The sequence below is a fragment of the Pseudomonas sp. FH1 genome (genome assembly GCF_000510895.2).
Classification (GTDB): domain Bacteria; phylum Pseudomonadota; class Gammaproteobacteria; order Pseudomonadales; family Pseudomonadaceae; genus Aquipseudomonas; species Aquipseudomonas azotoformans_A.
Map to the genome: position 1 here is coordinate 54,804 of NZ_AOHM01000002.1, position 56,057 is coordinate 110,860.

59 protein-coding genes (1 of these 59 only partly in view) are annotated in these 56,057 nt (G+C 60.6%); 27 read left to right on the forward strand and 32 right to left on the reverse strand.

The features are described from left to right. Positions 1-816, reverse strand: the 5' portion of a protein-coding gene (locus tag H096_RS00865; RefSeq protein ID WP_033896310.1) for a fatty acid desaturase. It extends 114 nt beyond the left edge of the window; the window shows 816 of its 930 coding nt (coding positions 1-816); its start codon is at positions 814-816; the stop codon falls past the left edge of the window. A 301-nt stretch (positions 817-1,117) separates the two neighbouring features. Between H096_RS00865 and H096_RS00870 the strand changes: the two genes are divergently transcribed. Continuing rightward, complete coding sequence (locus H096_RS00870) at positions 1,118-1,555, forward strand: GNAT family N-acetyltransferase (protein ID WP_033896311.1); 438 nt, start codon at positions 1,118-1,120, stop codon at positions 1,553-1,555. A 59-nt stretch (positions 1,556-1,614) separates the two neighbouring features. Next, a complete protein-coding gene (locus H096_RS00875; protein WP_033896312.1) occupies positions 1,615-2,433 on the forward strand; it encodes a class I SAM-dependent methyltransferase in 819 nt (272 codons plus the stop codon). Between the two features lie 66 nt (positions 2,434-2,499). Here the strand turns inward: H096_RS00875 and def are convergent, their stop codons facing one another. The 3 genes from def to H096_RS00890 all read right to left on the reverse strand — a co-directional run bounded on the left by def (position 2,500) and on the right by H096_RS00890 (position 4,349). Then, positions 2,500-3,039 (reverse strand): peptide deformylase, encoded by a 540-nt coding sequence (gene def / locus H096_RS00880; RefSeq protein ID WP_033896313.1) that lies wholly within the window; start codon positions 3,037-3,039, stop codon positions 2,500-2,502. Positions 3,040-3,042: 3 nt separating this feature from the next. Continuing rightward, positions 3,043-3,993, reverse strand: a complete 951-nt coding sequence (locus tag H096_RS00885; protein WP_016975971.1) for a YihY/virulence factor BrkB family protein — start codon at positions 3,991-3,993, stop codon at positions 3,043-3,045. Positions 3,994-4,163: 170 nt separating this feature from the next. Further along, positions 4,164-4,349, reverse strand: a complete 186-nt coding sequence (locus H096_RS00890) for a CsbD family protein (protein WP_016973106.1) — start codon at positions 4,347-4,349, stop codon at positions 4,164-4,166. 200 nt (positions 4,350-4,549) lie between these two features. Between H096_RS00890 and H096_RS00895 the strand changes: the two genes are divergently transcribed. Continuing rightward, the gene (locus H096_RS00895; protein WP_033896314.1) at positions 4,550-4,927 is read left to right on the forward strand and encodes a hypothetical protein; all 378 of its coding nucleotides are present in this window, start codon (positions 4,550-4,552) and stop codon (positions 4,925-4,927) included. Between the two features lie 45 nt (positions 4,928-4,972). On the opposite strand, the gene fadD1 is transcribed toward H096_RS00895, so the two are convergent. Next, a complete protein-coding gene (gene fadD1, locus H096_RS00900; RefSeq protein ID WP_033896315.1) occupies positions 4,973-6,664 on the reverse strand; it encodes a long-chain-fatty-acid--CoA ligase FadD1 in 1,692 nt (563 codons plus the stop codon). Positions 6,665-7,076: 412 nt separating this feature from the next. After that, positions 7,077-8,765: a long-chain-fatty-acid--CoA ligase FadD2 gene (gene fadD2 / locus H096_RS00905; RefSeq protein ID WP_033896316.1), complete on the reverse strand. Its 1,689-nt coding sequence runs from the start codon at positions 8,763-8,765 to the stop codon at positions 7,077-7,079. Between the two features lie 210 nt (positions 8,766-8,975). Between fadD2 and H096_RS00910 the strand changes: the two genes are divergently transcribed. Next, on the forward strand, positions 8,976-9,920 hold the full coding sequence (locus H096_RS00910; RefSeq protein WP_033896317.1) for an alpha/beta hydrolase: 945 nt from the start codon (positions 8,976-8,978) through the stop codon (positions 9,918-9,920). Positions 9,921-9,977: 57 nt separating this feature from the next. After that, a complete protein-coding gene (locus H096_RS00915) occupies positions 9,978-10,448 on the forward strand; it encodes a MaoC family dehydratase (protein WP_010208208.1) in 471 nt (156 codons plus the stop codon). 55 nt (positions 10,449-10,503) lie between these two features. On the opposite strand, the gene H096_RS00920 is transcribed toward H096_RS00915, so the two are convergent. Continuing rightward, positions 10,504-10,971 (reverse strand): PA2169 family four-helix-bundle protein, encoded by a 468-nt coding sequence (locus H096_RS00920; RefSeq protein ID WP_033896318.1) that lies wholly within the window; start codon positions 10,969-10,971, stop codon positions 10,504-10,506. A 205-nt stretch (positions 10,972-11,176) separates the two neighbouring features. Here H096_RS00920 and H096_RS00925 point away from each other — a divergent pair, with 205 nt between their 5' ends. Together H096_RS00925 and H096_RS00930 are read left to right on the forward strand one after the other, a co-directional pair. Then, a complete protein-coding gene (locus H096_RS00925; protein WP_010208204.1) occupies positions 11,177-11,413 on the forward strand; it encodes a DUF3820 family protein in 237 nt (78 codons plus the stop codon). An 11-nt stretch (positions 11,414-11,424) separates the two neighbouring features. After that, positions 11,425-12,600, forward strand: a complete 1,176-nt coding sequence (locus tag H096_RS00930; RefSeq protein WP_033896319.1) for an aminotransferase class V-fold PLP-dependent enzyme — start codon at positions 11,425-11,427, stop codon at positions 12,598-12,600. Between the two features lie 93 nt (positions 12,601-12,693). On the opposite strand, the gene H096_RS00935 is transcribed toward H096_RS00930, so the two are convergent. The 3 genes from H096_RS00935 to zwf are packed head-to-tail and all read right to left on the reverse strand — an operon-like array spanning position 12,694 to position 15,543. Beyond that, positions 12,694-13,359: a bifunctional 4-hydroxy-2-oxoglutarate aldolase/2-dehydro-3-deoxy-phosphogluconate aldolase gene (locus H096_RS00935; RefSeq protein ID WP_025858441.1), complete on the reverse strand. Its 666-nt coding sequence runs from the start codon at positions 13,357-13,359 to the stop codon at positions 12,694-12,696. A 17-nt stretch (positions 13,360-13,376) separates the two neighbouring features. Continuing rightward, entirely contained in the window at positions 13,377-14,090 is a 714-nt protein-coding gene (pgl, locus tag H096_RS00940) for a 6-phosphogluconolactonase (RefSeq protein ID WP_033896320.1), read from the reverse strand. Continuing rightward, on the reverse strand, positions 14,077-15,543 hold the full coding sequence (gene zwf, locus H096_RS00945; protein WP_033896321.1) for a glucose-6-phosphate dehydrogenase: 1,467 nt from the start codon (positions 15,541-15,543) through the stop codon (positions 14,077-14,079). Before zwf ends, pgl begins: the two co-directional genes overlap by 14 nt. Before the next feature lie 220 nt (positions 15,544-15,763). Here zwf and H096_RS00950 point away from each other — a divergent pair, with 220 nt between their 5' ends. Next, positions 15,764-16,624, forward strand: coding sequence for a MurR/RpiR family transcriptional regulator (locus H096_RS00950; RefSeq protein ID WP_191982987.1), 861 nt, complete (start codon positions 15,764-15,766; stop codon positions 16,622-16,624). Between the two features lie 157 nt (positions 16,625-16,781). On the opposite strand, the gene H096_RS00955 is transcribed toward H096_RS00950, so the two are convergent. The 10 genes from H096_RS00955 to H096_RS01000 form a co-directional block, all read right to left on the reverse strand. Continuing rightward, positions 16,782-17,627, reverse strand: a complete 846-nt coding sequence (locus tag H096_RS00955) for a D-hexose-6-phosphate mutarotase (protein ID WP_033896323.1) — start codon at positions 17,625-17,627, stop codon at positions 16,782-16,784. Positions 17,628-17,729: 102 nt separating this feature from the next. Continuing rightward, positions 17,730-19,076, reverse strand: a complete 1,347-nt coding sequence (locus H096_RS00960) for a carbohydrate porin (protein WP_016975394.1) — start codon at positions 19,074-19,076, stop codon at positions 17,730-17,732. 85 nt (positions 19,077-19,161) lie between these two features. Continuing rightward, positions 19,162-20,322 carry a sn-glycerol-3-phosphate ABC transporter ATP-binding protein UgpC gene (gene ugpC, locus H096_RS00965; protein ID WP_033896324.1) on the reverse strand — a complete coding sequence of 387 codons (1,161 nt, stop codon included), beginning with the start codon at positions 20,320-20,322 and terminating at the stop codon, positions 19,162-19,164. Between the two features lie 2 nt (positions 20,323-20,324). Further along, positions 20,325-21,170: a carbohydrate ABC transporter permease gene (locus tag H096_RS00970; RefSeq protein ID WP_016975397.1), complete on the reverse strand. Its 846-nt coding sequence runs from the start codon at positions 21,168-21,170 to the stop codon at positions 20,325-20,327. Continuing rightward, a complete protein-coding gene (locus H096_RS00975) occupies positions 21,163-22,071 on the reverse strand; it encodes a sugar ABC transporter permease (protein WP_033896325.1) in 909 nt (302 codons plus the stop codon). The genes H096_RS00970 and H096_RS00975 overlap by 8 nt, the downstream gene beginning before the upstream one ends. Before the next feature lie 79 nt (positions 22,072-22,150). Beyond that, on the reverse strand, positions 22,151-23,437 hold the full coding sequence (locus H096_RS00980) for an ABC transporter substrate-binding protein (RefSeq protein ID WP_033896326.1): 1,287 nt from the start codon (positions 23,435-23,437) through the stop codon (positions 22,151-22,153). A 104-nt stretch (positions 23,438-23,541) separates the two neighbouring features. Next, complete coding sequence (locus H096_RS00985; protein ID WP_033896327.1) at positions 23,542-24,801, reverse strand: AGE family epimerase/isomerase; 1,260 nt, start codon at positions 24,799-24,801, stop codon at positions 23,542-23,544. A gap of 115 nt (positions 24,802-24,916) precedes the next feature. Further along, positions 24,917-25,762, reverse strand: coding sequence for a hypothetical protein (locus H096_RS00990; RefSeq protein WP_033896328.1), 846 nt, complete (start codon positions 25,760-25,762; stop codon positions 24,917-24,919). Between the two features lie 114 nt (positions 25,763-25,876). Beyond that, on the reverse strand, positions 25,877-26,875 hold the full coding sequence (locus tag H096_RS00995; RefSeq protein ID WP_033896329.1) for an NAD-dependent epimerase/dehydratase family protein: 999 nt from the start codon (positions 26,873-26,875) through the stop codon (positions 25,877-25,879). A 52-nt stretch (positions 26,876-26,927) separates the two neighbouring features. Continuing rightward, on the reverse strand, positions 26,928-27,821 hold the full coding sequence (locus H096_RS01000; protein ID WP_016975403.1) for a LysR family transcriptional regulator ArgP: 894 nt from the start codon (positions 27,819-27,821) through the stop codon (positions 26,928-26,930). 98 nt (positions 27,822-27,919) lie between these two features. Here H096_RS01000 and H096_RS01005 point away from each other — a divergent pair, with 98 nt between their 5' ends. The 7 genes from H096_RS01005 (at position 27,920) to H096_RS01035 (ending at position 35,319) form a co-directional block, all read left to right on the forward strand. Further along, the gene (locus tag H096_RS01005; protein ID WP_033896330.1) at positions 27,920-28,321 is read left to right on the forward strand and encodes an ACT domain-containing protein; all 402 of its coding nucleotides are present in this window, start codon (positions 27,920-27,922) and stop codon (positions 28,319-28,321) included. A 5-nt stretch (positions 28,322-28,326) separates the two neighbouring features. Beyond that, complete coding sequence (locus H096_RS01010) at positions 28,327-28,926, forward strand: LysE/ArgO family amino acid transporter (RefSeq protein WP_033896331.1); 600 nt, start codon at positions 28,327-28,329, stop codon at positions 28,924-28,926. A 178-nt stretch (positions 28,927-29,104) separates the two neighbouring features. After that, positions 29,105-29,701, forward strand: a complete 597-nt coding sequence (locus H096_RS01015) for a Fe-Mn family superoxide dismutase (protein WP_033896332.1) — start codon at positions 29,105-29,107, stop codon at positions 29,699-29,701. A 152-nt stretch (positions 29,702-29,853) separates the two neighbouring features. After that, positions 29,854-30,039 carry a hypothetical protein gene (locus H096_RS01020; RefSeq protein ID WP_055725970.1) on the forward strand — a complete coding sequence of 62 codons (186 nt, stop codon included), beginning with the start codon at positions 29,854-29,856 and terminating at the stop codon, positions 30,037-30,039. Positions 30,040-30,232: 193 nt separating this feature from the next. After that, entirely contained in the window at positions 30,233-32,284 is a 2,052-nt protein-coding gene (locus tag H096_RS01025; RefSeq protein ID WP_033896334.1) for a bifunctional diguanylate cyclase/phosphodiesterase, read from the forward strand. Between the two features lie 127 nt (positions 32,285-32,411). Continuing rightward, complete coding sequence (locus H096_RS01030) at positions 32,412-33,755, forward strand: imelysin family protein (protein WP_033896364.1); 1,344 nt, start codon at positions 32,412-32,414, stop codon at positions 33,753-33,755. Between the two features lie 109 nt (positions 33,756-33,864). Further along, complete coding sequence (locus H096_RS01035; protein WP_033896335.1) at positions 33,865-35,319, forward strand: TrkH family potassium uptake protein; 1,455 nt, start codon at positions 33,865-33,867, stop codon at positions 35,317-35,319. Here the strand turns inward: H096_RS01035 and H096_RS01040 are convergent. Further along, complete coding sequence (locus H096_RS01040; protein ID WP_033896336.1) at positions 35,276-36,334, reverse strand: AraC family transcriptional regulator; 1,059 nt, start codon at positions 36,332-36,334, stop codon at positions 35,276-35,278. The genes H096_RS01035 and H096_RS01040 overlap by 44 nt on opposite strands. Positions 36,335-36,494: 160 nt before the next feature. Here H096_RS01040 and H096_RS01045 point away from each other — a divergent pair, with 160 nt between their 5' ends. The 3 genes from H096_RS01045 to H096_RS01055 all read left to right on the forward strand — a co-directional run bounded on the left by H096_RS01045 (position 36,495) and on the right by H096_RS01055 (position 38,640). Further along, a complete protein-coding gene (locus H096_RS01045) occupies positions 36,495-36,806 on the forward strand; it encodes a DUF962 domain-containing protein (RefSeq protein ID WP_015885568.1) in 312 nt (103 codons plus the stop codon). Positions 36,807-37,156: 350 nt separating this feature from the next. Continuing rightward, positions 37,157-37,339 carry a hypothetical protein gene (locus H096_RS01050; protein WP_033896337.1) on the forward strand — a complete coding sequence of 61 codons (183 nt, stop codon included), beginning with the start codon at positions 37,157-37,159 and terminating at the stop codon, positions 37,337-37,339. 104 nt (positions 37,340-37,443) lie between these two features. Further along, positions 37,444-38,640 carry an MFS transporter gene (locus H096_RS01055; RefSeq protein WP_033896338.1) on the forward strand — a complete coding sequence of 399 codons (1,197 nt, stop codon included), beginning with the start codon at positions 37,444-37,446 and terminating at the stop codon, positions 38,638-38,640. Here H096_RS01055 and arfB read toward each other — a convergent pair. From arfB to H096_RS01070, 3 genes are all read right to left on the reverse strand, one after another. Then, positions 38,637-39,050, reverse strand: coding sequence for an alternative ribosome rescue aminoacyl-tRNA hydrolase ArfB (arfB, locus tag H096_RS01060; protein ID WP_017737978.1), 414 nt, complete (start codon positions 39,048-39,050; stop codon positions 38,637-38,639). The genes H096_RS01055 and arfB overlap by 4 nt on opposite strands. 12 nt (positions 39,051-39,062) lie before the next feature. After that, complete coding sequence (locus H096_RS01065) at positions 39,063-39,746, reverse strand: pentapeptide repeat-containing protein (protein WP_033896339.1); 684 nt, start codon at positions 39,744-39,746, stop codon at positions 39,063-39,065. Between the two features lie 100 nt (positions 39,747-39,846). After that, the gene (locus H096_RS01070; RefSeq protein WP_033896340.1) at positions 39,847-41,268 is read right to left on the reverse strand and encodes an amino acid permease; all 1,422 of its coding nucleotides are present in this window, start codon (positions 41,266-41,268) and stop codon (positions 39,847-39,849) included. Positions 41,269-41,906: 638 nt separating this feature from the next. Between H096_RS01070 and H096_RS34165 the strand changes: the two genes are divergently transcribed. Then, complete coding sequence (locus H096_RS34165) at positions 41,907-42,044, forward strand: hypothetical protein (protein WP_003175756.1); 138 nt, start codon at positions 41,907-41,909, stop codon at positions 42,042-42,044. A gap of 73 nt (positions 42,045-42,117) precedes the next feature. After that, entirely contained in the window at positions 42,118-43,077 is a 960-nt protein-coding gene (locus H096_RS01085) for a hypothetical protein (RefSeq protein ID WP_033896342.1), read from the forward strand. A gap of 60 nt (positions 43,078-43,137) precedes the next feature. Here H096_RS01085 and rluB read toward each other — a convergent pair whose 3' ends face one another. The 6 genes from rluB to H096_RS01115 form a co-directional block, all read right to left on the reverse strand. Continuing rightward, positions 43,138-44,349 carry a 23S rRNA pseudouridine(2605) synthase RluB gene (gene rluB, locus H096_RS01090; RefSeq protein ID WP_010208149.1) on the reverse strand — a complete coding sequence of 404 codons (1,212 nt, stop codon included), beginning with the start codon at positions 44,347-44,349 and terminating at the stop codon, positions 43,138-43,140. 144 nt (positions 44,350-44,493) lie between these two features. Further along, complete coding sequence (locus H096_RS01095; RefSeq protein ID WP_033896343.1) at positions 44,494-44,685, reverse strand: DUF1289 domain-containing protein; 192 nt, start codon at positions 44,683-44,685, stop codon at positions 44,494-44,496. A gap of 32 nt (positions 44,686-44,717) precedes the next feature. Continuing rightward, positions 44,718-45,650 (reverse strand): SMC-Scp complex subunit ScpB, encoded by a 933-nt coding sequence (gene scpB / locus H096_RS01100; RefSeq protein ID WP_033896344.1) that lies wholly within the window; start codon positions 45,648-45,650, stop codon positions 44,718-44,720. Between the two features lie 12 nt (positions 45,651-45,662). Further along, the gene (locus H096_RS01105) at positions 45,663-46,361 is read right to left on the reverse strand and encodes a ScpA family protein (RefSeq protein WP_177053511.1); all 699 of its coding nucleotides are present in this window, start codon (positions 46,359-46,361) and stop codon (positions 45,663-45,665) included. A gap of 120 nt (positions 46,362-46,481) precedes the next feature. After that, the gene (locus tag H096_RS01110; RefSeq protein WP_033896346.1) at positions 46,482-47,111 is read right to left on the reverse strand and encodes an L-threonylcarbamoyladenylate synthase; all 630 of its coding nucleotides are present in this window, start codon (positions 47,109-47,111) and stop codon (positions 46,482-46,484) included. Between the two features lie 13 nt (positions 47,112-47,124). Continuing rightward, positions 47,125-47,988: a PHP domain-containing protein gene (locus H096_RS01115; protein ID WP_033896347.1), complete on the reverse strand. Its 864-nt coding sequence runs from the start codon at positions 47,986-47,988 to the stop codon at positions 47,125-47,127. An 87-nt stretch (positions 47,989-48,075) separates the two neighbouring features. Between H096_RS01115 and H096_RS01120 the strand changes: the two genes are divergently transcribed. The 7 genes from H096_RS01120 to H096_RS01150 all read left to right on the forward strand — a co-directional run bounded on the left by H096_RS01120 (position 48,076) and on the right by H096_RS01150 (position 53,584). Then, positions 48,076-48,672, forward strand: coding sequence for a septation protein A (locus H096_RS01120; protein WP_033896348.1), 597 nt, complete (start codon positions 48,076-48,078; stop codon positions 48,670-48,672). Between the two features lies 1 nt (position 48,673). Further along, positions 48,674-48,973 carry a YciI family protein gene (locus tag H096_RS01125; RefSeq protein WP_015885584.1) on the forward strand — a complete coding sequence of 100 codons (300 nt, stop codon included), beginning with the start codon at positions 48,674-48,676 and terminating at the stop codon, positions 48,971-48,973. 106 nt (positions 48,974-49,079) lie between these two features. Next, positions 49,080-49,487: a translation initiation factor 2 gene (locus H096_RS01130; RefSeq protein ID WP_033896349.1), complete on the forward strand. Its 408-nt coding sequence runs from the start codon at positions 49,080-49,082 to the stop codon at positions 49,485-49,487. Positions 49,488-49,494: 7 nt separating this feature from the next. After that, positions 49,495-50,172, forward strand: coding sequence for a response regulator transcription factor (locus H096_RS01135; RefSeq protein WP_003193803.1), 678 nt, complete (start codon positions 49,495-49,497; stop codon positions 50,170-50,172). Positions 50,173-50,317: 145 nt separating this feature from the next. Then, the gene (locus H096_RS01140) at positions 50,318-50,782 is read left to right on the forward strand and encodes an LTXXQ domain-containing protein (protein WP_016975427.1); all 465 of its coding nucleotides are present in this window, start codon (positions 50,318-50,320) and stop codon (positions 50,780-50,782) included. 68 nt (positions 50,783-50,850) lie between these two features. After that, positions 50,851-52,194, forward strand: a complete 1,344-nt coding sequence (locus H096_RS01145) for a HAMP domain-containing sensor histidine kinase (RefSeq protein ID WP_033896350.1) — start codon at positions 50,851-50,853, stop codon at positions 52,192-52,194. A 40-nt stretch (positions 52,195-52,234) separates the two neighbouring features. Further along, positions 52,235-53,584, forward strand: coding sequence for a CoA transferase (locus H096_RS01150; protein ID WP_033896351.1), 1,350 nt, complete (start codon positions 52,235-52,237; stop codon positions 53,582-53,584). On the opposite strand, the gene H096_RS01155 is transcribed toward H096_RS01150, so the two are convergent. Both H096_RS01155 and arcD read right to left on the reverse strand, forming a co-directional pair. Beyond that, on the reverse strand, positions 53,585-54,448 hold the full coding sequence (locus H096_RS01155; protein ID WP_033896352.1) for a DNA-3-methyladenine glycosylase: 864 nt from the start codon (positions 54,446-54,448) through the stop codon (positions 53,585-53,587). It abuts the gene before it with no gap. Next, positions 54,445-55,872 carry an arginine-ornithine antiporter gene (gene arcD / locus H096_RS01160; protein ID WP_033896353.1) on the reverse strand — a complete coding sequence of 476 codons (1,428 nt, stop codon included), beginning with the start codon at positions 55,870-55,872 and terminating at the stop codon, positions 54,445-54,447. Before arcD ends, H096_RS01155 begins: the two co-directional genes overlap by 4 nt. Between the last annotated feature and the right edge of the window lie 185 nt (positions 55,873-56,057).

A 56,057-nucleotide genomic window follows, 5' to 3' on the forward strand; every position in this document is an offset into this window, starting at 1 on the left:
GGCACGGTAGACCGTGGGCAGCAAGTACCAGGGCAGTTTCGGCAGGTCGTGGTGCACCAGGTGCAGGTTGTTGTTGAGGAACAGCCAGGTCCACGGCCAGGACGCTTCGTTGAGCACGGTGCGTTGCTCCGGCTGCGGGTGCGGGCGGTGTTCATAGTAGGAACGGATCGACGCCAGGGACAAGGCCGGCACGCTGACCAGCAGCAGGTAATGCCACACCGAGAGCGCGCTGTAATGGGCGATGAAACTCAGCATCAACACGGTGACGGCGCTGTGGGCCAGCCACATCGGCCATACCTGAGGCAGGCGCCGATATTCGTGACAGGCCAAACGGGCGATTGCCAAGGGCGCAGCCAACACGAAGCGGCCCAGTACCGTCTTGGTCAGCCAATGCACGCCACGCTCGAACAGCGAACTGTTATCCCATTGCTGCTGGTTGAGGTACCGGCTTTCCGGGTCGATGCCCGGCAAGGTCAAGTCTTCGTCGTTGTGGTGCAGCAAGTGACTGTCGCGGTACAGCGTGTACGGGTACCACACCGCAAAGGGCGCGTAGCCGAGCAGTTTATTGAGTCGCAACGAACGGGTGGGATGGCCGTGGAGCAATTCGTGTTGCACCGACAGCCACAGCGTCACGATTGGAATCAGCAGCAAGAGGCTCAACCCCAGGCCCAGCCAATGGCTGCCCAGGATCACGGCAAACCAACCGGCGTACACGCCGATCAGCAGCAGCCAGGTCGGCCATTCGGTTCTTGCGATAAAGGTGCTGGCCAGGGCTTCGATTTCCCGGCGTTGGGTCAGATCAAGGTAGTTTGCCATCAGCCGCTCAGAGCAGGTGTTTCCTGCTCTGTGCAATGGCGCGGGAAAATCTTGCAGATCGTTTGGTTCTAATCTTGTAACTCAGTGACCGAAAAGGCCGGTTTCAGACTTCTTGGCCTTTTTGTCTGCGCGTTTTTCATCGGCGGTCTTTGCCGGTTTTTTCTTCGCGGCTTTCTTTGAATCCATACCTTTGGCCATGATGCATGCTCCACTGACAGGGGATGTAGCACTGGGTATACCACCTATTGCCCGGCAGAAGGCGCTTATAATCCAAGGCCCTGGATAACGCTGCCTGAACACCATGCCCCCATTGCACATCGAACCGCTGGCAGAGCCGCTGTGGCCGCTGCTAAACAAGTTTTACCGCAACCACAATTCGTCGATGAAGGCGCTCAAGGGTGGGCGTTTGTGGGTGGCGCGGGACGCAGAGATCGTCGCCGGGTTGTGCCTGACGCCGGTGGTGGGAGGGCAATGGTTGACCGGGGTGTTCGTTGACCCGGCCTATCGCGGCCAAGGGCTGGCGGCGCGGGTGATCGAGGCCGCGGTTGCCGATGTCGACGGCACCCTGTGGTTGCTGTGTCATCCGGACCTGGAAGGGTTGTATCAACGGATGGGCTTCACCCAGGACACCGTGCTGCCGCAATCCCTCAGCGAACGCTGGGTACGCTACAAGCGCAACAAACCCATGATCGCGATGGGCTTAGATCGTTTGGTGAGGTCGACCGCAGATAATGTGTGATCGGCGCCTGCAGGCCCCATGCTAGCCTCGGCGGCACAGTGGCCCTTTACAGGATGATCATGAAAACGACGCTTGCAGCTCTCTCCCTCACCGCCCTGCTCGTTCCAGTCTTGGGCCAGGCAGCCGACGCGCCCATTACCGCCAAGCAGTACCAGAGCGTGCTTGGCGGCAGTTGGCGCGACCCGGCCAACAGCGCCCGCGACAGCTATCGCCATCCGCAACAGACGCTGGAGTTCTTTGGCCTGGGCGCCAAGCAGACGGTGATCGAAATTACCCCCGGTGGCGGTTGGTACAGCGAACTGCTGGCGCCGTTGCTCAAGGATCATGGGCATTACGTCGCAGCGGTGCAGGCGGCGAGCAGCAGCGCCTACGCGCGCACGTCTGAAGAGAACCTGAAGAAGAAATTCGCGGCTGATCCCGCTCGCTACGCCAAGGCCGAGGTGGTCGAGTTCGATCCCAAGGCGCCGGTGTTCGGCAAGCCGGCTTCGGCGGATGCCGTACTGACCTTCCGCAATGTGCATAACTGGGTCGAGGCAGGCACTGCGCCGGCCACGTTCAGTGCGTTCTACAAGGTACTGAAACCGGGCGGCGTGCTGGGCGTGGAAGATCACCGGGCCAAGGATGGGGCGGATCTGGAAGCGATCAAGGACAGCGGCTACCTGACCACCGCACAGGTGGTGAAACTGGCGACCGATGCCGGGTTCAAGCTGGCGGGACAGAGCGAGGTGAATGCCAATCCGAAGGACACCAAGGATTACCCGGCAGGCGTGTGGACGTTACCGCCGACGCTGAGATTGGGCGAACAGGATAAGGCGAAGTATGTGGCGATCGGGGAGTCGGATCGGATGACGTTGCGGTTCATCAAGCCCACCCAGTAATCCGTTTGTAATGTATTCCAACTGTGGGAGCTGGCTCCCACAGTTGGAATACACTGGGCTTGAAAGCTAGTCGTCAGCCGTGGGATCCATGTCCGGGAACAGCACTTCGATAAAGCCGAACTTGGTGAAGTCGGTAATCCGCGACGGATACAACCGGCCGATCAGGTGATCGCATTCATGCTGCACCACCCGCGCATGAAAGCCCTCGGCGATGCGCACAATCGGCTCGCCCTTTGGGTCAAAACCCTCATAACGAATCTGTTGGTAACGGTCCACCGCCCCCCGCAAACCCGGCACGGACAGGCAGCCTTCATAGCCCTCTTCCAGCACCGGGCTCAGTGGTGTGATCAGTGGGTTGATCAAAATCGTCTGCGGCACCGGCGGCGCGTCCGGGTAGCGTTCGCTGGCTTCGAAGCCGAAGATCACCAATTGCAGGTCGACACCGATCTGCGGCGCGGCCAGGCCGACGCCGCCTACGTGTTCCATGGTCTGGAACATGTCGTCGATCAATTGCCACAGCTCGGGGCTGTCGAACATTTCCGGCGGGACCGGAGGCGCGATGCGCAGCAGGCGTTCGTCGCCCATTTTCAGGATTTCACGGATCATCGCTCAGACTTCATCGGCAGTGGGCTTGGAGTGGTCCCGGCCGAGGCCTGAGACGTGCTGTTTTTCATCGGTGTGGCCGGGTTCATCGAATTCTTTTTCGCCCGGATCCTTGCCCTCGGCGGACATGTGCTCGATCACCGCGTTCATCTCCGCGCCCAGCAGCAACACAGCGGCCGAAATGTAGAAGTACAGGAGCAACACGATGATCGCGCCGATACTGCCATACATGGCGTTGTAGTCGGCAAAGGTTTTGACGTAGTAGCCAAAACCCAGCGACGCGACGATCCATACCACCACCGCCAGCACTGAGCCTGGGGTGATGAAGCGGAATTTCTGCTCGACGTCGGGCATCACGTAGTACATGAGGGCCACGGCGAACATCAGCAGAATCACGATCAACGGCCAGCGCAGGATGGTCCACAAGGTCACCACGAATTCCTGCATGCCGATCTGACCGGCCAGCCATTCCATTACCTGCGGGCCCAGCACCATCAGCGCAGCGGCGGCCAGCAACATGCCGGCGATGCCAACGGTGTAGAAAATCGACAGCGGGAAGCGCTTCCAGATCGGCCGGCCTTCAACCACGTCATAAGCGGCGTTCATCGCGCTCATCATCAGGCGCACGCCAGCCGAGGCCGTCCACAGCGCGATCACGATACCTACCGAGAGCAGGCCACCCTTGGATTGCTGCAACTGGTCGATCACCGGGTTGACCTGCTCCAGGGCCTGGGGCGGCAACACCAGTTCCGACTGCAGGCGCAGCCAGGTGAAGAAGTCCGGCAGGTGCAGGAAACCGATCAGGGCAATCAGGAACAGCAGGAAGGGAAACAGCGAGAACAGCATCTGGTAGGCCAGTGCCGAGGCGTAGGTGGGCATTTCGTCATCGACGAATTCCTTGACGGTGCGCAGCAGCACTTTGTGCAGCTTGAGACCATCGAGAACCGGAAAAATCATAGCGTCTCCTTTCGCCGCAAAAAGGTTGAGTTCGTGGGCGACTCAGGGGCCGTTTTCTACATCAAGGTAGCCTATTTGGCGACCTTGAAACAATTTCGAAACTTTAATCACCGCATGTGACATAAAAACGGCCATCCGTGGATGGCCGTTTGGACTGCTTGAAAACGCGCTTACTTGGTCGCTTTTTTCACAGCGTCCTTGGTGTCGCCAACTGCTTTTTCGACTTGGCCTTTCTTTTCCTGCACCACGCCTTCAGCGCGCAGTTTGTCGTTACCGGTGACTTTGCCGACGCCTTGCTTGATGTTGCCGACGGCTTCGTCTTTCAAACCTTTTGCCTTATCCGCTGTGCTGCCCATGGTATTTCTCCGTAAGAACAATCAAGGGTTTTGGTCATTACCTAGAGATTGACCCGAGGCCGTTCGGCAGAGTTTCAATTATTTTTGCCCACGCATTTCATCGCCAGCCGCAGGTTTGGCTTTATGTTTTGCCGCCAACCCCTGAGAATGCCCGGCACATTCAGGCTCAAACGCTGAATAACAGATCCCGTAGGAAGGTTATGAAACTCAATAAAGCACAGGCCATCGCCCGCCGAAACACCGAACTGGGCGGTGCCGTACTCGGCGTCAACAACTGCCACTTCACCGACCTGGACCGCAAACGCAACATCTGGTGGTTCGACCTGCCGGTGGGCCGTATTGCCGTGGGCCAGTACGAGTGGATCCATCTGTTGATGCACAACGCCGAGACCGACCAGTTGCTGCACCTGAAGGTGCCGACCGCGTTTTTGCGTGAGCACATCGAAGGGTTGGTGGTGCGCAATGCGAACAAGCGCAAGCCAGAGATCACGCTGGAGCTGAGCGCCGACAAGGACTCGTTCTTGAAGGATGTGCGGCCAACAGGTGCTAACGTGAGCTTCGCGCATTTCGCCCTGTAACCCCCCTTCAATAAAAAACCCCGCTTCGGCGGGGTTTTTTATGGGTTACTTTTTAAGACCGAGCTTCTTCAGCTCTTCATCACGCAACTCACGCCGCAGGATCTTGCCCACGTTGGTGGTCGGCAACGCATCGCGGAATTCCACGGCCTTGGGCACCTTGTAGGCGGTGACGTTGGCGCGCATGTGCTCCATCACCTGGTCCTTGGTCAGGGTCGCGCCCGGCTTGACCACAATGAACAGCTTGATGTGTTCCCCGGACTTCTCGTCCGGCACACCGATGGCCGCACACTGCAACACGCCCGGCAGGCCTGCCAGTACATCTTCCAGCTCGTTGGGGTACACGTTGAAGCCAGAGACCAGGATCATGTCCTTCTTGCGGTCGACAATGCGCATATAGCCGTCGGGCTGGATGATCGCGATGTCACCGGTCTTGAGCCAGCCTTCGCTGTCGAGCATTTCGTCGGTGGCGTCCTGGCGCTGCCAGTAGCCCTTCATCACTTGCGGGCCCTTCACGCACAGCTCGCCGGTTTCACCCAGGGCGAGTTCAGTGCCGTCGTCAGCGATGACTTTGCACACGGTGGACGGCACCGGAATGCCGATGGTGCCGATCTGGATGTGCTGGATCGGGTTCACGGTGGCCACCGGGCTGGTTTCGGTCATGCCGTAGCCTTCGCAGATGCCACAGCCGGTCACGGCCTTCCAGCGCTCGGCGGCGGCCAATTGCAGGGCCATGCCGCCGGACAGGGTGACTTTCAGCGCGGAGAAGTCCAGCTTGCGGAACGCCTCGTTGTTGCACAGCGCCACGAACAGGGTGTTCAGGCCGACAAAGCCGCTGAACTTCCACTTCGACAGTTCCTTGACCATCGCCGGCAGGTCCCGCGGGTTGCTGATCAGGATGTTGTGGTTGCCGATCAGCATCATCGCCATGCAATGAAAGGTGAACGCATAGATGTGATAAAGCGGCAGCGGCGTGATCAGGATCTCGCAACCTTCGTTGAGGTTGGAACCCATCAGCGCCTTGCACTGCAACATGTTGGCGACCAGGTTGCGGTGGGTGAGCATCGCGCCCTTGGCCACACCGGTGGTGCCGCCGGTGTATTGCAGCACGGCCACGTCGCCACTGGCCGGGCTGACGTCGTTGACCGGTTGGCCGTGCCCCTTGGCCAGCACGTCGTTGAATTTGATCGCCTGGGGCAAGTGATACGCCGGGACCATCTTCTTCACGTACTTGATGACGCTGTTGATCAGCAGGCGCTTGAGCGGCGGCAACAGGTCGGCGACTTCGGTGACGATCACGTGCTTGACGGCGGTCTTGGGCACGACCTTTTCCGCCAGGTGCGCCATGTTGGCCAGGCAGACGAGGGCCTTGGCACCGGAGTCGTTGAATTGGTGTTCCATTTCCCGCGCGGTGTACAGCGGGTTGGTGTTGACCACGATCAGGCCGGCACGGATGGCGCCGAACACGGCAACCGGGTACTGGAGGACGTTGGGCAGTTGCACGGCGATGCGATCGCCGGGCTTCAAGTCGGTGTGCTGTTGCAGGTACGCGGCGAAGGCGCCGGACAATTCGTACAATTCACCGTAGGTGATGGTCTTGCCCAGGTTGCTGAAAGCCGGTTTGTTGGCGAAGCGCTGGCAGGACTGCTTCAGTACCGCCTGAATATTCGGATACTCGTCTGGATTGATTTGTGCAGCAATCCCGGCGGGGTACTTATCCTTCCAAAAGTCTTCGTTCATGGAAGCCCACTCCTCAGCGACGTCAGCGACGCGAATTCATCATCGCATTTGATGCGATTATTATTGGTGTATGTTTTTTTAGGTGAATCTGGCGCTTTCAAGCAGGCCGAGACGTCACAAAGCGCGCCGAGAGTAGCAGCTTTGCCAAAGGTCGCCTAGAGCCAAAGGTGGGCCCTGTGGTCATAAACGCGACTGTCCTACAATATTCGGTCACACTATAAACAGGACCAAAATCACCCCACAAAAGGCTCTGGAACAAGGCCTTCAGAACACCGAATAGCAAATGTGGGAGCGGCGGTGCGACGATTCGACTTGCTCGCGAATGCGGTGTATCAGTCACCAGATAGGTCGACTGCTACACCGCATTCGCGAGCAAGCCCGCTCCCACACTTTATTGCATTTCAATTCAAGGTCAGGCGATGTCGCGCAACTCTCTGCGCAAAATCTTGCCCACCGGCGTCATCGGCAACGACTCGCGCAGCACAATATGCTTGGGCACCTTGTACCCGGTGAAGTTGGTCTTGCAGTAGGCCTTCAACTCCTCAAGGCTCACCCCCTCAGCCCGCGCCACCACAAACAGCTTCACCGCCTCCCCCGTGCGCTCGTCCGGCACGCCGATCACCGCGCAGTTGGCCACCGCCGGGTGGGCCATCACCACGTCTTCAATCTCGTTGGGGTAGACGTTGAAGCCCGACACAATGATCAGGTCTTTCTTGCGGTCGACGATGCGCACAAAGCCATCCTCGTCGATCACTGCAATGTCACCGGTCTTGAGCCAACCTTCGGCGTCCAGCGCCTCGGCGGTCGCGGCCGGTTGCTGCCAGTAGCCCTTCATCACCTGCGGGCCCTTGATGCACAACTCGCCGCGCTCGCCCAGTGGCAACTCGACGCCCTGGTCATCGATCACTTTCATCGCCGTGGCCGGCACCGGGATGCCCACGGTGCCCAGGCGGGATTTGTTGCCGTAGGGGTTGGTACTGGCCACCGGAGAGGTTTCCGTCAGACCGTAGCCCTCGCCGATGGCGCAACCGGTGATCTGCTGCCAGCGCTCGGCGGTGGCCTTGATCAATGCGGTGCCGCCGGAATTGGTGAGCTTGAGGTGGGAGAAATCCAGGGACTTGAAATCAGGATGGTCCATCAACGCCACAAACAGCGTGTTGAGCCCCAGCAGCCCGGTGAAACGCCACTTTTTCAGCTCCTTGATAAAGCCGCCGATGTCCCGTGGGTTGGTGATCAGCACGTTGTGATTGCCCGAGACCATCATGCACATGCAGTTCGCCGTGAACGCATAGATGTGGTACAGCGGCAGCGGCGCGATCATCACCTCCTGCCCTTCCTTGATCAGCGGGTGGCCGTCCTCACCGGTCTGGGACATACAAGCGCGCACCTGCTGCATGTTTGCCACCAGGTTGCCGTGAGTCAGCATCGCGCCCTTGGCCAGGCCGGTGGTGCCGCCGGTGTATTGCAGCACGGCGATATCGTCCAGGGTCACCGGGTGGCGCGTCACGCCCAGGCCCGCGCCCATGTGCAAGGCGCGCTTGAACGACACCGCGCGCGGCAGGCTGTAGGCCGGGACCATCTTTTTGACCTTGTCGACCAGGGTGTTGACCAGCCAGCCTTTGGCGGCGGGCATGAAATCGCCCATCTTGGCTTCGATCAGGTAGTCGATCTCGATGTCGCTACACACCTCCTGCACGCGCGAGCCGAACAGGTTGAGGTAGACCAGCGCACGCACGCCGGCGTCCTTGAACTGGTGGCGCATCTCGCGCGGGGTATACAGCGGGTTGGTGTTGACCACGATCAGCCCGGCGCGCAAGGCGCCGAACACGGCAATCGGGTAATGCAGCACGTTGGGCATCTGCACCGCAATGCGGTCGCCCGGCTTGAGGTCGGTGTGCTGTTGCAGGTAACCGGCGAACGCCGCACTCTGGCGCTCAAGCTCGGCGTAAGTCAGGGTGATGCCCATGTTGCTGAATGCCGGACGGTCGGCAAAAGCCTTGCAGGAACGCTCGAAGACCTCGATCACCGACTTGTAGGCCGACAGGTCGATGTCATTGGGAACGCCCGCCGCGCGTTTGTCATTCCAGAAATCAGGTTGCATTATTCTTGTCCTCTTACCTGAGTGTGTCCGGCCGCTTTCCTAACGCTATAAAAAGCGGAGCTTTGGGGACGTTAGCAGCTATGGCCAAACAGGCAAATACGCTAAATCGTGTCATTGATTGTATGAATCTTGCCGCTGATGCGTAGGCAGATACCCAGTCCCTCAACAGATGAGCTATACACTGCAACGACCCTGAGCAAAGGAAGCGCCATGAACCACAGCACCTTCTGGCTGACCGCGAATGACCGCAGCCGCCTGTACGTCAATCAATGGATGCCCGAGGGCCCCGCCAAGGCCGTGGTGATGCTGTCCCATGGCATGGCCGAACACAGTGGGCGCTATGCACGCCTGGCCCAGGCCCTGTGCGGCGCAGGCTACGGTCTGTATGCGCTGGACCAGCGTGGCCATGGCCGTACCGCCGATGAAGGTACCTTGGGCCTGTACGCCGAAACGGATGGCTGGAACAAAGTGGTGGGCGACCTGGCCAGTCTCAACCAGCATATCGGCCAGCAGCAACCGGGGTTGCCGATCATTCTGCTGGGCCACAGCATGGGCAGCTATATCGCCCAGGCCTACCTGCTGCACCACAGCGCCAGCCTGCATGGGGCGATTCTCAGCGGCTCGAACTTCCAACCCGTGGCGCTCTATCGCGCCGCTCGGGTGATTGCACGCATAGAGCGCCTGCGCCAGGGCTTGCGCGGGCGCAGTGCGCTGATCGAATTCCTGTCGTTTGGCTCGTTCAACAAAGCCTTCAAACCCAATCGCACCGCGTTCGACTGGCTCAGCCGTGACCCGGATGAGGTGGACAAGTACATCAACGACCCCCTGTGCGGGTTCCGCTGCACCAATCAGCTCTGGATCGACCTGCTCGGCGGCTTGCAGCAGATCAGCAAAGCGTCCAATCTCGCGCAGATCGATCCGGGCCTGCCGATCCTGGTGATGGGCGGCGAATGTGATCCGGTGAGTGAGGGCAAGCGTCTCAACAGTCTGGCCGACGCCTTGCGCGACGCCAGCTGCCAGCACCTGCAACTGACTGTCTACCCGCAGGCGCGCCATGAAGTGTTCAACGAAACCAACCGCGACGCTGTCACAGCGGATGTGCTGGCGTGGCTCGACCAAGCGCTGACACTGCGCAGGCCGGCCCGCTGCGAATAATTTATCGTTTAAAATCAGTCAATTAAATTACCGATTAGCCACAGGATGCACCTTTAGATGACCCAGGTAACCAACACCCCGTACGAAGCCCTCGAAGTCGGCCAGACCGCCAGCTACAGCAAGTTGGTGGAAGAGCGCGATATCCAGCTGTTCGCCGCGATGTCCGGTGACCACAACCCGGTGCACCTGGACGCCGAGTACGCCAAGGCGACCATGTTCAAGGAGCGTATCGCCCATGGCATGTTCAGCGGCGCCCTGATCAGCGCGGCCGTGGCCTGCGAATTGCCTGGGCCGGGCACCATCTACATCGGCCAGCAGATGAGCTTCCAGAAGCCGGTGAAGATTGGCGACACCCTGACCGTGCGCCTGGAAATCCTCGAGAAGCTACCGAAATTCCGCGTTCGCATCGCCACTCGTGTGTTCAACCAGCGTGATGAGCTGGTGGTGGACGGCGAGGCGGAGATCCTGGCGCCGCGTAAGCAGCAAGTCGTGACCTTGACCGAGTTGCCGCCGATCAGCATTGGCTGATCCTGACGCATAAAAAAGCCCCGCATCGGCGGGGCTTTTTCTATTCAGCTACGCCTCAAGACTGAGCGCGAGCCTGGTTACGCAGGGCTTTCACCTGATCGTGGTTGCGTTGTACGCCGTGGTACTGACGCTCAACCAGGTCACGAATACCCAGCAGGTTGTGCTTGTTGATCTTCTCGATCGCATCTTTATAAGCCTTCAGGGCGTGGTCTTCACCGCGCTCGGCTTCGTTCAACACCGCTTCTTCATCCTTGCCGGTGAGCATCGACTTCACGTCGACCCAGCCGCGATGCAGTGCACCGGCCACGCTGCCGGAATCTTCCGGATCACCGCCCAAGGCACGTACGGCGGTTTTCAGTTCTGCGGCGGCGGTGGCGCAGTCGGCAGAACGCTTGGCGAACAGGGCTTTGAGTTCTGGGTGCTTGATGTCTTCAGCGCACTCCTTGAAACCCTTTTGGCCGTCGATGCTGGTCTCGATCAGGTCGTTCAGTACGGAGATCGATTCTTTATTGATGTCAGTCATTTTTCAATTCCTTGTACGGGTTAGAAGGTTGTCTTAATGGTTGCAGCGCCCGTGCCAGGTTTTAACAAAACAACTTATCCTTTAATTTCAATTAGTTACGATAAATTGAACCATCTGTACGTACGTTATTTGCATGATCTGTCATTTGGCCTTCATGCAGAATGCCTGTATTTTCCAAAGTCTCGATACACACACCTGAGCCTTCATGAATCCCGAAAAACTCGAACTGCTGATCACCCGCGAAATGCCCTTCGGCAAATACAAGGGACGGATCATCGCTGACCTGCCCGGCCCGTACCTGAACTGGTTTGCCCGCGAAGGTTTCCCCCACGGCGAGCTGGGGGGGCTGCTGGCCCTGATGCAGGAAATCGACAGCAACGGCTTGTCTGAATTGCTCGAACCGCTGCGCGCCAAACACGGCAAACCCGCCCCCCGCCATTAAAGAGTCATGCCATGCCAAGGAATGCAGACAACGAAAACCACTGGCACGCCATCGCCCAGCGGTATGCGCTGGAGCCCGGCCCGATCAACCTGGAAAACGGTTACTTCGGCCGTATGAGCCAAGCGGTACAGGCGCAGTACCTGGAACACGTGGCGTTTATCAACCGCAGCAACTCGCTGCATGTACGCCAGCACTTCGAGCGCGGTGAGAACGAGGCGATCCGCCGCCAACTGGCCGGACTGATCGATGTCGACCCCGCCGCCGTCGCCTTCACCCGCAATGCCACCGAAGCCCTGCAATCGCTGATCCGCAACTACAACCGCCTGCAACCGGGCGATCAGGTGCTGATCAGCGACCTCGAATACGACACCGTGAAAGGCGCCATGCGTTGGCTGGCGGGTTATCGCGGCGTGGAAGTCATCGAACTGTCCCACACGCACCCGGCGAGTTTCGACAGCCTTGTGCAGACGTATCGCGATGCATTCGTGCAATACCCGCGCTTGAAGCTGATGGCACTGACCCACGTGACCCACCGCACCGGGCTGGTCATGCCCGTGGCCGCGATTGCCCAGGCGGCGCGCGAGCAGGGTATCGATGTGATCCTCGACGGCGCCCATGCCCTGGGCCAGATCGAATTCAACCTGGCCGAACTGGGTATCCAGTTTGCCGGCTTCAACCTGCACAAGTGGATTGGCGCCCCGCTGACCTTGGGCTTCCTGTACATCGCTCCCGAGCGCCTGGCCGACATCGACCCGGACATGGGCGAATTCCACTACCCCGCCACCGACGTTCGCGCACGTACGCCCTACAGCACGCCGAATTTCCCGGCGCTGATGACCTTGCCGCTGGTGCTTGAAGAACATCGGCAACTGGGCGGCGCGGCAGCCAAGGGCGCGCGAGTGAATTACTTGCGGAACTTGTGGGTCAGCCAGGTACGGGAATTGCCGGGGATCGAGGTGCTGACGCCGGACGATCCACGCTTGTATTGCGGGATAACGGCGTTCAAGTTCATTGGGAAGGATCAGCAGGTGATGACGGAGCGTTTGCTCAAGGACTACAACCTGTTCACCACGACGCGTGTGGGTGCGTCGTTTGGCACCTGTATCCGGGTGACGCCAGGGTTGGTGACGCAGGCAGCGGAGATAGCCGTGCTGGTCAAAGCCATCACCGAATTGAGCGTCGGCTAGGCGCGTTTTCAACAGGCAAAAAAAAGCGGTACACCGACCAAGTGCACCGCAAAAATGCCGTTAAGCACAGCAACAACGATTCGGTAAATCAGATCAATCCAGCAGCGCCAGCGCCTCGGCGGTGACTTCCTGGATGCGGGCCCAGTCGCCGTTCTTGACCCACTCAGGGTCGAGCATCCAGCTACCGCCCACACACATCACGTTTTTCAACGCCATGTAGTTTTTGATGTTGGCCGGGCCGACGCCGCCGGTCGGGCAGAATTTCACTTCGCCGAACGGGCCACCCAGGGCCTTGATCGCGGCCACGCCGCCGCTGACTTCGGCCGGGAACAGTTTGAAGCGGCGATAGCCCAGGCCATAACCCTCCATGATGCCCGAGGCATTGCTGATGCCCGGCAGCAGCGGGATCGGGCTGTGTACCGAGGCTTCCAGCAGGTCGCGGGTGATGCCTGGGGTGACGATGAACTGCGAGCCAGCCACTTCGGCGGCTTCAAGCATGTGACGGTCGAGCACGGTGCCGGCACCGGTGCACAGTTCAGGGCGTTGCTCGCGCAGCACCTGAATGGCCTTGAGGCCGAACTCGGAACGCAGGGTCACTTCCAATGCGGTCAAACCACCGGCTGCCAGGGCATCGGCCAGCGGCAGGATGTCCTGTTCGCGGGCGATGGTGATCACCGGCAGGATCCGCGCCTTGGCGCAGAGGCTGTCGATCAAGGCAACTTTATCCGCCATGGACACGGTCGGTTGAGGGCTTTTCATAGCGGCTGATCCTTGGCTCATGGGCACCAGTAAATCTCTAATGTAGGTTGCAGAAACGCGCGAATCGGCATGGCAGCAACGTCGTCACTGGCCAGCGCGGCGCTCAAGGTGGTCAATTTCGAACTGCCGGAGATCGACAGCACGGTGTAGTTCGCCGTGGCCAGCAATGCGCGACTCATGGTCAGGCGTTGGTGCGGCACGGTCGGCGCCAGCATCGGCCAGCAACGGCGGATACCGTCGGCCTTCAGTGCTTCGGCGAGGTTCGGGCTGTTGGGGAACAGCGACGCGGTGTGGCCGTCATCGCCCATGCCCAGCACCAACACATCAATGGCTGGCAATTCGCCCAGCAGGCGATCGGCCTGCTCGGCAGCTTCTTCAAGGTTGGCCGCAGCGCTGTACAGGCTCAAGAACTTGGCCTTGGCCGCCGGACCTTGCAGCAGATGCTGCTTGAGCAAACCGGCATTGCTGTCGGCATGCTCCACCGGCACCCAGCGCTCGTCGGCCAGGGTGATGGTGACCTTGGACCAATCCAGGCCCTGCTTGGCCAGGTGCTGGAAAAACGCCACCGGGCTGCGGCCACCGGAGACCACCAGGGTCGCTTCGCCACGGGCGCTGATGGCCGTGCGCAGTTGCTCGGCCACGTCAGTCGCCAGGCCTTCCGCCAACAGCACCGGCGTGCGGTACTCGTGGGGAGTTACGCCCTGGGGCAGTTTCAAATCAGATATCGCCATACCACGACCTCCCATCCCGCGTGATCAGTGCAATGGAGCTCATCGGCCCCCAGGACCCCGCCGCGTACGGCTTGGGCGCATCACCGGATTTCTTCCACCCGGCGATCAACTGGTCACACCACTTCCACGCGGCTTCGATTTCATCTTTGCGAACAAACAGGTTCTGGTTGCCGCGCATCACTTCCAGCAACAACCGCTCGTAGGCATCCGGGATGCGGGCGCTGCGGTAGGTGTCGGAAAAATTCAGTTGCAGCGGGCCGCTGCGCAGTTGCATGCCCTTGTCCAGGCCCTGCTCCTTGGTCATCACGCGCAAGGAAATACCTTCGTCCGGTTGCAGGCGGATGATCAGCTTGTTGCTGATCTGCAGGCGCTGTTCCGGGGCGAAGATGTAGTGGGACGGTTCCTTGAAGTGGATAACAATCTGCGACAGCTTTTGCGGCATACGCTTGCCGGTACGCAGGTAGAACGGCACCCCGGCCCAACGCCAGTTGCGGATATCGGCACGCAGGGCGACGAAGGTCTCGGTGTCGCTCTGGGTGTTGGAGTTCTCTTCTTCCAGGTAACCCGGCACCGGTTTGCCGGCGCTGTAGCCAGCGATGTACTGGCCGCGCACCACCTGGGTGGTCAGGCCGTCCGGGCTGATCGGCGCCAGGGCCTTGAGCACCTTGACCTTCTCATCGCGGATGCTGTCGGCGGACAAGTCGGCCGGCGGGTCCATGGCGATCAGGCACAGCAGCTGCAGCAGGTGGTTCTGGATCATGTCGCGCAGCTGGCCGGCCTTGTCGAAGTAGCCCCAACGGCCTTCGATACCGACCTGCTCGGCCACGGTGATTTCCACGTGGGAAATGTAGTTCTGGTTCCACTGGGTTTCGAACAGGCTGTTGGCGAAACGCAGGGCGATCAGGTTCTGGACCGTCTCTTTGCCCAGGTAGTGGTCGATGCGGTAGGTGCGGTTTTCCGGGAAAAACTGCGCCACGGCGTCGTTGACCTTGCGCGAGGACTCCAGGTCCGAACCGATGGGTTTTTCCAGCACCACGCGGGTGTTTTCCGCCAGGCCGACCTTGGACAAGTTCTCGCAGATCGCGCCATACACCGCCGCCGGGGTGGCGAAGTAGGCAATCAGGCGTTGCTCGGTGCCGGCGATGTCCGCCAGGGCCACGTAGTCATCGGCCTTCAGGAAATCGACGTGCACATAAGTGAGGCGTGCCAGGAAACGCTGGGCAATGGCTTCGTCCAGCTCCTTGCCGACGAATTCGCGCAGGGCGTGTTCGATATGGGCCAGGTGCTGTTGCTCGGAACCGGCTTCACGGGCCAGGGCCAGGATGCGCGTATCGTCGTGCAGCAGTCCGGCGCCATCGAGTTGATAGAGGGCAGGAAATAACTTGCGCAGCGCCAGATCACCCAAGGCGCCAAACAGGGCAAAGGTGCAGGGTTCTACGGTTATCGAAGGCATGATGTTTGTTCTTTTATCAAGTTAAGCTACAAATACCTTTTTTCAAGGCATCACTCAAGGAAAAATGTAGTAATAACCACAACATTTTCCCGAAATACGCATTCCGAGTGGTGGTGTTCAGCTACCCTCAGTAGGATAGGCCACCACAAAAGGCCACTCGTCGATTGGTTGCCACCTTTTTATTTGCATCGTCGCCCGAAGGAAAGACTGAATGGACCGCGTGCGAAATCTTCTGGAACAGATCCGGAACCGCCTCGAAGAATTGAACAAGGCCGAGAAAAAAGTCGCCGAGGTCATCCTGCTCAACCCGCAGCAGGCGACCCGCTTCTCTATCGCCGCCCTCGCCCAGGCTGCCTCGGTCAGTGAACCGACGGTCAACCGTTTCTGTCGTTCGTTCGGCGTGAGCGGTTACCCTGAGCTGAAATTGCAGTTGGCGCAAAGCCTGGCCAGTGGTGCCGCGTATGTCAGCCGTGCAGTGGAGGCCGATGATAACCCGGAGGCTTACACGCAGAAGATCTTTGGCAGTGCCATCGCGTCCCTGGACAGTGCCTGCCAGGCGCTGGACCCGAACTTGATCAGCAAAGCCGTGGACCTGTTGATCCAGGCGCGGCAGATCCACTTCTTCGGCCTGGGCGCCTCGGCCCCGGTGGCGATGGATGCGCTGCACAAGTTCTTCCGCTTTAACCTGGCAGTGACGGCGCATGCCGATGTACTGATGCAGCGCATGATCGCCTCGGTGGCACACACGGGCGAGTTGTTCGTGATCATTTCCTACACCGGACGCACCCGTGAGCTGGTGGAAGTGGCGCGCATCGCGCGGGAAAACGGCGCATCCGTGCTGGGCGTGACCGCCGAGAACTCACCGCTGGCCAAGGCCAGTACGTTAAGCCTGAATATTCCGTTGCCGGAAGACACTGACATCTACATGCCGATGACCTCGCGGATCATCCAATTGACGGTGCTGGATGTACTGGCAACCGGCATGACCTTGCGCCGTGGCGTGGATTTCCAGCCGCATTTGCGCAAGATCAAAGAGAGTTTGAATGACAGCCGGTATCCGGTGGGGGATGAGTTCAACTAATAACGCTCCCCCTGTGGCGAGGGAGCTTGCTCCCGCTGGGGCGCGAAGCGGCCCTAAATCAGGCAACCGAGTCCTTACTGAAAGAATGCGGTGACCTTATTGGGGCTGCTTCGCAGCCCAGCGGGAGCAAGCTCCCTCGCCACAGATACCAGCACCGCTAAACCCCAGCCCGCGCCTGCAGGCTAAGATGCGCCCGCTCTCCCGGCGCCAGGCTGGCCCCGGCCATCGCCGACTCCACGCACACAAACCCCGACGCCTCGTTGAAGCTCACGCCCAACAGCGGCCGGCTGCCCGGATGCCACACCACGGTGTCGGCGCTGTCGCCCGTATCGATACACAGCTCACGCTGCCAGGCATGGTCCTTGAGCTGCAATTCGCCGTCATGCTGGAACACCCGCTGGCAACCACCCTCCACGCGTAGCTCGCCTTCCTGCTGGCAAACCTGGCGATTGAGCTGGTCGTAACCTTGCGCGCCCTCAAGCCCAGACAGCGCTACCTCATCAACGTGACCAATACGCCAGTAAGCATGCAAAGCGTGGCTCAATTGGCACGGCAGCTCGTCCTGATGCTCGGTACTCAAGCGCAATTCCAGGGTTTCGCCCAAGTGTGCATGCAGGTCCACCTGCCAGTCACACAGCTGCAGTTGCCAGTGCAGGCGTACGCCGTCGTCGTCGGTGCCGCTGTCGAGCAGTTTCCAGTCGATCAGCCGCGCCCAGCCATGGGACGGCCAGGCATTTTCGCTCGGGTGACGGCCATACCACGGCCAGCACACCGGTATGCCGCCTCGGATGGCGCCCACTTGCGGCCACTTGGCTGCACACCACAGCCAAGGCTTTTGACCGGTAGGCTGAAAGTGCAGCAATTGCGCGCCCTGGCGGCTGAACACCGCCTGGCACAGCGGATGGTCGATCACCAACACGTCACGCATCTGGAAGCGTTCCCAGGCGAACACCGGACGCTCGCGCAGGGATTTGAAAAAGCGTTGCAGCGGTTGCTCATGCATGTGCCACAGTCCTGAATGTCTTCACAGTGCTGCCCAAAAAAAGCGGGTAGCCATGGCTACCCGCAAAATGCGCACAGAGAGAAGGAGCTTATCGCAACAGCGTTAGAACGTAGACTGAATTTTCAGGCCGGCTACCAACGCGTTGTCGACTTTATCCACGCCGCCAGGCTGCACGACGTATTGCAGGTTTGGACGCACGGTCAGCCAGTTGGTGACGTGGAAACCGTAGTTGAGTTCAACGTTGTATTCAGTCTCACGGATCGGCGTGTACAGCGGGTTATCGTAGTCGCTTACACCATTGGCGGCGTTGAGCAGCTCAGAGTTCTTCTTCACGTCATCGTTGACGTGCAGGCGAGCGACGCCGATACCGACGTCATCTTTTGGACGCGCGTCGAATGGCCCTTTGTACACCAGCATGATCGACTGATAGTTATCGACCAGGTTGGTTTCTTTGTCGTGGAAGGTAGCGTTGGCGGCGATGTTCAGGCCGCGGGAAGCATCGCCGTTATGCGTGGTGAGTTGCTGTTGGGCAACGAACCAGTAGCCTTTCTTGCTGCTGCGGGTACGGTAAGCCGCGCCAGTGGTTGCTGCATCGTTGCCGTTGATATCTTCACGAACGTCCGAAGCATCGGCGGCACTTTTGTAGTAACCCACACGGTATTCGCCCGGCAGGTTGTTGACCTTCGGCGACCAGACCAATTCCACCGGAATTACGGTGCCTTTGGTGCCGCTGCCGCTGAGTTTGAAGCCGTTGCCGTGCTCCAACTGCGACGGGTTCTGGTTGTACGCACCGATTTGCGCATACAGCTCAGGCGTGATGTTGTACTTCACGCGGATCGCCGCCTGGCTAACCGGCCAGTTGTACCAGGTGTTTACGTAGTTACCCACTTGCGAGCCGCAGAACGACAGGTTCTGGAAGTCGCACGGGAAGGTGTTGAAGTCTTCGCCTTCACCGAAGTAACCGAGTTTCACGTCCAGCTTGTTGTCGAACATCTGGTGCTGGATCCAGAACTGGGTCAGACGCACCATGTGGCCACGCCCGTAGACTTCTTGAGACGAACTCAAGGTGCCGGCACGCGGGTCGCCAATACGGTCATTGGAGATATTCTGGCCATTACGGTTGGTCAACTGGATCTTGGCTTGGGTGTTATCCCAACCCCACAACTTTTGCAGGTCCAGTGCTACGCCCAGACCGAATTGATCGGAGTAACGACCGGTCTTGTCGTTGTTGTAACCACCTTTGGCGTTGTAGCCCATCTCCCCAACGTAGTCAGCCTTGATGTCGATACCTTGCTCGATCAGCTTGGTACGCTCACCACCCCAGTCGCCGGTCATCCATTTCGAATCAGCACTGAATGCATCGGCCGCCATCGCATTGGCGGACAGAACCAGGGCTGCTGCAGCTGACATTTGGCAGATCAGCCGAGTGTTGTTGTGTTGCTTTTTCATCCCTACATCCTCGTCTTTATTGTTATTAAACTGTTTTTATCTAACGCGGTTTACTTTTTTTATCTAAAACAACAACTTATCTGCTTCAGCGGCCTTTGAATTGGGCCACATTGTCGGCATGCCCCTGTGCGGACAATGAAGAAGCAGTGCCCAGTCGCTCGCCGGTGTTGGCGTCGAACAGCAATACCTTGGAAGGATCGAATTGCAGGGTCAGGGTCTCGCCCACCTGCGGTGCCACGTCGGGTGCCAGGCGGCAGCAGACCTTGGTGTCATTGAGTTGCACGAACACCAGGGTGTCCGGGCCGGTCGGCTCGGTGACCTGCACTTCGGCACGGATGCTCGACGCACTGTCGCCCTCGCCCGACGCCAACATGATTTGCTCCGGACGCAAGCCCAGGATCACGTCGCGGTCTTCAAGACCTGCATCGGTGGTGTTCAGCGCCAGTTCGCAACGGGCCTGGCCGCTGTCGAGCAGGGCCACCAGGCGACCGTCCTTGCGTTGCAGGCGCAGGGGCACGAAGTTCATCGGCGGCGAACCGATAAAGCTCGCCACGAACTGGTTGGCCGGGTTGTTGTAGATTTCTTTCGGCGTACCGAATTGCTGGATGATGCCGTCCTTCATCACCGCAACCTTGTCGCCCAGGGTCATCGCTTCGATCTGGTCGTGGGTCACGTAGACCGTGGTGGTCTTGAGGCGCTGGTGCATCAGTTTCATTTCGGTGCGCATCTCGACGCGCAGCTTGGCGTCGAGGTTGGACAGCGGTTCGTCGAACAGGTAGATCTTCGGCCGACGCGCCAGGGCACGGCCCATGGCCACGCGCTGTTGCTGGCCGCCGGACAGTTGGCCAGGCTTGCGGTTGAGCAGGTGTTCGATCTGCAGCAGCTTGGCCACACGCGCCACTTCGGCGTCGATATCGGCCTGGGGCATCTTGCGGATCTTGAGGCCGAACTCGATGTTCTCGCGCACGCTCATGGTCGGGTACAGCGCGTAGGACTGGAACACCATGGCGATGTCACGGTCCTTGGGGCTCATGCCGCTGACGTCCTGGTCGCCGATCATGATGGCGCCACCGGTGATGGTCTCAAGCCCGGCGATGCAGTTCATCAGCGTGGATTTGCCGCACCCCGAAGGGCCGACCAGGATCAGGAACTCGCCTTCCTTGATCGACAGTTCGATGTTCTTCAAGGTGTCGGGCAGGCCGGCGCCATAGGTCTTGTTTACATTGCGAAGTTCAAGCGTAGCCATGATTACCCCTTGACCGCGCCGGCCGTGAGGCCGCGCACGAAATACTTGCCTGCGATCACATAGACCAGCAGGGTCGGCAGCCCGGCGATCATCGCCGCCGCCATATCCACGTTATATTCCTTGGCCCCGGTGCTGGTATTGACCAGGTTGTTCAGCGCCACGGTGATGGGCTGGGAGTCACCACTGGAGAACACCACGCCGAACAGGAAGTCGTTCCAGATCTGGGTGAACTGCCAGATCAGGCAGACCATGATGATCGGGGTCGACATCGGCAGAATGATCTGACGGAAGATGGTGAAGAAACCTGCACCGTCCAAACGCGCGGCCTTGATCAGCGCATCCGGAATGCTCACGTAGTAGTTACGGAAGAACAGCGTGGTGAACGCCAGGCCGTAGACCACGTGCACGAACACCAGGCCGGTGGTGGTGCTGGCCAGGCCCATCTTGCCCAGGGTGAACGAGGCCGGCAGCAGCACGGTCTGGAACGGCAGGAAGCAGCCGAACAACAGCAGGCCGAAGAACAGCTGCGAGCCTTTGAAGCGCCAGAACGACAGCACATAACCGTTCAACGCACCGATGGCGGTGGAGATCAGTACGGCCGGAACGGTGATCTTGATCGAGTTCCAGAAGTAACCGTCTACCGTGGCCCAGGCCTTGACCCAGCCGATGCCGGTGACCACGGTCGGCCAGCTCAGCAGGTTGCCGGAGCTGATGTCTTCCGGGGTCTTGAAGCTGGTGAGCAGCATCACCACCAGCGGCACCAGATACAGCAGCACGGCGAGGATCAGCACCGCGTAGATCGCGATGCGACTCAGGCTGATGGGTGATTTGGAGGCGAGACTAGTCATTACGTTTGGTCCTCAGCTCGGAGTAGAGGTAAGGCACGATGATCGCGAGGATCGCACCGAGCATCAGGATGGCACTGGCCGAACCCATGCCCATCTGGCCACGGCTGAAGGTGAACGAGTACATGAACATCGCAGGCAGGTCGGACGAGTAGCCTGGGCCGCCGGCGGTCATCGCCGCTACCAGGTCGAAGCTCTTGATCGCAATGTGCGCCAGGATCATCACCGCACTGAAGAACACCGGTCGCAGGCTTGGCAGCACCACGCTCCAGTAGATGCGCGGCAGGCTCGCGCCATCGATCTGTGCAGCGCGCACGATCGATTGATCGACACCGCGCAGGCCAGCGAGGAACATCGCCATGATGAAACCCGAGGCTTGCCAGACGGCGGCGATCACCAGGCAGTAGACCACGCGGTCGGGGTCGATCAGCCAATCAAGGCGGAAGCCTTCCCAGCCCCAGTCACGCAGGAGTTTGTCCAGGCCCATGCCTGGGTTGAGCAGCCATTTCCAGGCGGTGCCGGTGACGATCATCGAGAGCGCCATCGGGTACAGGTAAATGGTGCGAATGAAGCCTTCACGACGGATTTTCTGGTCGAGGAAGATCGCCAGGGTCACGCCGATGACCAGGGTGATACCGATGAACATCCCGCCAAACACCGCCAGGTTCTTGCTCGCTACCCACCAGCGGTCGTTGTCGAACAACCGCGCGTATTGCGCAAGGCCCGCCCATTTGTAGGTCGGCAGGAACGTGGAATTGGTGAACGACAGCACAAACGTCCACAGGATGTAGCCGTAGAAGCCCACCAGCACGATGAACATGCTGGGCGCCAGCACCAGTTTGGGTAGCCAGCGCTGCAGTGCATCGAACGGCGAGGCTTTGCTGAACACAGCAACAGAACTCATGGGGAAATCCAGTACAGGGAAAAAGGACTACAGGAACAAGCCGTGTGGGGGGCTAGGGAGCCCCCCACAAGGTCAACCGTTACTTGGCAGACTTGATCGCAGCGCCCAATTTCTTGGCGGTGTCGGCTGGGTCGGCTTTCGGGTCGTTGATGTAGTTGGTCACGACATCAAAGAACGCACCTTGCACCGCCAGGGTAGTGGCCATGTTGTGCGCCATGCTTGGCTGCAGGCCGCCGGTCTTGGCGTCTGCCAGGAAGTCCTTGGCAGCGGTCTGGGCGCAGGAGTCGAAGCCGTAGGAATCCATTTTGTTCAGCATGTCGTTGCGAACAGGGATCGAACCCTTGTTGATGCTGAACACTTTCTGGAAGTTCTCACCCAGCACGACTTTGGCAATGTCCTGCTGGCCAGCAGCGGTACCTTTGTCTTTCTGCTTGAACACCGCCAGGGAGTCGATGTTGTAGGTGAAGGCTTTGTCGGTGCCTGGGAAGGCTACGCACTCGTAGTCCTTGCCAGCGACTTTCTTGGCCGCGGTCCATTCGGACTTGGCCCAGTCACCCATGATCTGCATGCCGGCCTTGCCGTTGATGACCTTGCCCGCTTCGAGGTTCCAGTCCTGACCTTTGCCGTCGACGTCCATGTAGGTCGCGACTTTCTTCAGTTCGGTCAGCGACTTGACCATTTCCGGACCGGTCAGCGCGCCGTTATCCAGGTCAACCAGGGCTTTCTTGTAGCCATCGGCACCCATCACCGACAGAACGACCGCTTCGAACACGGTGCTGTCCTGCCAAGGCTGGCCACCGTGGGCGAGCGGAATGAAGCCCGCGGCTTTCAGCTTGTCGCCGGCTGCGTAGAATTCTTCGAGGGTGGTCGGGTTCTTGGTGATACCGGCTTTCTTGAAGACTTCCGGGTTGATCCACAGCCAGTTCACGCGGTGGATGTTGACCGGTACGGCGACGTAGTCACCTTCGTACTTCACGGTGTCGGAGACTTTCTTGTCGAGCAGGGAGTCCCACTTCTCTTCTTTGGCGACGTCTTTGAGCACGTCGGTGTCGAGCAAGCCGGTGGACGCCCATTCCTGGATGTCGGGGCCTTTGATCTGGGCAACGCCTGGCGGGTTGCCAGCAACCGCGCGGCTTTTCAGCACGGTCATGGCGGTGGCGCCACCGCCACCTGCTACGGCGCCGTCTTTCCAGACGAAACCGTCTTTCTCAACTTGGGCCTTCAGGACATCTACAGCCGCCTTTTCACCGCCCGAGGTCCACCAATGCACAACTTCAACCGTCCCTTTCGAGTCGGCGGCAAATGCAGAGAGGGGAAACAACGAGGCAATGGAAATAGCAACGGCGAGGCGATTAATCGCGTTCATCTGAGTACCTTTTCTTGTTGTTATGCATGCAAGTCTTAGGCTTGCGCTGCACGGAGTTTAAACATGGATTTTTCAGGCGCAGGTAACAAAGGGATGGACAAATGTCACCAACCGGTGACATAGCGCCCAGCCCCGATGGCACTGGCCATGCTTGGCGCCAGCGGCAGCGCAGGCAGCAATACCGCTTGCCAGGCATGGTACAGGTCGGGCTTGCCACCCCAGATGACGCTGCTGGGTTGGTTGTGGGGGCTGAGTTCGTGGTGCCAGCTGCCGTGAATACGGTCGATGAAGTGGGTTTCGCAAAACTCCCAGAAACGCCGGTACCAGGTTTCGTAATGCAACTCGCCGGTGCGTTTGAGCAACGCCTGGGCTGCGGCGCTGGCTTCGGCGTGGGTCCAGTGCAGGCGTTCGCGCACCACCGGGCGCTGGTTCCAGTCTAGGGTGTAGACGATGCCGGGGGCACCATCCACGGACCAGGCGTATTCGCAGGCGCTGGCGAACAAGCCCTTGGCATCGGTCACCAGCCACTCGGGGGTGGCAAGCCCGGCATGCAGGCGCGCGGCTTCCAGGTGCAGCACCAGCCGCGCCCATTCAAAACCGTGGCCGGGAGTGATGCCGTAGGGGCGGAAGCCGTCGGCGGGGTTGTCTTCGTTGTAACCGAGCAAGGGTTGCCAGTGCGTGTCGAAATGTTCGATCACCATGAACTGGTTGCCCGCCGCGTGGGTGTGGATAACCCGATCGACGATGCGCAAGGCGCGGTCCAGCCAGCGCGTGTCGCCGGTGACATCGGCCAGCGCGAGGAAGGCTTCGGTGGCGTGCATGTTGCTGTTGGCGCCGCGATAGGCTTCGACACCGCTCCAATCCTGGGCGAACGATTCGAGCATCACGCCCTCCTCCTCGCTCCAGAAAAACTGGTCGATGATATGGACGGCGTCAGTCAGAAGGTTTTGTGCACCGGGTGCACCGGCGACCACCGCCGAGCTGGCGGCCAGGGCAACAAACGCGTGCAGATAAGCAGCCTTGCCACGGTTGCCATCGAGGGCGTGGGGCGTGGCAAACCAGCCACCGTGTTCACTGTCACGCAGCGGGCCACTGAGGGCTGCAACGCCATGCGCAACCAGGTCGGCATACCCCGGCAAGCCCAAGGCGTGGGCCATGGCGAAGCTGTGAGTCATGCGGGCAGTGTTCATGGTTTCGGCGTGGGCGTCGGCCGGCAATTGGCCTTTGTCGTCGAGGTTGCCAAAGCCGTCGGGCAGTCGCGACGCCTTGGCGAAGGCCAGCAGGCGCTGTCCCTCGGCCGCAAGCCAGGCGTGGTGGGCAGGCGCGTTCAGCCAACTGCTGGCAGGCAGTGGTTGCGTGGTCATGGGTGGCCCTTATTGTTTTTTGTGGGATGACCGGAGTCTAAACAAGGGCGCGGCGACGGCAAGTAACGAAGGGGATGGGAAATGTCACCAAGTGGTGACATTACCAACAGCAGCCTCATTGCCCGAGCGGGGTGACCCTTGCCGGCGCATTCAACTGCTGGTTCAGGTTCTGCACCTGGCTCTGCAACGTGGTGATATTGCGCGTGGTCTGGATACGGAACACGTCGAACTCTTTATTGGTCGGTGCATCGCTGTTGGCCGGCTGGTTGTCCTGGGCGCTCTTGAGCACCACAAGGTCCTGCTCGATACGGGCGATGGCAGCGCTTGGATTGCCTTGTTTCTTCAAGGCCGCCACGTCCGCAGTGAGCTCCTTGATTTCGTTATCGCGCTTGCTGGCGTCAACTTGCGCCGCCTTGAGCGTCGCCACGGCGTCGGTCAACGCCTGCACTTGGCCCTGCAATTTGCTGTTGGCATTGGACAGGTCAGTGGTGCTGGCGGTCATCTGCGCCAGGCGCTTATCCAACTCGGTGGCTTGCCCAGCCACGCCGACCTGCTGCTTGCCCTGCTCCAGCAACTGGCTTTCAAGCTGCTTGATCTGCAGTTTCAGCGCTTCGCTGCCGTTATTGACGCTGGCCTCGCTGGCCACCACCTTGCCGGAAATGTCCTGCAGGCGCCCCGCCGCTTCTTCGCTGATGCGCGCGAAGCTTTCCTGGGTGGCCACCAACTGCTGGCCCATCAGGGAGATCTGCTGGAAGCTCCACCAGGCCAGGCCCGCAAAGGCGATCAGCAGCGCACCGATCAAGGCCCATAATGGCCCGGTGCTGGCGCTCTTGACCTTGACCACTTTGGTGTTGCGCGAGCGCACCGAGGTGGCCGGGGTCGGTTCGAAATCATCGTCATCCCCGACATCGGCCCGCAGGCTGGGAACGTTGTCGAAGTCGTCTTTAGCATCGTTGCGCATGTATCAACCCTGAATCGGTGAAGTGGCGTGCGACGGGAGTATAAACCGCGTTCCCGGCGCACTGATCGACCCGGAACGCCAGATTCGGTTCCCGAAGTGTTGCCGCTTGTGTGCTTACTTGAACCCCGGATCCTGGGCTTTCCACCAACTGCAGAACTCGTCGAGGGCGGTCCACAGGCTGACTTTGGGCTCGTAGTCCAGATAATGCCTGGCGCGGCTGATGTCGAGGGTGAAATCTTTGTTCATCACTTGCATGCCCAGGCGCGACAGCGACGGCTCCGGGCGCCCGGGCCACATCGCGCAAAACGCTTCGTTGAGCGCCGCCACGCTGTAGGACAAACCGTAGGACCGGTAACGCGTCACCTGGGGCAATTGCATTTGACGCATCACGTAGTTCACCACATCCCACACTGGCACCGGCGTGCCGTTGCTGATGTTGTAGGCCCGGCCCAGCGCAGAGCCTGGCGCGAGCAAACTGCTGAGCAAGGCTTCGTTGAGGTTGTGCACGCTGGTGAAGTCGACCTTGTTCAGGCCGTCGCCGACGATGGCCAGGCGGTTCTTGCGCTGCATGTTCAATAGGCGCGGGAAGATGCTCATGTCACCGGCCCCCGTGACGAATCGCGGGCGCAGGGCAATCACTTCAAGGCCGAACTCCTGGGCTCCGAACACCTTCTGCTCGGCCAGGTATTTGGTGGCGGCATAAGGGTGCTTGAAGCGCTTGGGCACTTGCTCTTCGGTCAGGCCCAGGTGGTCGCGACCGTCGAAGTAAATGGAGGGCGACGACAGATGCACCAAACGCCCGACATGCTGCTTGAGGCAGGCTTCGACGACGTTTTCGGTGACCAGCACGTTGCCTTGGTGAAAGTCCTGATATTTACCCCACAAGCCGACGGCGCCGGCGCAGTGCACCACGGCCTCGACATCGCGGCACAGGTGTCGCACCAGGTCGGCGTCATTCAGATCACCCTGGATAAACTCGGCGCCGCGCCTGACCAGGTGCTCCACACCTTCGGCACGTCGCCCGTTGACCCGCACGTCCAGGCCCTGCTCCAAGGCGAAACGCGCAAAGCGCCCGCCAATGAAGCCGCTTGCGCCGGTGACCAGAATCTTCATGTATTACCCCATGTTCTTACGTTTTTCATCGCTGTTGCCTTGACGCACGCCATCACTCCAACGGCACCAACCATTGACCACAGGCCTGGGCCAGATGGTCGGTCAGCAAGCCCAACAGTTGCCCGCCACTGCGCCAATGATGCCAGTACAACGGCACATCGATGGGCTTATCTGGCAATAACTCGACCAATATGCCCTTTTCCAGCTGGTCGCGAACCTGCAATTCCGGCACCAGCCCCCAGCCCAGGCCCGCCTCGGTGAGGCGGATAAAGCCTTCAGACGATGGGCACAAATGATGCTCAAAACCACCGTCCACGCCGAGAGAAGCCAGGTAGCGGTGCTGCAGGAAATCATCCGGCCCGAACACCAGTGCTGGGGTGCGCGCCAGTTGATCGGCGCGTACGCCCTGGGGAAAATGCCGGGCAATGAACGCCGGGCTGGCCAACGCCCGATAACGCATGGCGCCCAGCAACAGGCTGCGCGCGCCCGCCACCGGACGCTCGCTGGCGCAGATACAGGCCGCCACTTCGCCAGCGCGCATGCGTTTGAGGCCGACGGTCTGGTCTTCCACCACCAGATCCAGCAGCAGATGCTGCTCGGCGCAAAACCCGCTGACAGCCTCGGCCCACCACGTGGCAAGGCTGTCGGCGTTCAACGCGATGCGCAAGCGTTCGGGCATGCCCTCTTCATCCAGCGCCGGCACCTGGCTTTGCAGGTCACGCTCCAGCAAGCGCACCTGTTGCACATGGTTGAGCAGGCGACGGCCGATATCGGTGGGCGTCGGCGGCGTGGCCCGCACCAGTACCGGCTGGCCAATGCGCGCCTCCAGCAACTTGATGCGCTGGGAGATTGCCGATTGCGACAGTCCCAGCACTTGAGCGGCACGCTCGAAGCCCGCTTGTTCCACCACGGCTGCCAGGGCAGAGAGTAATTTATAGTCGAACATCAGTTTCTCTAATGAGCGATCAGGAATATTTGCTTTTCTTATACATCCTAGACAATGAGAATAGCCAGCATCGCTTCTCTCTTTATAAGGAACCTCCCATGGCTGGCGAAACCGCCCTGGCAACCCTGCTGCGCAGCATGAGCCCTCAACTCAATGACGGCGACTATGTGTTCTGCACCGTGCCCGACAACCGCATCCCTGGTGGCTGCGAGGTGATCGGCAGCTTTCGCGAGCAGGAAGGCCTGACCCTGATCGTCGAACGCCAGCAAGCGGAACAGGCCGGCCTGGCTTTTGACTACGTCGCCGCGTGGATCACCTTGAATGTGCATTCGGCCCTGGAAGCCGTGGGCCTCACCGCCGCCTTCGCCAGTACGCTGGGCAAGGCCGGCATCAGTTGCAATGTGATTGCCGGTTATTACCACGACCACCTGTTCGTCGGGCGTGCCGATGCCGAGCGCGCTCTGCAGGTGTTGCGGCAACTGGCAGCAGACGCGGAGTAAACCCTATGTGGCAGAGTTATCTGAACGGTCTGCTGGTGGCGCTGGGCCTGATCATGGCCATCGGCACCCAGAACGCCTTTGTGCTGGCGCAGAGCCTGCGTCGTGAACATCACTTGCCCGTGGCGGCATTGTGTGTGGTGTGTGATGCCCTGCTGGTAGCCGCCGGGGTGTTCGGCCTGGCGACGGTGCTGGCGCAAAGCCCGGTGCTGTTGGCGGTGGCACGCTGGGGCGGCGCGGCGTTCCTGATCTGGTACGGCGCGTGTGCACTGCGCCGGGCCTGTTCGAAACAGAGCCTGGACCAAGGCGACACTCTCAAGGTGCGCTCGCTGCGCGCGGTGTTGCTGAGCGCGCTGGCCGTGACCCTGCTCAACCCGCACGTGTACCTGGACACTGTATTGCTGATCGGCTCACTCGGCGCACAGCAAACCGAACCCGGCGCCTACGTGGCCGGCGCCGCCAGCGCATCGTTCCTGTGGTTCGCCACCCTGGCACTCGGCGCGGCGTGGCTGGCACCCTGGCTGGCGCGCCCCGCAACCTGGCGCCTGCTGGACCTATTGGTGGCGGTGATGATGTTCAGCGTGGCCTATCAATTGATCGCGGCTTAGGGAATATTCCAAAACGCTCTGGAACCTCTATCCCACACAGTTGTTGCGTGGTTTTGCCGCACCCCCGGTGCTATGATCCGGACCCTGCGCCGCAAAGAGTACAAACTCCCCGGCGCTTGTTTGGCCGCCCGTGATCGGCCTTGCGCTCACCGCAACTGACCTGATTAGGAGAATCATCATGGCTTTCGAATTGCCGCCGCTGCCCTACGCACACGATGCCCTGCAGCCGCACATCTCCAAGGAAACCTTGGAATTCCACCACGACAAGCACCACAACACCTACGTCGTGAACCTGAACAACCTGGTGCCAGGCACCGAGTTCGAAGGCAAGACCCTGGAAGAGATCGTCAAATCCTCTTCGGGCGGCATCTTCAACAACGCCGCTCAGGTCTGGAACCACACCTTCTACTGGAACTGCCTGGCGCCAAACGCCGGTGGCCAACCGACCGGCGCACTGGCTGATGCCATCAACGCTGCGTTCGGTTCGTTCGACAAGTTCAAGGAAGAGTTCACCAAGACCTCCGTCGGCACCTTCGGTTCCGGTTGGGGCTGGCTGGTGAAAAAGGCTGACGGTTCCCTGGCCCTGGCCAGCACCATCGGCGCCGGCAACCCGCTGACCAACGGCGACACCCCGCTGCTGACCTGCGACGTGTGGGAACACGCCTACTACATCGACTACCGCAACGTGCGTCCAAAGTATGTGGAAGCGTTCTGGAACCTGGTCAACTGGAAGTTCGTGGCTGAGCAGTTCGAAGGCAAGACCTTCACTGCCTAAGCAACGCTTGCAGTAGAAAAAGCCCGGCATTGCCGGGCTTTTTTGTGGGCGTTCCACAACGCTGGCCAGACCGGAATCGTGGAACCCGCAGAAGGGAATCTGCCACCCACGCAGTGAGAGGAATAACCCTTTCACACTCTGCTGGAGAATCAATGATGGAAGAAATCGGAAAAGCAGGCGGGCAGATGGCGATGCAACTCATCAGCGGCCTTATGAAAGGCCTCGCCGGTGGCGCAGGTGGCGGTAGCGAAGGCGGCGGTGCCAGTGCACCCAGCAAGCCCGGTGAGGACATGATGCCGCCGGCGCCGTCGAAGATCGAGGTTTCCGCCTATCAGTGATGCAAAGGCTTAGCCTGACCACAGGCCAGTCGAGTACCCAGACGGCGGAGCAAATCCGCCGTTTTTTTCTGTTTTTTTCTGTGCATCCAGCCTCAAGACGCCTGCGGCCCTAATGTTCCTTTGACTGCCCTCACGGGATTGCCAATACTCATGGCATATTGAAGGCCACCCGCATGAGACAAGGAATGCCCCTTTGAAGCTGGAACTCAAGAACAGCTTGTCGGTGAAGTTGCTACGGGTTGTGCTGCTGTCGGCATTGATCGTGGGCGTAGCGCTGAGCGTGGCGCAGATCGTTTTCGATGCCTACAAGACGCGCCAGGCCGTGGCCGGCGATGCCCAGCGCATCCTCGACATGTTTCGCGACCCCTCGACCCAGGCCGTCTACAGCCTGGACCGCGAGATGGGCATGCAAGTGATTGAGGGCCTGTTCCAGGATGACGCGGTGCGCATGGCGTCCATCGGCCATCCCAACGAAACCATGCTCGCCGAGAAAAGCCGCGCATTGCAGCAATCGCCCAGCCGCTGGTTGACCGACCTGATACTCGGCCAGGAACGCACATTCACCACCGCATTGGTCGGCAAAGGCCCCTACAGCGAGTATTACGGCGATCTGAGCATCACCCTCGACACGGCCACCTACGGCAAGGGGTTTATTGTCAGTTCAGTGATTATCTTTATTTCCGGGGTATTGCGCGCCCTGGCGATGGGCCTGGTGCTGTACCTGGTCTACCACTGGCTGCTGACCAAGCCGCTGTCGCGGATTATCGAGCACCTGACGTCGATCAACCCGGACCGGCCCAGCGAACACAAGATCCCGCAACTCAAGGGCCACGAGCGCAACGAATTGGGGCTATGGATCAACACCGCCAACCAGTTGCTCGAATCCATCGAACGCAATACCCACCTGCGCCATGAGGCGGAAAGCAGCCTGCTGCGCATGGCCCAGTACGACTTCCTGACGGGCTTGCCGAACCGCCAGAAACTGCAGGAGCAACTGGACAAGATCCTCATCGACGCCGGTCGCCGCCAAAGCCGCGTGGCCGTGTTATGCGTGGGGCTGGATGACTTCAAGAGCGTCAACGAACAGTTCACCTACCAGGCCGGCGACAAATTGCTGCTGGCCCTGGCCGACCGTTTGCGTGCCCACAGCGGCCGCCTCGGTGCCCTGGCCCGGCTGGGCGGCGACCAGTTCGCCCTGGTACAAGCCGATATCGACCAGCCCTACGAGGCCGCCGAACTGGCGCAAAGCATCCTCGATGACCTTGAAGCGGAATTTGCTCTCGACCACGAAGGCATCCGCCTACGCGCCACCATCGGCATCACCCTGTTCCCGGAAGACGGCGACAGCACCGAGAAGCTGCTGCAAAAAGCCGAGCAAACCATGACCCTGGCCAAGACCCGGTCGCGCAACCGTTACCAGTTCTATATCGCCAGCGTCGACAGCGAAATGCGCCGTCGCCGCGAGCTGGAAAAAGACCTGCGCGATGCCCTGAGCCGCGACCAATTCCACTTGGTGTACCAGCCGCAGATCAGCTACCGCGATCACCATGTGGTCGGCGTGGAAGCGCTGATCCGCTGGCAGCACCCGGAACATGGCCTGGTGCCGCCGGACCTGTTTATCCCGCTGGCCGAGCAGAACGGCACCATCATCCCGATTGGCGAATGGGTGCTCGACCAAGCCTGCCGGCAATTGCGCGAATGGCACGACCTGGGCTTCACCGAGTTGCGCATGGCGGTCAACCTGTCCACCGTGCAATTGCACCACACCGAGTTGCCGCGGGTGGTCAACAACCTGATGCAGATCTACCGCCTGCCGCCGCGCAGCCTGGAACTGGAAGTCACCGAGACCGGCCTGATGGAAGACATCAGCACCGCCGCCCAGCACCTGCTGAGCCTGCGCCGTTCCGGGGCATTGATTGCGATTGATGACTTCGGCACCGGCTACTCATCCCTCAGCTACTTGAAAAGCCTGCCGCTGGACAAGATCAAGATCGATAAGAGCTTCGTGCAGGACCTGCTGGACGATGACGACGACGCCACCATCGTGCGGGCGATCATCCAACTGGGCAAAAGCCTCGGTATGCAGGTGATCGCCGAAGGCGTGGAAACCGCCGAGCAGGAGGCCTACATCATCTCCGAAGGCTGCCATGAAGGTCAGGGTTATCACTACAGCAAACCCTTGCCGGCGCGGGAGTTGGCGGCTTTTTTAAAGCAGTCGGAGCGCAATAACGCCGCGATTCTCTGATGCAGCAAAACGATACTGAATATTTCCCGCGTATAACCCTTTACACAAAATGCAAATCTTTCGCATTATGTCGCAGTTTTTGCGCTCCCCCGCGCGCCCCATCAACAACCGAAGCAGGATGTTCGCCATGATTCGTATGCCCCTGGCCACCGCCAGTCTGCTGGCCATTGCCATTTCTCTCGCCGGTTGCGGCGAAGGTAAAGACAAGGCCGCCGCGCCTCAGGCGCCGACCCCGGCTGCCAGCACTACCGCTCCAGCGGCTGCCACCCCTGCCGGCCAGGTCGACGAAGCCGCTGCCAAGGCCGTGGTCGCGCATTACGCAGACATGGTGTTCGCGGTCTACAGCGATGCCGAGTCCACCGCGAAAACCCTGCAAACCGCTATCGACGCGTTCCTCGCCAAGCCGAACGACGAAACCCTGAAAGCCGCGCGCACCGCCTGGATCGCCGCCCGCGTTCCTTACCTGCAAAGTGAAGTGTTCCGCTTCGGCAACACCATCATCGACGACTGGGAAGGCCAGGTGAACGCATGGCCGCTGGACGAAGGCCTCATCGACTATGTCGACAAGTCCTACGAACACGCCCTGGGTAACCCAGGCGCCACTGCCAACATCATCGCCAACAACGAAATCCAGGTCGGCGAAGACAAGGTCGACGTGAAGGACATCACCCCGGAAAAACTCGCCAGCCTCAACGAGCTGGGCGGTTCCGAGGCCAACGTCGCCACCGGCTACCACGCCATCGAATTCCTGCTCTGGGGCCAAGACCTGAACGGCACCGGCCCAGGCGCCGGCAACCGTCCTGCGTCGGACTACCTGACCGGCGACGGCGCCACTGGCGGCCACAACGAGCGTCGCCGCGCCTACCTGAGCGCTGTGACCCAACTGCTGGTCAGCGACCTGGAAGAAATGGTCGGCAACTGGAAACCCAACGTTGAAGACAACTACCGCGCCACCCTGGAGGCAGAACCTGCCACCGACGGCCTGCGCAAAATGCTGTTCGGCATGGGCAGCCTGTCCCTGGGCGAACTGGCCGGTGAGCGCATGAAGGTTTCCCTGGAAGCCAACTCGCCGGAAGACGAGCAGGACTGCTTCAGCGACAACACTCACAACTCGCACTTCTACGACGCCAAGGGCATCCGCAACGTCTACTTGGGCGAGTACACCCGCGTCGACGGCACCAAAATGACCGGCGCCAGCCTGTCGTCCCTGGTGGCCAAGGACGACCCGGCAGCCGACACCGCACTGAAAGCGGACCTGGCGGCTACCGAAGCGAAGATCCAGGTCATGGTTGACCACGCCAACAAGGGTGAGCACTACGACCAACTGATCGCGGCCGGTAACGATGCGGGCAACCAGATCGTCCGTGACGCCATCGCCGCCCTGGTCAAGCAGACCGGTTCGATCGAAGCGGCGGCGGGCAAGCTGGGTATCAGCGACCTGAACCCGGATAACGCTGATCACGAGTTCTGATCAATGCGCAGTTGAATGAGGCGACCTTCGGGTCGCCTTTTTCATGGGCGGTTTACATGCCCTGCACCCCAGGTAGAATGGCGCCTCTGCCCTATCTCGAGCGAAATTCATGGCGTTGCCGACCCTGCGCATCATCGGTTTCATCATCGGCATCTTCCTGATCACCCTCGCGATCGCGATGGTCGTGCCCATGGCCACCCTGGTGATCTTCGAACGCACCAGCGACCTGCCCTCCTTCCTGTGGGCCAGCATGATCACCTTTATCGCCGGCCTGGCGCTGGTGATTCCCGGTCGCCCCGAGCATGTGCACCTGCGCCCGCGGGACATGTACCTGCTGACCGTCAGCAGTTGGGTGGTGGTGTGTATCTTTGCCGCGCTGCCATTCCTGCTGACCCAGCACATCAGCTACACCGACTCGTTTTTTGAAAGCATGTCCGGCATTACCGCCACCGGCTCCACGGTGTTGAGCGGCCTGGACGCGATGTCGCCGGGTATCTTGATGTGGCGTTCGCTGCTGCACTGGCTCGGCGGTATCGGCTTTATCGGCATGGCGGTAGCGATCCTGCCGCTGCTGCGCATTGGTGGCATGCGCCTGTTCCAGACCGAATCCTCGGACCGTTCGGAAAAGGTCATGCCCCGCTCGCACATGGTGGCGCGACTGATCGTGGCGGCCTACGTGGGCATCACCATCCTCGGCAGCCTGGCGTTCTGGTGGGCCGGCATGGGCTTGTTCGATGCGATCAACCATGCGATGTCAGCGATTTCCACCGGCGGGTTCTCCACCTCCGATGAATCCCTGGCGCACTGGAAACAACCGGCGGTGCACTGGGTAGCCGTGGTGGTGATGATCCTCGGCAGCTTGCCGTTTACCCTGTATGTGGCCACCTTACGCGGTAACCGCCGGGCGTTGATCAAGGACCAGCAGGTCCAGGGCCTGCTCGGTTTGTTGCTGGTGACCTGGCTGGTATTGGGCACCTGGTACTGGTGGACCACCAACCTGCACTGGCTGGACGCGCTGCGTCATGTGGCGCTGAACGTCACGTCGGTGGTGACGACCACAGGGTTTGCACTCGGGGACTACAGCCTGTGGGGCAATTTCTCACTGATGCTGTTCTTCTACCTCGGTTTTATCGGCGGCTGTTCGGGCTCCACGGCCGGCGGGATCAAGATCTTCCGCTTCCAGGTTGCGTATATCCTGCTCAAGGCCAACTTGAACCAGCTGATTCACCCGCGCGCGGTGATCAAGCAGAAGTACAACGGCCACCGTCTCGACGAAGAGATCGTGCGGTCGATCCTGACCTTTTCGTTCTTCTTCGCCATCACCATCTGTGCCATCGCCCTGGCCTTGTCGCTGCTTGGCCTGGACTGGATGACCGCCTTGACCGGCGCCGCGAGTACCGTTTCGGGCGTGGGCCCGGGCCTGGGCGAAACCATTGGCCCGGCGGGCAATTTCGCCAGCCTGCCGGATGCGGCCAAGTGGATCCTGTCGCTGGGCATGCTGCTCGGCCGGCTGGAGATCATTACGGTCTTTGTTCTGTGTATTCCGGCGTTTTGGCGCCACTGACGCTCGACGCGTCCAACAACCGCGCCCGGTATTCGCCGGGCGTGACATCGAACCAGCGACGAAACGCGCGGAAGAAGTTGCTCGGGTCGGCAAAGCCCAACAGGTAGGCAATTTCCAGCAGGGTCATGCTGGGTTGCGCCAGGTATTGCTCGGCCAGTTCACGGCGGGTGTCATCGAGCAGGGTCTGAAAGCTGGTGCCCTCCTCCTGCAAGCGCCGCTGCAAGGTGCGCTGGGACAAGTGCAACGTCTGGGCCACCACTTCACGCTTGGGCTCGCCCTGGGGCAACAGGCGGCACAACACCTGCCGCGCCTTGTGGGTCACGCGGCTTTCCGAGAAGCGCGCCAGGTATTCACCGGCAAAGCGGTCATGCAGCAAGGCCATGGCCTCGTTGGCCGTGGGCAGCGGCGCGTCCATGTCGGCCCGCTCGAAAATCAGCGCGTCGTAGGGTGCATTGAACTCCAGCGGCGCATGGAAGGCTTGTTTGTACGGGGCCAGGTCCGCCGGTTGCTCACCTTGCAGCACCACCTTGCGCGGCTGCAGCGTGCGGCCGGTCAGCCAGCCGCACAGGGCCAAGGCACTGGCCAGCGAGGCTTCGGCGCTTTGCCGGGTAGGCGGCAGATGGTCACCGTGTACCGTCAGAATCAGCGCATAACCTTCGGGGATCAGTCGGAAACTCAGGTCGGCACTTTCAGCAATGATCCGCTGGTAGCGCACTAGGCGCATGAAGCCTTCGGCCAGGGTGTTGCTGGACATCAATGCATAACCGGCCACATGAAATGACGCCGGACGCACCACTTTGCCCATGTTCAGGCCGATTGCCGGGTTACCCGACAGCTCCACCGCGCGCTGCCACAGGCGGGTCATGGAGTCCTGCGGAAACCGCGCATCGGGATCGCTCAGGGCGGCGTAGTCGAGGCCGAGCTGCTTGAACAAGGCGCGGCAATCCAGGCCGTCCATTTCCAATGCCTTGACTATCCCCATCGCCCAGCTTGCAGAAGTTGTTCGTTCGCTCATGGCGTCTTCTTAATAAAGCAGGCTCAAACGGCAGCCAGGAAGCCAAGGATACTAAAGTGGCATCTATTGTCACTGGCTGTTACCACTGATCACTCTAGACTCAAATAAGCTCCCCGCCGAACATCTGTTGGGCGGCATAACAATCAAAGGGCCGGTCACCGTGGAAAACGTCAAGCGATTCAATAGCTTTGCTGAGTTTTATCCGTATTACCTGAGCGAACACGCCAACAGCACCTGCCGGCGCCTGCACTTTATCGGCACCACGCTGGTCATCGGCATTTTGGCGTATGCCATCGGCAGAGGGTCGCTGGGCTTGCTGATCGCTTTGCCCATTGCCGGTTACAGCTTTGCCTGGATCGGCCATTTCTTCTTCGAAAAGAACCGTCCGGCGACGTTTCAGCACCCGTTCTACAGCCTCTTGGGGGATTTTGTGATGTACCGCGACATGATCCTCGGCAAGGTGCCGTTCTAACCGAACGACCGTTTAAACGATGAAAGTTCATCCATCTGCCGACATTAAAATCTTTTTGTCATTTGCAGTGCTGTATCCTGCCAAGGCTTTTTGAGAGCGCGGAATCACCTGCGATTGAAAAAACAGACCTTGCGAGGAGCGACGACGATGCACGAGATACCTAATCTCCCCTTCCCAAGCCTGCACCCTACAGAGCAGCCAACACCGCAGCAGGCCAGTGACAAACAGCCTGAGGCCAAAGAAGCAAAACCAGTCGACAGCGAAAGCCAGGACTGACGCCGTACCAGACCGTGTGGAAAGCGCAGCTTTGAGCGCTTTCCACACTGCCTGAACCCATCGAGACGCCCGCCATGACCGATACCCTCCTCGACAACCCGGATACCGCTGTACTCGACGCGGCCTTGCAGATGGTCGAGATCTGGAACCGCCTCAGCGCCGACAAACAAGCGCTGCTGCTCAAGCGTTTCGGCACCCAGGAAAACGCCCTGGCCGCCCTGGTCACCACCCAATTGCTGGCCCCTGCCCAAGCCTGACGTCTTTCTGAGCGGAGGTTTTTGCGTTTTACCGCCCTGCGCAAGCCAAACCACCGGTATCATTAGCAGCCTATCTTTACCTGCCGCGACAGTGGACCTTTCCCATGCCCGATACCCAGCGCCCCATGGCGGTCACGCTGCAAGTTGTTTCCATCGTGTTGTTCACCTTCATTGGCTACCTGAATATCGGCATTCCCTTGGCCGTGTTGCCGGGCTATGTCCACAGTGAGCTGGGTTACGGCGCGGTGGTTGCCGGCCTGGTGATCAGCGTGCAATACCTGGCTACCCTGCTCAGCCGCCCGTATGCGGGCAAAATCATCGACAACCTGGGCAGCAAGCGCGCCGTGCTGATCGGCCTGGCTGGCTGCGGCCTGAGCGGTGTGTTCATGCTGCTTGCGGCGTGGTTTTCCAGCCTGCCGGCCTTGAGCCTGGGCAGCCTGTTGATTGGCCGCCTGGTCCTTGGCAGCGCGGAAAGCCTGGTAGGTTCGGGCGCGATCGGCTGGGGCATCGGACGGGTCGGTGCGCAGAACACCGCCAAGGTGATTTCCTGGAACGGCATCGCCAGCTACGGCGCGCTGGCCGTCGGCGCGCCACTGGGCGTGTTGCTGGTAAGAAATTTCGGGCTGTGGAGCATGGGCGTCAGCATTATCTTGCTGGCCATCGTCGGCCTGCTGCTGGCCTGGAACAAAGTCGCCGCACCAATTGTTGCCGGCGTGCGCCTGCCCTTCATGAATGTGCTGGGCCGCGTATTGCCCCATGGCTGTGCCTTGGCGCTGGGCTCCATCGGCTTTGGCACCATCGCCACCTTCATCACCTTGTATTACACCACCCAGCACTGGGATAACGCGGTGTGGGCCCTGAGCCTGTTCGGCGCCAGCTTTATCGGCGCACGGTTGTTGTTCGGCAACCTGATCAACCGGATCGGCGGCTTTCGCGTGGCGATTGCCTGCCTGTCGGTGGAGATTCTCGGCTTGCTGTTGCTGTGGCTGGCGCCGGACGCCAACCTGGCCCTGGCTGGCGCCGCCTTGAGCGGCTTTGGATTTTCCCTGGTGTTCCCGGCGCTGGGGGTGGAGGCCGTCAACTTGGTGCCGGCCTCCAGCCGCGGCTCGGCGGTGGGCGCTTACTCGCTGTTTATCGACCTGTCGCTGGGCATCACCGGACCGCTCGCCGGGGCCGTGGCAGCCGGCTTCGGCTTTGCGTCGATCTTCCTCTTCGCCGCCCTTGCAGCCCTGGGTGGTTTGCTGCTGAGCCTGTACCTGTACCGTCAGGCACCCAAGGCCCGTGAGGCACGTGGCGACTAGAAGTCGACCTTGCCGCGCCCGGCCTTGATGCTGCCGCGCTTGGTCTTGGATTCAAGCCGGCGCTTTTTCGAGCCCAGGGTCGGCTTGGTCGGGCGGCGTTTTTTCTCCACCTTGGTGGCGCTGAGGATCAATTCCACCAGACGCTCCAGCGCATCCGCGCGGTTCTGCTCCTGGGTCCGGTATTGCTGGGCCTTGAGTACCAGCACGCCTTCACTGGTGATGCGGCTGTCGCGCAGCGCCAGCAAGCGCTCCTTGTAGAACTCGGGCAGCGACGACGCCGGGATATCAAATCGCAGGTGCACGGCACTCGACACCTTGTTGACGTTCTGTCCACCAGCGCCCTGGGCGCGAATGGCGGTCAGCTCGATCTCGGCGTCGGGCAGCTGCACATTGTTGGAAATCACCAGCATCAATCAAAAACCTTAAGCAACGGACAAGCCCAACTCGGACAACAACATCGACGCCTGGGCTTTGGAAATCACGGCGCCTTTGAACAGTTTGGCATCATTCAGGCGAAACCCGCTTAAATCCGCCCCCCGCAAGTCGGCGCCAGCAAAATTGGCGCCGTTGATACGAGCGTGGGCCAGGCTGCAATCGATCAGCTCGGCCTTGCGAAAGTCGGCATCCGACAAATCGCTGTCGGAGAAATCCAGGTTATTCAGCACGGTGCGGGCAAACGACAGCCCGGACAAGAAGGCGCTGTTCAACCGCGTTTCGCTGAAGCTCAAGCCCAGCGAGGCGCAATGGGTGAAATTGGCGCCGGTCAACTTACAGTGCTCAAAGCTCGCCTGGGACAGCTTGCTGCGCTGCCAGCGGGTGTTGTTCAGATCGCAGCTATGGAAGTGCGCTTCCAACAGGTTCGCCGCTTCGAAAATGGCGAGACTGGCGCGGCAGCTTTTCCACTGGGTGCCTTCCAGGCGCGAACCGAGAAAGGAGGTCTGGACCAGGATGCAGCGTTCGAACACCCAGTGATCCAAGGCCATGCGCGACAGATCAGCGCCGCTCAAATCCACTCCGATCAGGCGCAAGGGGCCACCATGCTGGTCGACCAGGTCTTCCAGTTCATCGCGCTGCAAGGCGCCGCCGTCGATGTCGGTGTGTTGCATGGGGCCTCCAGGCACGCTGAAAAAACGAGGGGCGATTCTAACCTGCCCCTGCACACAAAAAACCCGGCATGGCGCCGGGTTTTCTGTTGGAGGAAAGGTCCTACTCCAGAACCGTCCCCGTTGTGCCCATGGCTGCGCGGGCACTGCGCTTGTTCTTGACCCAGTAACACACCGCCATAAACGCCACCCACACCGGGATCGCGTACACCGACACCTGGATCCCCGGAATCATCAGCATGATCACCAGGATAAACACCACGAACGCCAGGCACACATAGTTGCCGTACGGGTACCACAACGCCTTGAACAGCGGCACCTGGCCGGTGCGGTTCATGTGTTGGCGGAACTTGAAGTGGGAGAAGCTGATCATCGCCCAGTTGATCACCAGCGTGGCCACTACCAGCGACATCAGCAGTTCCAGCGCGTGTTGCGGGATCAGGTAGTTCATCAGCACCGCCACCAGGGTGATCGCCGCCGACGCGAGGATGGAGCGTACCGGTACGCCGCGCTTGTCGATCTTCGCCAAGGCCTTGGGCGCATCGCCCTGCTCGGCCATGCCCAACAGCATGCGGCTATTGCAGTAAGTGCCGCTGTTGTACACCGACAGCGCGGCGGTCAGGACCACGAAGTTGAGGATATGCGCAGCGGTGTTGCTGCCCAGCATCGAGAACACCTGCACGAACGGGCTGCCGCTGTAGGCGTCGCCGGAGGCGTTGAGGGTGGTGAGCAGGCTGTCCCATGGCGTCAGCGACAGCAGTACGACCAGCGCACCGATGTAGAAGATCAGGATTCGATAGATCACCTGGTTGATCGCTTTCGGGATCACGGTGCGTGGCTGGTCCGCTTCAGCGGCGGTGAAGCCGAGCATTTCCAGGCCGCCGAAGGAGAACATGATGATTGCCATGGCCATCACCAACCCGCCGACGCCATGGGGGAAGAAACCGCCGTGCTCCCACAGGTTGGTCACCGAGGCCTGTGGCCCGCCGCTGCCGCTGACCAGCAAATAGCTGCCCAGGGCGATCATGCCAACGATGGCCACCACCTTGATAATGGCAAACCAGAACTCGGCTTCACCGAAGACTTTGACGTTGGCCAGGTTGATCAGATTGATCAGCACGAAGAACGCCGCGGCCGAGACCCAGGTCGGGATCTCCGGCCACCAGTAGTGCACATATTTGCCGACCGCCGTCAGCTCCGACATGCCCACGAGGATGTACAGGATCCAGCAGTTCCAGCCCGACAGGAAGCCGGCGAAACCGCCCCAGTACTTGTGGGCAAAGTGGCTGAAGGAACCGGCGACCGGTTCTTCGACGATCATTTCGCCGAGCTGGCGCATGATCATGAAAGCAATGAAGCCGCAGATGGCATAGCCCAGGATCATCGACGGGCCAGCGGATTTGAGCACCCCGGCCGAGCCGAGGAACAGGCCGGTGCCGATGGCGCCACCCAGGGCGATCAACTGGATATGCCGGTTTTTCAGGCCGCGTTTCAGCTCGCCTGAAGAGGAAGGGGGAACACTCATGAAAAGGCTCTCACGCAAGGTTTGATGATGTTGAATGCAGGTTGCTGCCTTGAATTACCGACTCAAGCAGCGCCGCTCAAACCCCAGCGCAAGCACCAGCAGTACAGCGTCTTTCTAACGGTCATGCGTCACCTGTTTGTTTTTATCTGTGACGAAATCGAACCCGTCCGGCTCGTGGCCAGGCGGAGTGATCAGGGTGGGTAAACCCTGGGGTCTTGGCCTTTTGCGTGGTTACGCAAGGGGGTCACAGTAAAACGCGGCGGATTGTACACCGCTCGCCAGCTTGGGGGCGCCCTCGAGAGACGAGTGCGACGATCTGTCAGGTAATCCTTACAGGGCCGGGTCAGCCAATAATGTCGCCATTTACTCGTAAATTAATCGTTACAGCACGGAAAATTAACGTTACAGCCGTAATTTTGAGGAAAATTGTCGCTCGGAAATTTCCTACAATTTAGCCTGCGTAGTTCCCTGAATTTGCTAAAGAAAAATTCAAACACAAAAAACAGAACAAAAAATCCAAATGAAACCGTGTCAATAAAAATTTTGCATTTTGAAACACTCTCTCCTAGGTTCTTCCCACTTGCCAGCGAAGCCCGTTGGCAAGCCGTTCTCAAACAACGTCCTCTAGGAGATACACCATGCAAGCACTGGAAAACGACCTGGAAACCGAACTGCAACTCGACGATTGGTTTGAAGCGCCGACCCATGAGGCCGCCGTTGAAATGATGCAAGCCGACGCCGTTGTGCCGTTCGGCACCGCGATGTGGCCATTCTAAATATCGGCAGGCATCCGGCAGGTGCTGTGCACGGCATCTGCCTCCTTACCCAAGGCACAGAAGGAAACACGTCATGGACAAGGCCCGCGCCGTCGAACACTTTCTCTACTACCTCGCGCACCACCCGGCCCTCAATGGCCTGAGTCGCCCCACCGTGCTGCTGGGCCATACCGAGCGCTACGACGCCATCGCCCAGGCGATCACCCACAGCAGCGCCGCACGCTTCAACTTCCAGGTGCAGCGCCTGGACCTCGCCGCCAGCGACACCCTGGCCGAGGCCATCGAAGCTTGCGACCTGTACCTGTTTCTCTACGACTCTTCCACCCTGCCCAACCCTCGCGCCGAAGGCCCGGACTTTATCCGCGCCCTGCAGGGTGTGATGGCCGAACACTGGAAAAAATCCCTGCTGTTCAAGGACTACGGCGACTACTTCTATGACACCTTCAGTGTCGAACCCCAGCGAATTGCCGACCTCAATGCCACGCTGATCCGGCGCATGTCCCAGGCCACGGTGCTGAGCTTTACCGACAAGCACGGCTCACGCCTGGAAGCGCCGATGAGCAGCATCAAGAAGTGGACCAATATCAACGGCATCGGCAACCACGACCTGGCCCCCGGCGAGATCGCCACCCACAGTGAAGCCATCAATGGCCAAGTGAGGTTTGTCGGCACCTTTCTCAGCACCATCCCGTTTGCGCGTAAATATGGCGTGCTGGCGTCACCACTGGAGCTGTGGATCGAGAACTCGACCATCTGCAGCGTGGCCAGTGAGGTGCCGGGGCTGGCAGATGATTTCAACAAGTACCTGAATGCCAACCCGTCGAACCGTCGCGTTGAGGAATTGGGGATTGGCACCAATGAAGGCGTGAAGGATCTGTATGCGCGCAATGCCGGGTTTGAGGAGCGCCACTGTGGGCTGCACCTGGGTTTGGGGGGCGGGCAGAAAGGCAGCCATCACCTGGATCTGATCTTTGCCAGTGGGGTGTTGGCGTTGGATGACAAGCCAGTATTCGATGGGACTTTTGCGTTCTGACAAATGCTGTGCATAAAAAAACGCCAACCCGAGGGTTGGCGTTTTTGTGCAGCACTTACATCACTGCGGCTTCTTACGACCAAAACCAGGACGCTGACCCGAACCGGCCGGGGCGCCACGGCGCTTGCCCGACGGCTCGTCCGCGACCAGTTTCGGGCCAGGGCGCTTGTTCGCCGCCGGCTTGGCTGGACGCTTGGTGCTGGCGTTATCGGCCGGGCGATCCGCTTCACCCCGGTTGCTGCGACCACCGGCCGGGGCCGGGCGCGGTGCACGTGGCGCACGTTCACCTTCCTGGCGCGATGGCGCGGTTGGGCGACGCTCACCTTCGATCTGCGGCTCACGGGAGATACGACCGCCGGTTGCCGGTGCATTCAGCGCCGGGCGCAGGGTGCGGGCCACACGCTCGGTACGTGCCACAGGACGCGACGATTTGCGCTGCATACGCTCAAGCTTGTCTTTGCTCTTGGCGTTCATCTGCGGCATCGCGACCGGTGTCAGGCCGACTTCGGCACTGAGGATGTCGACTTCGTACTGGCTCATTTCGCGCCAGCGGCCCATCGGCAGGTCGGAGTTGAGGAACACCGGACCGAAACGCACGCGCTTCAGGCGGCTGACCACCAGGCCCTGGGATTCCCACAGGCGACGCACTTCACGGTTACGCCCTTCCATCACCACGCAGTGGTACCAGTGGTTGAAACCTTCGCCGCCTGGCGCCTGCTTGATGTCGGTGAACTTGGCCGGGCCGTCTTCCAGCACCACGCCCGCCTTGAGGCGCTCGATCATCTCGTCATCGACTTCGCCACGTACACGCACGGCGTATTCGCGGTCCATCTCGTAGGACGGGTGCATCAGGCGGTTGGCCAGTTCACCGTCAGTGGTGAACATCAGCAAGCCGGTGGTGTTGATGTCCAGACGTCCGATGTTGATCCAACGACCTTCTTTCGGCTTGGGCATCTTGTCGAACACGGTCGGACGGCCTTCCGGGTCGTCACGGGTGCAGATCTCGCCGTCCGGCTTGTTGTACATGATCACGCGACGCACCGATTCGGCGGCCTCTTCACGCTTGATGACCTTGCCATCAATGGTGATTGCATCGTGCAGGTCGACGCGCTGGCCGAGGGTGGCCTCGACGCCGTTGACCTTGATGCGCTTCTGGGTGATCCAGGCTTCGACGTCGCGGCGCGAGCCCACGCCGATACGCGCCAGCACCTTTTGCAGTTTTTCGCCTGCTGGGCCGATTTCCTGGCTGTCGTTCTGGTCTTTGTCGTTCATCTTAAGCACCTCCCGGTGGGTCGATTCAGGCGTGGCCTGAAGAGTGTTGAAAGCGGGGCTTTGGCCGAATAGCTCGGCAAAGGGTCGCGAATCATACGCGCATGGTGCGCGTTGCGCATCAGAGACTAGTCGATAACACCCTAATCATTTGCTTTTCCGCCGACCGGTGGCGCCCAGGGCCAGCAATCGGAGTTCGGCTTCGGCCAGGACCGTGCGTTTGTCGGCCTTGTCGAGTTTCTTCCAGGCGCGGATCTCGCGCTTGCTGCGGCCACAGCCGACGCAGATGTCGGCGTTGAATTTGCAGAGGCTGATGCAGGGGTCTTTGGTGGAACTCATGGGCAATCCTTTTTAAGAACAGTCAGATTGCGTCAGTCTTCGAACTGGCGACGCTCGGCTTCGATGGCTTCTGCCAGGGCGCGGGCTTCGTCCTCCTCGTCGCTCAGGGGCGGTTGTTCGAGAGCGGCGACGGCGGCGAGAAGTTTTGCACGGGCTTCAGCCACGCCAAGGATGTCTTCCTCTGGCTCGGGCTCTGCTTCGACTTCAGGCTCACCCTCAACGTTCGGTTGAGTTTCAGGTTCGGCGGCACCGTCACGCAGCAGGTCGTCAAAGTCAGTCTTGATGCCCTGCTCCATGTCGTCCAATTCCAGCAGCAACGTATGGAAACTGGTCTCGTCCTTCGGCTCTTCCGGCTCGGCGCTGGCATCGGCCAATTCCTGCAGGCCCGCGGGGACGGGCGCGTCGTCAAAATCGAGCACCGGCTCGGCTTCCATCTCGCGCAGTTCGGCCAGCGGCGGCAGGTCGTCGAGGTTTTTAAGGTTGAAATGGTCGAGAAACACCTTGGTGGTGGCGAACATCGCCGGTTTGCCGGGCACGTCGCGGTAGCCGACGATGCGGATCCACTCGCGTTCCAGCAAGGTCTTGACGATATGACTGTTGACCGCCACGCCCCGCACATCTTCGATCTCGCCACGCGTAATCGGCTGGCGATAGGCGATCAGCGCCATGGTCTCCAGCATCGCCCGCGAATAACGTTGCGGACGCTCTTCCCACAAACGGCCGACCCACGGGGAAAACTTCTCACGGATCTGCAGGCGGTAACCCGACGCCACTTCGCGCAGTTCAAAGGCGCGGCCATCGCAGGACTTGCGCAGGATTTCCAGCGCCTTCTTAAACACCGACGGCTCAGGGCGCTCGGCTTCTTCAAAGAGTTCGAACAGGCGTTCCAGAGATTGCGGCTTACCTGAGGCCAGTAGGAAGGCTTCCAGCAGCGGCGCCAGTTCGCGGGGTTCAGTCAGATTCATCGATTCAGCTCTTTATTCGGCTCGCGCCCGCACGTGGATAGCCGCAAAAGGCTCATTCTGGACCAGCTCGACCAAGGACTCCTTGACCAATTCGAGGATCGCCATAAAGGTCACCACTACGCCCAGGCGCCCTTCTTCTTTAGTAAACAGTTCGACAAAAGGCACAAAACCACCGCCCTTCAGGCGCTCAAGCACATCGCTCATGCGCTCACGGGTCGACAACGCCTCGCGACTGACCTGGTGGCTTTCAAACATATCGCCCCGGCGCAGCACCTCGGCCATGGACATCAGCAACTCTTCCAGGCTCACGTCCGGCAGCAGTTTGCGTGCGCGGGCTTCGGGGGCGTCGAGCTTGGGCACTACTACGTCGCGGCCCACCCGGCTCAAGCCGTCGATGCCTTCGGCGGCGGCCTTGAAGCGTTCGTATTCTTGCAGGCGGCGGATCAGCTCGGCGCGCGGGTCGTCTTCTTCGGCTTCCACCGTTTCCGAACGCGGCAGCAGCATGCGCGACTTGATCTCGGCGAGCATGGCGGCCATCACCAGGTATTCGGCGGCCAATTCCAGACGTACCGATTGCATCAACTCGACATAGCCCATGTACTGGCGGGTGATTTCCGCCACCGGAATGTCGAGGATGTTGATGTTCTGTTTACGGATCAGGTACAGCAGCAAGTCCAGCGGACCCTCGAACGCTTCAAGGAAGACTTCCAGGGCGTCCGGGGGAATGTACAGATCCAGCGGCATTTCCATGACCGCCTGGCCATACACCATGGCAAACGGCAGTTCCTGCTGGGCGCCCGCCTGGGGATCAACGGTTTCCACGGCTGACATTCAGGCCTCGACCATGAACGGGGCCGGGTCGCCGCAACCCACGCGAATCACCTCGGGCTCACCGTCGGCCAGGTTGATCACGGTGGAGGCCTTGTTGCCGCCGTAGCCGCCGTCGATGATCAGGTCGACCTGTTTTTCCAGCAATTGACGCATTTCGTAGGGGTCGTACAGCGGCTCATCTTCACCCGGCATGATCAGCGACACACTCATCAAAGGCTCACCCAGCTCTTCGAGCAGCGCCAGGGCGATGGGATGTTCCGGCACCCGCAGGCCGATGGTGCGCTTCTTGGGGTGCAACAGCAGTCGCGGCACTTCGCGGGTGGCGTTGAGAATAAAGGTGTAGGGCCCCGGCGTGTGCGCCTTGAGCAGGCGGAAAGTACCGGTGTCGACCTTGGCGAACAGGCCGAGCTGGGACAGGTCGCTGCAGATCAGCGCGAAGTTGTGCTTGTCGTCCAGCTGGCGCAGGCGTCTTACACGCTCCACCGCGCCCTTGTCGCCGATCTGGCAACCAATGGCGTAGGACGAATCAGTCGGGTAGATCACCACGCCGCCGGCGCGAATGATCTCGACGGCCTGCTTGATCAGGCGCGCCTGGGGGTTTTCCGGATGAATCTGGAAGAATTGACTCACGTGTTCTACCTGTTCAGACGGTGGCAATAATGGGGTCATGCTTGAATCGCCCCGACAAGAGCGGCAGGTCTTCGGGTACCTGGCGATACTCGCCGATTTCGGACCACCCACCTGGGCCATGAAAATCACTGCCGGCGCTGACCAGCAGACCAAATTCGCGGGCAAGGATCGCCAGGCTGCCGACCTGTTCGGCGGGTTGATGCCCATTGACCACTTCGATCGCGTGGCCGCCCGCTCCAATATAGTCGCTGATCAGCTTGCGGCGCTTGCTGCGGGTGAAATCGTAATGCCAGGGATGCGCCAGGCTCACCCAGGCGCCGGAGGCACGCAGGGTCCCGACCGTGTCTTCCAGGGTCGGCCAGTGTTGCTTCACATCCCCCAACTTGCCAGCCCCCAGCCATTTGCGGAAGGCTTCGGCGCGGTCTTTGACGAACCCTTCACGCACCATCCAGTCGGCAAAGTGCGGCCGCGCCGGTGCATTGCCGCTGTCGCCCAGTTCCTGCTGAATGGCGCGGGCGCCGTCGAGGGCGTTGGGCATGCCTTTAAGGCTAAGCTTGCGGCTTATTTCTTCGGACCGCAGCCAGCGGCCATCGTGCAAATCGGCGATGGCCTGCACCAACGGCGGGGCTTGCTGATCGAAGCCGTAGCCGAGCACATGAATGGTGGCGCCGCCCCAGGTGCAGGACAATTCCACGCCGTTGACCAGTTGCATGCCCAATGAATGCGCGGCTTCGCGGGCTTCGTCGAGGCCTTCGAGGGTGTCGTGGTCGGTCAACGCCAGGACTCGCACGCCTTTTTCAAACGCACGCGCAACCAGTACCGCGGGCGCTAGGGCGCCGTCGGAGGCCGTGCTGTGGCAGTGCAAATCAACATTCACGGGGATGTGTAACCTCAAGTCAGCTGGCGCTTTCGCTACCAAGGATGTTTGTTATTATGCCGCCACATCCAGCTTCTGGCTCTTACTGTGAAACAATTCATCGACTTCATCCCGCTGTTGCTGTTTTTCATCGTTACCAAACTCGACCCCAGGGTCATCGATATCGCCGGTCACCCGGTGTCGTTCGGGGGCATCTACAGCGCCACCGCCGTCCTGATCATCAGCTCTATCGTCGTCTACGGCGCTATCTTCATCTCCCAGCGCAAGCTGGAAAAAAGCCAATGGCTGACCCTCATTGCCTGCCTGGTATTCGGCGGCCTGACCCTGGCCTTCCACAGCGAAACCTTCCTCAAATGGAAAGCGCCGGTGGTGAACTGGCTGTTCGCGCTGGTGTTTACCGGCAGTCACTTCATCGGTGACCGCCTGCTGATCAAACGGATCATGGGCCATGCGTTGACACTGCCGGAGCCGGTTTGGACACGCTTGAACGTGGCCTGGATCGTGTTCTTCCTGTTCTGCGGCGCCGCCAACCTGTTCGTGGCCTTTACCTTCCAGGATTACTGGGTCGACTTCAAAGTGTTCGGCAGCCTGGCCATGACCGTGTTGTTCCTGGTGGGCCAGGGCATCTACCTGTCGCGACACATGCATGACGTTGCCCCTACCACGCCTAAAACCGAGGACTGACATGCTCTACGCCATCATTGCCACCGACGTGGCCAATTCGCTGGAAAAACGCCTGAGCGTACGCCCGGCCCATGTCGAGCGCCTCAAGCAGCTGCAGGCCGAAGGCCGTATCGTGCTGGCCGGCCCGCACCCGGCGGTAGACAGCAACGACCCAGGCGATGCCGGTTTCACCGGTAGCCTCATCGTCGCCGAGTTCGCCTCCCTGGCCGATGCCCAGGCCTGGGCGAAGGCTGATCCTTACGTGGCGGCCGGCGTTTACGCTGACGTCGTGATCAAGCCGTTCAAGCAAGTCTTGCCTTGATAACGGCCGCGCCGAACCTAATCGGTTCGGCGCATGCCTAATTGCTCATTATTCTCGGTACCCTGCCGACAACGTTCTGAATATTCGTGTGGAATCAGGAGTTCCGATGCGCTTACGTCAGTTGTGTCTGTTGGCAGTGGTAATGATCGGGGCTACGGCCCACGCTGAAGAAACCTCGAACACCGGCAGTTCCACGCCCCTGTCCTTGAGTGCCGGCGCCCAGATCACCGAGTTGCAGCAACGTTTGAAAGAAAGCGAACGCCAGCGTGAAGAACTGAGCAAGCAACTGCAAAACGCAGAGGCTACCCGCGAAAGCGCCCAATTGAGTCGCCTTCGCCAAGAGAACCAACGCCTGGCCCAGCAACTCAAAGATACACAGGGCGGCGCCTTGACCCGCTGGCTGACCGAGCAACAACAGTGGTTCGTCACCGGTGGGGCCGTCGCACTGATCGCCCTGCTGTGCGGGATCTTCGCCAGCGGGGGGCACCGTCGCCGTCGACAATGGCTAAATTGAGTGAGTCATGAGCGAGCTGTTACTGATAGATGATGACCAGGAGCTCTGTGAGCTGCTGACCAGTTGGTTGAGCCAGGAAGGCTTTCAGGTGCGCGCCTGCCATGACGGCTTGAGTGCGCGCAAAGCCTTGGCCGACAGCGCCCCGGCTGCGGTGGTGCTCGACGTGATGCTGCCCGACGGCAGTGGCCTTGAGCTGCTCAAGCAATTGCGCAACGACCACCCGGAGTTGCCGGTGCTGATGCTCTCGGCCCGCGGCGAACCGCTGGACCGCATCCTCGGCCTCGAACTGGGCGCCGACGATTACCTGGCCAAGCCCTGCGACCCACGCGAGCTGACCGCCCGCCTGCGCGCCGTATTGCGCCGCAGCCATCCGGCCGCCGTGTCGACCCAGCTGGAATTGGGCGACCTGTGCTTCAGCCCGGTGCGCGGCGTGGTCAGCATCGACGAGCAGGAGTTCGCCCTCACCGTTTCCGAAAGCCGCCTGCTGGAAGCGCTGCTGCGTCAGCCCGGCGAACCGCTGGACAAACAGGAACTGGCGCAGATCGCCCTGGGCCGCAAGCTGACCCTTTACGATCGCAGCCTGGACATGCACGTCAGCAACCTGCGCAAAAAGATCGGCCCACACCCGGATGGCCGGCCACGGATCGTGGCGTTGCGTAGCCGGGGCTACTACTACAGCCTCTGAAATCAGGAGCCCTGGGCTCCTGGTTTTGTCAGCGCCCATCCAAATCGTCTTTACCCAAGCTTTACCCACACCTGACCGCCGCTGACCTTGATCTCCGTAATCTACTCACATCCGGACTCACCGGAATAGAGACAGGAGAATCACCATGCGCAAGACCCTTATCGCTTTGATGTTCGCCGCTGCCCTGCCCACCGTTGCCATGGCGGCAATGCCTGAAGGCCCAGGCCCGATGGGCGGCCCGGAAGGCCACATGATGGGTGGCCCGGGCCACGGCGGTGAACACGGTCCGCGTGGCAAAGGCGGCCCTTTCAGCCAACTGGACCTGAGCAAGGAACAGCGCCAGCAGATCGGCAAGTTGATGGGCGACCAATGGCACGCTCGCAAAGACCTGACCAAGAAGTACTTGGACAAATTGCCAGCCGCTGACCAGAAAGCCATGCAGGACGAAATCGCCGCCGGCAAGCAGAAAACCCAGGCGGACATTCGTGCGGTGCTCAAGCCTGACCAGCAGAAGAAGTTCGACGAGATCGTCAAGCAGCAGGAACAGCGTCGCGCCGAATGGAAGGAATTCCAGGCCTGGAAAGCGCAACAGCCGCAAAAAGCGCAATAATGCACCCGCGTTAACGCTCCCAGCCCAGTGGCTACCGCCACTGGGCTTTTCCTGTTTGAGGGTTTCCTGTGCGTTCATTGTTCTGGCGCATCCTGGCCAGTTTCTGGCTGGCCATCGCCTTGGTTGCCGGGTTGTCGATCCTGCTTGGGCACATGCTCAATCAAGATGCCTGGATTCTCAGCCGTCACCCCGGCCTCAATAATCTGGCCGAAGAGTGGACCCAGCTCTACGAAGCCCAGGGCGAGGACGCGGCCCAGGATTTGCTGCAACAACGCAAACGCCAGTACCACATCGACGTACAAGTGCTGAATGAAAGCGGCGAGCCGGTGGTGCGCGGCACCTTCCCGCGCCGCGCCGCCGCTTTCGAAGCCCGTCAGAATGACAGCCAGGACGGCCACCTGCCCTGGCGCCGCCTGACCGCCGAGTACACCAGCGAAAAGACCGGCGACACCTACCTGCTGATCTACCGCATCCCCCACCCGGAACTCGACGCCTGGCACCGCAGCAGCCTTCTGTGGCCGTTGAGTGCACTGGCGATTGCGCTGGTCGTGCTGACCCTATTCAGCCTGTTGGTGACGCTGTCCATCACCCGTCCCCTCAGCCGTTTACGCGGCGCGGTGCACGACCTTGGCCAAGCCACCTATCAGCAAAACAGCCTGGCGCGCCTGGCCAACCGTCGCGATGAATTCGGCGTGCTGGCCACCGATTTCAACCGCATGGGCGCCCGCCTGCAAAGCCTGATCGGCAGCCAGCGCCAGTTGCTGCGCGACGTGTCCCACGAACTGCGTTCGCCCTTGGCGCGTTTGCGTATCGCCCTGGCGTTGGCCGAACGCGCCAGCCCCGAAGAGCGGGAAAAGCTCTGGCCGCGCCTGACCCGCGAATGCGACCGTCTGGAAGCCTTGATCAGTGAAATTCTGGTACTGGCCCGCGTTGATGCCGACAACGCCAGCGCCGAAGAAGTCGACCTCACCGTCTTGCTCAAAACCTTGCAAAAAGACGCCCAGCTCGGCGCGCCGGACCAGGTGGTGCAACTGAACGCCGACACCGACCTGAACCTGAAGGGCTGGCCGACCATGATCGAACGCGCGGTGGATAACCTGCTGCGCAATGCCCAGCGCTTCAATCCACAGGGCCAACCGATTGAACTGCACGCCCAGCGTCAGGGTGATCGGATCCTGATCAGCGTGCGCGACCACGGACCCGGTGTTGACACCGAACACTTGAGCCAGCTGGGCGAACCCTTCTACCGCGCCCCCGGCCAGACCGCACAAGGCCATGGCCTGGGCCTGGCGATTGCGCGTCGTGCCGCCGAACGCCATGGCGGCAGCCTGATCCTGGCCAACCATCCCGACGGCGGTTTTGTTGCCAGCATCGACCTGCCGCTGGAACCTGGGGTTGTCACACCGGCCTGATGATCTTCTATAGTGGCCCTTCTCTTACGGAGGGCCTTTGATGACTGACCTGCTGACTCCCATCCAAGCCGCACTCGCTCTACCGCAAACACCACTGACCTTTACCGAAGCCGGCGCCCTGCCCTCGACCTTCGCCGTGACTGAGCTGGCCAGCGCCAGCATCGGTGCCGCTGGCCAGGCGGTGGCGCAGTTGATCCAACAACAGACCGGGCGCCTACCCAGCGTCAGTGTGGACCGGCGACTTGCGTCCTTCTGGTTTTCGTCTTCTATCCGCCCGGTAGGCTGGGAAACACCGCCGCTATGGGACCCGGTGGCCGGCGACTACGCCAGCGCCGATGGCTGGATTCGCCTGCACACCAATGCGCCCCATCACCGCGCGGCGGCCGAGCGTGTGCTGGGCAAGGTGACCGACCGGGCCGAAATGGCCGCCAAGGTTGCCAAATGGAATGCCGCCGAACTGGAACAGGCGATTGTCGATGAGGGCGGTTGCGCCGCGCAGATGCGTGACTGGCAAGCCTGGCAGGCCCACCCCCAAGGGTTGGCGGTGAATGCCGAGGAACTGGTGCAGCGCCAGACCTTTGCAACCACCACCGACAAGCCCTGGCTCTGCTCGGTTGCACGGCCACTGGCGGGCCTCAAGGTATTGGACCTGACCCGCGTGCTCGCCGGCCCCGTCGCCAGCCGCTTTCTCGCAGGCCTGGGCGCTGATGTGCTGCGCATCGATTCGCCCACCTGGAACGAACCCGGCGTAGTACCGGAAATGACCCTGGGCAAACGCTGCGCCCGCCTGGATCTGAAAAGCCCGGAAGGCCGACAGGTTTTCGAAGGCCTGCTCAAGGAAGCCGACATCCTGTTCCATGGTTACCGCGCCGATGCCCTGGAACAGTGGGGTTACACCGCCGATGGACTGCAAACCCTCGCCCCCGGCCTGATTGACGTCAGCCTCAACGCCTACGGCTGGAGCGGCCCGTGGCGCAACCGTCGGGGTTTCGACAGCCTGGTGCAGATGAGCAGCGGAATCGCCGCCGCCGGCATGGCCTGGAAACAGTCGAACAAACCAGTGCCGCTGCCGTTGCAGGCGTTGGATCACGCCACCGGGTATTTGATGGCGGCCAGTGCGATTCAAGCATTGAGCGAACGGTTGAAGTCCGGGCGTGGTGGCGCGGCGCGGTTGTCATTGGCGCGAACGGCGAGCTTGTTGGTGGAGGCTGGACAAGTGCCGGAGCAACCAGCGTTACGCGCCGAAGCGCCAACGGATCAAGGCGTATTGGTGGAGCAGACAGCCTGGGGTCAGGCACATCGATTATTGCCACCGGTGACCATCAGCGGCACGCCGTTGCAGTGGGATTTGCCGGCTGGGGAATTGGGATCACACCGACCCCAGTGGTGATCAGTCCACCCGTTGCAACGACGTCCACAAATGCTGCGCCGCATACGCCCTGAGCGGTCGCCAAGCCTCAGCCCGCGCCAGCAACTGGCGTGGGCTCACCGGCCCACCTTCCAACGCCGTCAGCGCATTGATCAACCCGATATCCCCCGAGGCAAACGCATCCGCCTCGCGCATCTGACGCATGGCGATGTACTGCGCGGTCCAGTCGCCAATGCCCGGCAACGCCACCAACCGCGCCACACCGGCCTTGAGGCTGGCCTGGGGTTCGAACAAGCGGGGATCATCCAGCAACGCCTGGGCCACACCCGACAAGGTCCGCCCACGCGCCTTGGGCATGCCCAGCGTCGCCAGGTCCGCCGCTGCCAACACCTCGGCGGAGGGGAACACATGGGTGATAGCGGCATGTGGGGTTGCCAGTGGCTGACCGTATTGCGTCACCAACTTGCCCGCCAGACGAATCGCAGCCACCACAGTAATTTGCTGGCCCAGCACCGCGCGAATCGCCAGTTCCAGGCCATCCCAGGTGCCCGGCACACGCAGGCCCGGACGCGCCGCAACCAGTTGCGCCATCAATGGGTCCGTCGCCAGTTGCGGGTTGATCAACTGGGGTTGGGCGTCCAGATCAAACATCGCGCGCAGGCGCCGTTCGATCTCAGGCAAAGCCGCCGCTTCTGGAAAATCCACCTCCACGTCGAGCCAATCGCCATCCCCCCTTGACACGCTGATCCAGCCCTGCTGCCCGCCGAGGCGGATACTGCGCCGGTACACGCTCGCTTCGACCGTCTCCATCCCGCCGATCGCCCGCGCCGACAGAAACCCCACCATTGCCGCCCAATCGTAGGGTGGCTGATACGCCAGTCTCACAACGACAATACCCCGCTGTACAACCCATACGCCGCCAGCCCTGCGCCGGCGATCACGCAGCTGAAAATGCCTTTTTCCATGTGGGTGAACAAGGGCTGGCCCTGCTCACGCTTGGCGAGGGCAAACAGGATCACGCCCGGCGCATACAACAGCGCCGACAGCAGCAGGTATTTCAAGCCCCCGGCGTAGAGCAGCCACACCGCGTAGCCGAGGGCAATCAGGCCGACCAGCAGGTCCTTCATGCGCTGGCCGTGGGCGCCTTCGTAGGTCTCGCCGCGACCGCTCAGCAGCACCGCATAGGCGGCCGACCACAGGTAGGGCACCAGGATCATCGACGAGGCCAGATAAATCAGGGTGGTGTAGGTGCTGTGGGAAAACAGCGTGATCACCAGGAACAGCTGGATCATCACATTGGTCAGCCACAGCGCATTGACCGGCACCTGATTGACGTTTTCCTTTTTCAGGAAGGCCGGCATGGTCTTGTCATGGGCGGTGGCGTAGAGGATTTCCGCGCAGAGCAGCGCCCACGACAATAAGGCGCCGAGCAGAGACACTGCCAACCCGATGCTGATCGCCATCGCGCCCCACGGGCCGACGATATGTTCCAGCACACCCGCCAGGGACGGGTTTTGCAATTGCGCCAGTTCCGGCTGGCTCATGATCCCCAACGACAGCACATTCACCAGCACCAGCAACGCCAGCACGCCCAGGAAGCCGATCACCGTGGCGCGGCCCACATCCGAGCGTTTCTCAGCCCGCGCCGAGTAGACACTGGCGCCTTCGATGCCAATGAACACAAACACGGTGACCAGCATCATGTTGCGCACCTGGTCCACCACGCTGCCGATCTTCGGGTTGCCCAGGCCCCAGATATCGCGGGTGAAGATATCCGCCTTGAACGCCACGGCGGCGATCACGATGAACATCAGCAACGGCACGATCTTGGCCACGGTGGTGATCTGGTTGATGAACGCCGCCTCCTTGATCCCACGCATCACCAGGAAATGCACGGCCCACAGCAACAAGGACGCACAGCCGATGGCCACCGGTGTGTTGCCCTGGCCGAACACCGGAAAAAAGTAGCCGAGGGTACTAAATAGCAACACGAAGTAACCCACGTTGCCCATCCAGGCGCTGATCCAGTAGCCCCAAGCCGATGAAAACCCCATGTAGTCGCCGAAACCCGCCTTGGCGTAGGCGTACACCCCCGAATCCAGCTCGGGCTTGCGGTTGGCCAAGGTCTGGAACACGAATGCCAGGGTCAACATGCCGACGGCGGTGATTGCCCAACCGATCAGCACGGCCCCCACCTCGGCGCGGGCAGCCATGTTCTGCGGCAAGGAAAAAATCCCGCCGCCGATCATCGAGCCCACCACCAGGGCGATCAAGGCGCTGAGTCGAAGTTTCCGGGCCGGTTGGGACATACACACTCCTGGTCAATAACTGTTTGAGCCGACAACCGTGCACTCAACTAATTAACTCAGCGAGTGTAGCGTTTATTAGAGAAGGCGATAAAACTGACACGTTCATAACGTAATGGCATGTCAGTTACACACAATTAGGCTTATTTAGAATTTAAATACTGCACACGCACTACGCTTATAGCGCT

Coding starts and splice junctions, on each gene's coding strand:
- H096_RS00870 (WP_033896311.1), top strand. CDS start 1,118: ATGCCCCCATTGCACATCGAACCGCTGGCAGAGCCGCTGTGGCCGCTG.
- H096_RS00875 (WP_033896312.1), top strand. CDS start 1,615: ATGAAAACGACGCTTGCAGCTCTCTCCCTCACCGCCCTGCTCGTTCCA.
- def (WP_033896313.1), bottom strand. CDS start 3,039: ATGATCCGTGAAATCCTGAAAATGGGCGACGAACGCCTGCTGCGCATC.
- H096_RS00885 (WP_016975971.1), bottom strand. CDS start 3,993: ATGATTTTTCCGGTTCTCGATGGTCTCAAGCTGCACAAAGTGCTGCTG.
- H096_RS00890 (WP_016973106.1), bottom strand. CDS start 4,349: ATGGGCAGCACAGCGGATAAGGCAAAAGGTTTGAAAGACGAAGCCGTC.
- H096_RS00895 (WP_033896314.1), top strand. CDS start 4,550: ATGAAACTCAATAAAGCACAGGCCATCGCCCGCCGAAACACCGAACTG.
- fadD1 (WP_033896315.1), bottom strand. CDS start 6,664: ATGAACGAAGACTTTTGGAAGGATAAGTACCCCGCCGGGATTGCTGCA.
- fadD2 (WP_033896316.1), bottom strand. CDS start 8,765: ATGCAACCTGATTTCTGGAATGACAAACGCGCGGCGGGCGTTCCCAAT.
- H096_RS00910 (WP_033896317.1), top strand. CDS start 8,976: ATGAACCACAGCACCTTCTGGCTGACCGCGAATGACCGCAGCCGCCTG.
- H096_RS00915 (WP_010208208.1), top strand. CDS start 9,978: ATGACCCAGGTAACCAACACCCCGTACGAAGCCCTCGAAGTCGGCCAG.
- H096_RS00920 (WP_033896318.1), bottom strand. CDS start 10,971: ATGACTGACATCAATAAAGAATCGATCTCCGTACTGAACGACCTGATC.
- H096_RS00925 (WP_010208204.1), top strand. CDS start 11,177: ATGAATCCCGAAAAACTCGAACTGCTGATCACCCGCGAAATGCCCTTC.
- H096_RS00930 (WP_033896319.1), top strand. CDS start 11,425: ATGCCAAGGAATGCAGACAACGAAAACCACTGGCACGCCATCGCCCAG.
- H096_RS00935 (WP_025858441.1), bottom strand. CDS start 13,359: ATGAAAAGCCCTCAACCGACCGTGTCCATGGCGGATAAAGTTGCCTTG.
- pgl (WP_033896320.1), bottom strand. CDS start 14,090: ATGGCGATATCTGATTTGAAACTGCCCCAGGGCGTAACTCCCCACGAG.
- zwf (WP_033896321.1), bottom strand. CDS start 15,543: ATGCCTTCGATAACCGTAGAACCCTGCACCTTTGCCCTGTTTGGCGCC.
- H096_RS00955 (WP_033896323.1), bottom strand. CDS start 17,627: ATGCATGAGCAACCGCTGCAACGCTTTTTCAAATCCCTGCGCGAGCGT.
- H096_RS00960 (WP_016975394.1), bottom strand. CDS start 19,076: ATGAAAAAGCAACACAACAACACTCGGCTGATCTGCCAAATGTCAGCT.
- ugpC (WP_033896324.1), bottom strand. CDS start 20,322: ATGGCTACGCTTGAACTTCGCAATGTAAACAAGACCTATGGCGCCGGC.
- H096_RS00970 (WP_016975397.1), bottom strand. CDS start 21,170: ATGACTAGTCTCGCCTCCAAATCACCCATCAGCCTGAGTCGCATCGCG.
- H096_RS00975 (WP_033896325.1), bottom strand. CDS start 22,071: ATGAGTTCTGTTGCTGTGTTCAGCAAAGCCTCGCCGTTCGATGCACTG.
- H096_RS00980 (WP_033896326.1), bottom strand. CDS start 23,437: ATGAACGCGATTAATCGCCTCGCCGTTGCTATTTCCATTGCCTCGTTG.
- H096_RS00985 (WP_033896327.1), bottom strand. CDS start 24,801: ATGACCACGCAACCACTGCCTGCCAGCAGTTGGCTGAACGCGCCTGCC.
- H096_RS00990 (WP_033896328.1), bottom strand. CDS start 25,762: ATGCGCAACGATGCTAAAGACGACTTCGACAACGTTCCCAGCCTGCGG.
- H096_RS00995 (WP_033896329.1), bottom strand. CDS start 26,875: ATGAAGATTCTGGTCACCGGCGCAAGCGGCTTCATTGGCGGGCGCTTT.
- H096_RS01000 (WP_016975403.1), bottom strand. CDS start 27,821: ATGTTCGACTATAAATTACTCTCTGCCCTGGCAGCCGTGGTGGAACAA.
- H096_RS01005 (WP_033896330.1), top strand. CDS start 27,920: ATGGCTGGCGAAACCGCCCTGGCAACCCTGCTGCGCAGCATGAGCCCT.
- H096_RS01010 (WP_033896331.1), top strand. CDS start 28,327: ATGTGGCAGAGTTATCTGAACGGTCTGCTGGTGGCGCTGGGCCTGATC.
- H096_RS01015 (WP_033896332.1), top strand. CDS start 29,105: ATGGCTTTCGAATTGCCGCCGCTGCCCTACGCACACGATGCCCTGCAG.
- H096_RS01020 (WP_055725970.1), top strand. CDS start 29,854: ATGATGGAAGAAATCGGAAAAGCAGGCGGGCAGATGGCGATGCAACTC.
- H096_RS01030 (WP_033896364.1), top strand. CDS start 32,412: ATGATTCGTATGCCCCTGGCCACCGCCAGTCTGCTGGCCATTGCCATT.
- H096_RS01035 (WP_033896335.1), top strand. CDS start 33,865: ATGGCGTTGCCGACCCTGCGCATCATCGGTTTCATCATCGGCATCTTC.
- H096_RS01040 (WP_033896336.1), bottom strand. CDS start 36,334: ATGAGCGAACGAACAACTTCTGCAAGCTGGGCGATGGGGATAGTCAAG.
- H096_RS01050 (WP_033896337.1), top strand. CDS start 37,157: ATGACCGATACCCTCCTCGACAACCCGGATACCGCTGTACTCGACGCG.
- H096_RS01055 (WP_033896338.1), top strand. CDS start 37,444: ATGCCCGATACCCAGCGCCCCATGGCGGTCACGCTGCAAGTTGTTTCC.
- arfB (WP_017737978.1), bottom strand. CDS start 39,050: ATGCTGGTGATTTCCAACAATGTGCAGCTGCCCGACGCCGAGATCGAG.
- H096_RS01065 (WP_033896339.1), bottom strand. CDS start 39,746: ATGCAACACACCGACATCGACGGCGGCGCCTTGCAGCGCGATGAACTG.
- H096_RS01070 (WP_033896340.1), bottom strand. CDS start 41,268: ATGAGTGTTCCCCCTTCCTCTTCAGGCGAGCTGAAACGCGGCCTGAAA.
- H096_RS34165 (WP_003175756.1), top strand. CDS start 41,907: ATGCAAGCACTGGAAAACGACCTGGAAACCGAACTGCAACTCGACGAT.
- H096_RS01085 (WP_033896342.1), top strand. CDS start 42,118: ATGGACAAGGCCCGCGCCGTCGAACACTTTCTCTACTACCTCGCGCAC.
- rluB (WP_010208149.1), bottom strand. CDS start 44,349: ATGAACGACAAAGACCAGAACGACAGCCAGGAAATCGGCCCAGCAGGC.
- H096_RS01095 (WP_033896343.1), bottom strand. CDS start 44,685: ATGAGTTCCACCAAAGACCCCTGCATCAGCCTCTGCAAATTCAACGCC.
- scpB (WP_033896344.1), bottom strand. CDS start 45,650: ATGAATCTGACTGAACCCCGCGAACTGGCGCCGCTGCTGGAAGCCTTC.
- H096_RS01125 (WP_015885584.1), top strand. CDS start 48,674: ATGCTCTACGCCATCATTGCCACCGACGTGGCCAATTCGCTGGAAAAA.
- H096_RS01130 (WP_033896349.1), top strand. CDS start 49,080: ATGCGCTTACGTCAGTTGTGTCTGTTGGCAGTGGTAATGATCGGGGCT.
- H096_RS01135 (WP_003193803.1), top strand. CDS start 49,495: ATGAGCGAGCTGTTACTGATAGATGATGACCAGGAGCTCTGTGAGCTG.
- H096_RS01140 (WP_016975427.1), top strand. CDS start 50,318: ATGCGCAAGACCCTTATCGCTTTGATGTTCGCCGCTGCCCTGCCCACC.
- H096_RS01150 (WP_033896351.1), top strand. CDS start 52,235: ATGACTGACCTGCTGACTCCCATCCAAGCCGCACTCGCTCTACCGCAA.
- arcD (WP_033896353.1), bottom strand. CDS start 55,872: ATGTCCCAACCGGCCCGGAAACTTCGACTCAGCGCCTTGATCGCCCTG.